56 protein-coding genes (1 of these 56 running past the window's edge) are annotated in these 54,863 nt (G+C 65.3%); 12 read left to right on the forward strand and 44 right to left on the reverse strand.

Annotation, left to right across the window (positions count from 1 at the left end):
* A partial coding sequence (locus tag ACNFIA_RS27515) for an electron transfer flavoprotein subunit beta/FixA family protein (RefSeq protein ID WP_416790176.1) occupies positions 1–414 on the reverse strand: 414 nt, incomplete at its 3' end.
* A 310-nt stretch (positions 415–724) separates the two neighbouring features.
* Here ACNFIA_RS27515 and ACNFIA_RS27520 point away from each other — a divergent pair.
* The gene (locus ACNFIA_RS27520) at positions 725–2,413 is read left to right on the forward strand and encodes an electron transfer flavoprotein-ubiquinone oxidoreductase (protein ID WP_416790177.1); all 1,689 of its coding nucleotides are present in this window, start codon (positions 725–727) and stop codon (positions 2,411–2,413) included.
* Positions 2,414–2,519: 106 nt separating this feature from the next.
* Here the strand turns inward: ACNFIA_RS27520 and ACNFIA_RS27525 are convergent, their stop codons facing one another.
* The 5 genes from ACNFIA_RS27525 to ACNFIA_RS27545 form a co-directional block, all read right to left on the reverse strand.
* A complete protein-coding gene (locus tag ACNFIA_RS27525) occupies positions 2,520–3,098 on the reverse strand; it encodes a DUF1285 domain-containing protein (protein ID WP_259756090.1) in 579 nt (192 codons plus the stop codon).
* The gene (locus ACNFIA_RS27530) at positions 3,095–3,706 is read right to left on the reverse strand and encodes a DUF4823 domain-containing protein (protein WP_259756091.1); all 612 of its coding nucleotides are present in this window, start codon (positions 3,704–3,706) and stop codon (positions 3,095–3,097) included. The genes ACNFIA_RS27525 and ACNFIA_RS27530 overlap by 4 nt, the downstream gene beginning before the upstream one ends.
* Before the next feature lie 64 nt (positions 3,707–3,770).
* Positions 3,771–4,664 carry a radical SAM protein gene (locus ACNFIA_RS27535; RefSeq protein ID WP_416790178.1) on the reverse strand — a complete coding sequence of 298 codons (894 nt, stop codon included), beginning with the start codon at positions 4,662–4,664 and terminating at the stop codon, positions 3,771–3,773.
* A gap of 25 nt (positions 4,665–4,689) precedes the next feature.
* Positions 4,690–5,658: a GTP 3',8-cyclase MoaA gene (locus ACNFIA_RS27540; protein ID WP_416790180.1), complete on the reverse strand. Its 969-nt coding sequence runs from the start codon at positions 5,656–5,658 to the stop codon at positions 4,690–4,692.
* Between the two features lie 94 nt (positions 5,659–5,752).
* Positions 5,753–6,391, reverse strand: coding sequence for a TetR/AcrR family transcriptional regulator (locus ACNFIA_RS27545; RefSeq protein ID WP_045211585.1), 639 nt, complete (start codon positions 6,389–6,391; stop codon positions 5,753–5,755).
* Positions 6,392–6,475: 84 nt separating this feature from the next.
* Here ACNFIA_RS27545 and ACNFIA_RS27550 point away from each other — a divergent pair, with 84 nt between their 5' ends.
* On the forward strand, positions 6,476–7,609 hold the full coding sequence (locus tag ACNFIA_RS27550) for an aminotransferase class V-fold PLP-dependent enzyme (protein WP_416790182.1): 1,134 nt from the start codon (positions 6,476–6,478) through the stop codon (positions 7,607–7,609).
* Positions 7,610–7,874: 265 nt separating this feature from the next.
* Here the strand turns inward: ACNFIA_RS27550 and ACNFIA_RS27555 are convergent, their stop codons facing one another.
* The 13 genes from ACNFIA_RS27555 to ACNFIA_RS27615 form a co-directional block, all read right to left on the reverse strand.
* On the reverse strand, positions 7,875–8,651 hold the full coding sequence (locus ACNFIA_RS27555; protein ID WP_259756099.1) for a TatD family hydrolase: 777 nt from the start codon (positions 8,649–8,651) through the stop codon (positions 7,875–7,877).
* A 74-nt stretch (positions 8,652–8,725) separates the two neighbouring features.
* A complete protein-coding gene (locus ACNFIA_RS27560; protein WP_009621447.1) occupies positions 8,726–9,082 on the reverse strand; it encodes a PilZ domain-containing protein in 357 nt (118 codons plus the stop codon).
* Between the two features lie 36 nt (positions 9,083–9,118).
* Entirely contained in the window at positions 9,119–10,105 is a 987-nt protein-coding gene (locus ACNFIA_RS27565; protein WP_416790184.1) for a DNA polymerase III subunit delta', read from the reverse strand.
* Positions 10,098–10,730: a dTMP kinase gene (gene tmk / locus ACNFIA_RS27570; protein WP_416790186.1), complete on the reverse strand. Its 633-nt coding sequence runs from the start codon at positions 10,728–10,730 to the stop codon at positions 10,098–10,100. The genes ACNFIA_RS27565 and tmk overlap by 8 nt, the downstream gene beginning before the upstream one ends.
* Positions 10,731–10,735: 5 nt before the next feature.
* Positions 10,736–11,842: an endolytic transglycosylase MltG gene (gene mltG, locus ACNFIA_RS27575; protein WP_416790315.1), complete on the reverse strand. Its 1,107-nt coding sequence runs from the start codon at positions 11,840–11,842 to the stop codon at positions 10,736–10,738.
* 6 nt (positions 11,843–11,848) lie between these two features.
* Positions 11,849–12,664, reverse strand: a complete 816-nt coding sequence (gene pabC, locus ACNFIA_RS27580) for an aminodeoxychorismate lyase (RefSeq protein WP_416790188.1) — start codon at positions 12,662–12,664, stop codon at positions 11,849–11,851.
* Positions 12,664–13,908, reverse strand: coding sequence for a beta-ketoacyl-ACP synthase II (gene fabF, locus ACNFIA_RS27585; protein ID WP_416790190.1), 1,245 nt, complete (start codon positions 13,906–13,908; stop codon positions 12,664–12,666). The genes pabC and fabF overlap by 1 nt, the downstream gene beginning before the upstream one ends.
* 118 nt (positions 13,909–14,026) lie before the next feature.
* A complete protein-coding gene (acpP, locus tag ACNFIA_RS27590; RefSeq protein ID WP_015477931.1) occupies positions 14,027–14,263 on the reverse strand; it encodes an acyl carrier protein in 237 nt (78 codons plus the stop codon).
* A 190-nt stretch (positions 14,264–14,453) separates the two neighbouring features.
* On the reverse strand, positions 14,454–15,197 hold the full coding sequence (gene fabG, locus ACNFIA_RS27595; RefSeq protein ID WP_037014455.1) for a 3-oxoacyl-ACP reductase FabG: 744 nt from the start codon (positions 15,195–15,197) through the stop codon (positions 14,454–14,456).
* A gap of 14 nt (positions 15,198–15,211) precedes the next feature.
* Positions 15,212–16,150: an ACP S-malonyltransferase gene (gene fabD, locus ACNFIA_RS27600; RefSeq protein WP_259756110.1), complete on the reverse strand. Its 939-nt coding sequence runs from the start codon at positions 16,148–16,150 to the stop codon at positions 15,212–15,214.
* Positions 16,151–16,252: 102 nt separating this feature from the next.
* Positions 16,253–17,260 carry a phosphate acyltransferase PlsX gene (plsX, locus tag ACNFIA_RS27605; RefSeq protein WP_416790192.1) on the reverse strand — a complete coding sequence of 336 codons (1,008 nt, stop codon included), beginning with the start codon at positions 17,258–17,260 and terminating at the stop codon, positions 16,253–16,255.
* Positions 17,261–17,263: 3 nt separating this feature from the next.
* On the reverse strand, positions 17,264–17,446 hold the full coding sequence (gene rpmF / locus ACNFIA_RS27610; RefSeq protein ID WP_009621425.1) for a 50S ribosomal protein L32: 183 nt from the start codon (positions 17,444–17,446) through the stop codon (positions 17,264–17,266).
* Positions 17,447–17,459: 13 nt separating this feature from the next.
* Entirely contained in the window at positions 17,460–17,990 is a 531-nt protein-coding gene (locus ACNFIA_RS27615) for a YceD family protein (RefSeq protein ID WP_236170876.1), read from the reverse strand.
* A gap of 112 nt (positions 17,991–18,102) precedes the next feature.
* Between ACNFIA_RS27615 and ACNFIA_RS27620 the strand changes: the two genes are divergently transcribed.
* Positions 18,103–18,681, forward strand: coding sequence for a Maf family protein (locus ACNFIA_RS27620; protein WP_259756115.1), 579 nt, complete (start codon positions 18,103–18,105; stop codon positions 18,679–18,681).
* A gap of 82 nt (positions 18,682–18,763) precedes the next feature.
* Here the strand turns inward: ACNFIA_RS27620 and sppA are convergent, their stop codons facing one another.
* Genes sppA through rluC form a run of 3 tightly spaced genes read right to left on the reverse strand, consistent with a single transcriptional unit; the run spans position 18,764 to position 21,394 of the window.
* Positions 18,764–19,759 carry a signal peptide peptidase SppA gene (gene sppA, locus ACNFIA_RS27625; protein WP_416790194.1) on the reverse strand — a complete coding sequence of 332 codons (996 nt, stop codon included), beginning with the start codon at positions 19,757–19,759 and terminating at the stop codon, positions 18,764–18,766.
* The gene (locus ACNFIA_RS27630) at positions 19,759–20,445 is read right to left on the reverse strand and encodes an HAD-IIIA family hydrolase (RefSeq protein WP_416790195.1); all 687 of its coding nucleotides are present in this window, start codon (positions 20,443–20,445) and stop codon (positions 19,759–19,761) included. The genes sppA and ACNFIA_RS27630 overlap by 1 nt, the downstream gene beginning before the upstream one ends.
* On the reverse strand, positions 20,438–21,394 hold the full coding sequence (gene rluC / locus ACNFIA_RS27635) for a 23S rRNA pseudouridine(955/2504/2580) synthase RluC (RefSeq protein ID WP_259756121.1): 957 nt from the start codon (positions 21,392–21,394) through the stop codon (positions 20,438–20,440). Before rluC ends, ACNFIA_RS27630 begins: the two co-directional genes overlap by 8 nt.
* A gap of 591 nt (positions 21,395–21,985) precedes the next feature.
* Between rluC and rne the strand changes: the two genes are divergently transcribed.
* Positions 21,986–25,186 (forward strand): ribonuclease E, encoded by a 3,201-nt coding sequence (gene rne, locus ACNFIA_RS27640; RefSeq protein ID WP_416790196.1) that lies wholly within the window; start codon positions 21,986–21,988, stop codon positions 25,184–25,186.
* A gap of 196 nt (positions 25,187–25,382) precedes the next feature.
* Here the strand turns inward: rne and murB are convergent, their stop codons facing one another.
* The 8 genes from murB to ACNFIA_RS27680 all read right to left on the reverse strand — a co-directional run bounded on the left by murB (position 25,383) and on the right by ACNFIA_RS27680 (position 32,234).
* Positions 25,383–26,402, reverse strand: coding sequence for a UDP-N-acetylmuramate dehydrogenase (gene murB / locus ACNFIA_RS27645; RefSeq protein WP_416790197.1), 1,020 nt, complete (start codon positions 26,400–26,402; stop codon positions 25,383–25,385).
* Positions 26,399–26,863, reverse strand: a complete 465-nt coding sequence (locus ACNFIA_RS27650; protein WP_416790198.1) for a low molecular weight protein-tyrosine-phosphatase — start codon at positions 26,861–26,863, stop codon at positions 26,399–26,401. The genes murB and ACNFIA_RS27650 overlap by 4 nt, the downstream gene beginning before the upstream one ends.
* Positions 26,863–27,627, reverse strand: coding sequence for a 3-deoxy-manno-octulosonate cytidylyltransferase (kdsB, locus tag ACNFIA_RS27655; protein ID WP_259756127.1), 765 nt, complete (start codon positions 27,625–27,627; stop codon positions 26,863–26,865). Before kdsB ends, ACNFIA_RS27650 begins: the two co-directional genes overlap by 1 nt.
* Positions 27,628–27,631: 4 nt before the next feature.
* Positions 27,632–27,817: a Trm112 family protein gene (locus ACNFIA_RS27660; protein WP_009621404.1), complete on the reverse strand. Its 186-nt coding sequence runs from the start codon at positions 27,815–27,817 to the stop codon at positions 27,632–27,634.
* Between the two features lie 55 nt (positions 27,818–27,872).
* On the reverse strand, positions 27,873–28,871 hold the full coding sequence (gene lpxK / locus ACNFIA_RS27665) for a tetraacyldisaccharide 4'-kinase (protein WP_416790200.1): 999 nt from the start codon (positions 28,869–28,871) through the stop codon (positions 27,873–27,875).
* Entirely contained in the window at positions 28,871–29,320 is a 450-nt protein-coding gene (locus ACNFIA_RS27670; protein ID WP_259756130.1) for an ExbD/TolR family protein, read from the reverse strand. The genes lpxK and ACNFIA_RS27670 overlap by 1 nt, the downstream gene beginning before the upstream one ends.
* The gene (locus ACNFIA_RS27675) at positions 29,317–29,952 is read right to left on the reverse strand and encodes a MotA/TolQ/ExbB proton channel family protein (protein WP_259756132.1); all 636 of its coding nucleotides are present in this window, start codon (positions 29,950–29,952) and stop codon (positions 29,317–29,319) included. Before ACNFIA_RS27675 ends, ACNFIA_RS27670 begins: the two co-directional genes overlap by 4 nt.
* 71 nt (positions 29,953–30,023) lie before the next feature.
* Positions 30,024–32,234 (reverse strand): DNA internalization-related competence protein ComEC/Rec2, encoded by a 2,211-nt coding sequence (locus ACNFIA_RS27680; protein WP_416790202.1) that lies wholly within the window; start codon positions 32,232–32,234, stop codon positions 30,024–30,026.
* Positions 32,235–32,386: 152 nt separating this feature from the next.
* Here ACNFIA_RS27680 and ACNFIA_RS27685 point away from each other — a divergent pair, with 152 nt between their 5' ends.
* Entirely contained in the window at positions 32,387–32,917 is a 531-nt protein-coding gene (locus tag ACNFIA_RS27685) for a DUF2062 domain-containing protein (protein WP_416790203.1), read from the forward strand.
* Between the two features lie 167 nt (positions 32,918–33,084).
* On the opposite strand, the gene ACNFIA_RS27690 is transcribed toward ACNFIA_RS27685, so the two are convergent.
* The 3 genes from ACNFIA_RS27690 to ACNFIA_RS27700 form a co-directional block, all read right to left on the reverse strand.
* Positions 33,085–34,332 (reverse strand): lipoprotein-releasing ABC transporter permease subunit, encoded by a 1,248-nt coding sequence (locus tag ACNFIA_RS27690; RefSeq protein WP_416790204.1) that lies wholly within the window; start codon positions 34,330–34,332, stop codon positions 33,085–33,087.
* A gap of 155 nt (positions 34,333–34,487) precedes the next feature.
* Positions 34,488–35,186, reverse strand: coding sequence for a lipoprotein-releasing ABC transporter ATP-binding protein LolD (gene lolD, locus ACNFIA_RS27695; RefSeq protein ID WP_259756140.1), 699 nt, complete (start codon positions 35,184–35,186; stop codon positions 34,488–34,490).
* Entirely contained in the window at positions 35,179–36,432 is a 1,254-nt protein-coding gene (locus ACNFIA_RS27700) for a lipoprotein-releasing ABC transporter permease subunit (RefSeq protein WP_259756141.1), read from the reverse strand. The genes lolD and ACNFIA_RS27700 overlap by 8 nt, the downstream gene beginning before the upstream one ends.
* Positions 36,433–36,556: 124 nt before the next feature.
* Here ACNFIA_RS27700 and ACNFIA_RS27705 point away from each other — a divergent pair, with 124 nt between their 5' ends.
* From ACNFIA_RS27705 to ACNFIA_RS27715, 3 genes are read left to right on the forward strand one after another with little or no spacing between them, the layout of a single operon-like run.
* Positions 36,557–37,132, forward strand: a complete 576-nt coding sequence (locus ACNFIA_RS27705) for a PilZ domain-containing protein (protein ID WP_416790206.1) — start codon at positions 36,557–36,559, stop codon at positions 37,130–37,132.
* A gap of 14 nt (positions 37,133–37,146) precedes the next feature.
* Entirely contained in the window at positions 37,147–37,461 is a 315-nt protein-coding gene (locus ACNFIA_RS27710; protein ID WP_416790207.1) for a phosphodiesterase, read from the forward strand.
* Positions 37,458–38,180, forward strand: a complete 723-nt coding sequence (locus ACNFIA_RS27715) for a glycerophosphodiester phosphodiesterase (RefSeq protein ID WP_259756144.1) — start codon at positions 37,458–37,460, stop codon at positions 38,178–38,180. Before ACNFIA_RS27710 ends, ACNFIA_RS27715 begins: the two co-directional genes overlap by 4 nt.
* 42 nt (positions 38,181–38,222) lie before the next feature.
* Here the strand turns inward: ACNFIA_RS27715 and sthA are convergent, their stop codons facing one another.
* The 4 genes from sthA to ACNFIA_RS27735 form a co-directional block, all read right to left on the reverse strand.
* Positions 38,223–39,617, reverse strand: coding sequence for a Si-specific NAD(P)(+) transhydrogenase (sthA, locus tag ACNFIA_RS27720; RefSeq protein ID WP_259756145.1), 1,395 nt, complete (start codon positions 39,615–39,617; stop codon positions 38,223–38,225).
* A 210-nt stretch (positions 39,618–39,827) separates the two neighbouring features.
* The gene (locus ACNFIA_RS27725; protein WP_416790316.1) at positions 39,828–40,841 is read right to left on the reverse strand and encodes an FAD:protein FMN transferase; all 1,014 of its coding nucleotides are present in this window, start codon (positions 40,839–40,841) and stop codon (positions 39,828–39,830) included.
* Between the two features lie 125 nt (positions 40,842–40,966).
* On the reverse strand, positions 40,967–42,364 hold the full coding sequence (locus ACNFIA_RS27730; protein WP_259756146.1) for an amino acid permease: 1,398 nt from the start codon (positions 42,362–42,364) through the stop codon (positions 40,967–40,969).
* A gap of 108 nt (positions 42,365–42,472) precedes the next feature.
* Complete coding sequence (locus ACNFIA_RS27735) at positions 42,473–43,939, reverse strand: glyceraldehyde-3-phosphate dehydrogenase (RefSeq protein ID WP_259756147.1); 1,467 nt, start codon at positions 43,937–43,939, stop codon at positions 42,473–42,475.
* 140 nt (positions 43,940–44,079) lie between these two features.
* Here ACNFIA_RS27735 and mfd point away from each other — a divergent pair, with 140 nt between their 5' ends.
* Positions 44,080–47,544, forward strand: coding sequence for a transcription-repair coupling factor (mfd, locus tag ACNFIA_RS27740; protein WP_416790208.1), 3,465 nt, complete (start codon positions 44,080–44,082; stop codon positions 47,542–47,544).
* A gap of 11 nt (positions 47,545–47,555) precedes the next feature.
* On the forward strand, positions 47,556–48,218 hold the full coding sequence (locus ACNFIA_RS27745) for a CsiV family protein (protein ID WP_416790209.1): 663 nt from the start codon (positions 47,556–47,558) through the stop codon (positions 48,216–48,218).
* 119 nt (positions 48,219–48,337) lie between these two features.
* Here ACNFIA_RS27745 and ACNFIA_RS27750 read toward each other — a convergent pair whose 3' ends face one another.
* From ACNFIA_RS27750 to ACNFIA_RS27765, 4 genes are all read right to left on the reverse strand, one after another.
* On the reverse strand, positions 48,338–49,075 hold the full coding sequence (locus ACNFIA_RS27750) for an S-methyl-5'-thioinosine phosphorylase (protein WP_416790211.1): 738 nt from the start codon (positions 49,073–49,075) through the stop codon (positions 48,338–48,340).
* A gap of 147 nt (positions 49,076–49,222) precedes the next feature.
* On the reverse strand, positions 49,223–50,221 hold the full coding sequence (gene nagZ / locus ACNFIA_RS27755; RefSeq protein WP_416790213.1) for a beta-N-acetylhexosaminidase: 999 nt from the start codon (positions 50,219–50,221) through the stop codon (positions 49,223–49,225).
* Positions 50,222–50,232: 11 nt separating this feature from the next.
* Positions 50,233–50,757, reverse strand: a complete 525-nt coding sequence (locus tag ACNFIA_RS27760) for a L,D-transpeptidase family protein (RefSeq protein WP_416790214.1) — start codon at positions 50,755–50,757, stop codon at positions 50,233–50,235.
* Between the two features lie 55 nt (positions 50,758–50,812).
* Positions 50,813–51,529, reverse strand: coding sequence for a TetR/AcrR family transcriptional regulator (locus tag ACNFIA_RS27765; protein WP_259756154.1), 717 nt, complete (start codon positions 51,527–51,529; stop codon positions 50,813–50,815).
* A gap of 251 nt (positions 51,530–51,780) precedes the next feature.
* On the opposite strand from ACNFIA_RS27765, the gene lexA reads away from it, so the two are divergent.
* Both lexA and sulA read left to right on the forward strand, forming a co-directional pair.
* Positions 51,781–52,395, forward strand: coding sequence for a transcriptional repressor LexA (lexA, locus tag ACNFIA_RS27770; protein ID WP_259756156.1), 615 nt, complete (start codon positions 51,781–51,783; stop codon positions 52,393–52,395).
* Positions 52,396–52,408: 13 nt separating this feature from the next.
* Positions 52,409–52,882, forward strand: a complete 474-nt coding sequence (gene sulA / locus ACNFIA_RS27775; protein WP_416790216.1) for an SOS-induced cell division inhibitor SulA — start codon at positions 52,409–52,411, stop codon at positions 52,880–52,882.
* A gap of 44 nt (positions 52,883–52,926) precedes the next feature.
* Here sulA and ACNFIA_RS27780 read toward each other — a convergent pair whose 3' ends face one another.
* The 3 genes from ACNFIA_RS27780 to topA form a co-directional block, all read right to left on the reverse strand.
* Positions 52,927–53,166, reverse strand: a complete 240-nt coding sequence (locus ACNFIA_RS27780) for a hypothetical protein (RefSeq protein WP_045211682.1) — start codon at positions 53,164–53,166, stop codon at positions 52,927–52,929.
* 107 nt (positions 53,167–53,273) lie between these two features.
* Positions 53,274–53,795, reverse strand: a complete 522-nt coding sequence (locus ACNFIA_RS27785) for a DUF6586 family protein (protein WP_259756161.1) — start codon at positions 53,793–53,795, stop codon at positions 53,274–53,276.
* Between the two features lie 68 nt (positions 53,796–53,863).
* Positions 53,864–54,863 carry the 3' end of a type I DNA topoisomerase gene (gene topA / locus ACNFIA_RS27790; protein ID WP_416790218.1) on the reverse strand. 1,607 nt of this gene lie beyond the right edge of the window, so 1,000 of the gene's 2,607 nt are visible here — the last part of the coding sequence; its start codon lies beyond the right edge, outside the window — the gene reads right to left on this strand; it ends in the stop codon at positions 53,864–53,866.

The following is a 54,863-nucleotide window of genomic DNA, read 5'->3' on the forward strand; positions in this document are numbered from 1 at the left end:
CGCGTAGCCGGTCAGCGCAGCCAGCATCTGGCCGGTCTGGTTGTTGTCGCTGTCGATGGCCTGCTTGCCGAGGATGACCAGCTGCGGCTGCTCTTTATCGACGATGGCTTTCAGGGCCTTGGCGACAGCCAGGGAATTCAGTTCGTCGTTGGATTCGACGAGGATGGCGCGATCAGCACCCAGCGCCAGCGCGGTACGCAGTTGCTCCTGGGCAGCGGTCGGGCCGACGGAGACCGCAACGATCTCGGTGGCGACGCCTTTCTCTTTCAGGCGGACGGCCTCTTCCACGGCGATTTCGCAGAAGGGGTTCATGGACATCTTGACGTTGGCGAGATCGACGCCGGAGTTGTCCGCCTTGACGCGGACCTTGACGTTATAGTCAACCACTCGTTTGACAGCTACAAGAACCTTCATGGATTCCTCGTTATTCTCCGGTGAATAGGAATGTCGCCAGACAGGCCTGGCTGGTAGTGCACGCCATCTGCGACTACATCCAGCGCAACGCGACCGCAAAACCGCAGGTATCTTGACCGCATCGACCGGGCGGGTCAATACACGAAAATACCCCTTCATAAGCCGCGGACCCCGATTCTATCAGGGTTACGCGCGATTCAAACAAACGTTTGTATTGTGACCGATAAAGGGTTTAGATATAGCAACAGGTCTAGCTATAATGCGCCCCGCTCTTACTGGGTGGGGGCACGCCCATCCCAATACCTACAAAATGCCCAGAGCCTTGATTCAGGAGAGATCGATAGTGGAACGCGAATTTATGGAATTCGACGTCGTCATCGTCGGCGCCGGCCCTGCCGGTCTGTCCGCCGCATGCCGACTGAAACAGAAGGCCGCCGACGCCGGTCAGGAAATCAGCGTCTGTGTGGTCGAGAAGGGTTCCGAAGTGGGCGCCCACATTCTCTCGGGCGCCGTGTTCGAGCCCCGCGCGCTGAACGAGCTGTTCCCCAACTGGAAGGAACTCGAAGCGCCGCTCAACACCCCCGTCAAGCGCGACGACATCTATGTGCTCAAGAGCCCGGAAGCGGCGGCCAAGGTGCCGAACTTCTTCGTGCCCAAGACCATGCACAACGAAGGCAACTACATCATCTCCCTGGGCAACCTGTGCCGCTGGCTGGCCCAGCAGGCCGAAGGCCTGGGCGTCGAGATCTACCCGGGCTTCGCCGCTCAGGAAGCGCTGATCGACGAGAATGGCGTAGTGCGCGGCATCATCACCGGTGACCTGGGCGTCGACCGCGAAGGCAACCCGAAAGAGGGTTACTACACCCCCGGCATGGAGCTGCGCGCCAAGTACACCCTGTTCGCAGAAGGCTGCCGTGGCCACATCGGCAAGCAACTGATCAAGAAGTACAAGCTCGACAGCGAAGCCGACGCCCAGCACTACGGCATCGGCATCAAGGAAATCTGGGATATCGACCCGTCCAAGCACGAGCAGGGCCTGGTGGTGCACACCGCCGGCTGGCCGCTGAACGACGACAACCCGGGCGGCTCCTTCCTTTATCACCTGGAAAACAACCAGGTGGTGGTCGGCCTGATCATCGACCTGTCCTACACCAACCCGCACCTGTCGCCGTTCGACGAGTTCCAGCGCTACAAGCACCACCCGGTGATCAAGCAGTACCTGGAAGGTGGCAAGCGCGTGGCCTATGGCGCTCGCGCCATCTGCAAGGGCGGCCTGAACTCGCTGCCGAAGATGGTCTTCCCCGGCGGCGCGCTGATCGGTTGCGACCTGGGTACCCTGAACTTCGCCAAGATCAAGGGCAGCCACACCGCCATGAAGTCCGGCATGCTGGCCGCCGACTCGGTGGCCGAAGCGCTGTTCGCCGGCCGCGAAGGCGGCGACGTGCTGAACAACTACGTCGATGCGTTCAAGGGCAGCTGGCTGTACGACGAGCTGTTCCGCAGCCGTAACTTCGGCGCGGCGATGCACAAGTTCGGCGCCATCGGTGGCGGTGCGTTCAACTTCATCGACCAGAACATCTTCGGCGGCAAGATCCCGTTCACCCTGCACGATACGACCCCGGACTACGCGACCCTGAAGAAGGCCAGCGAAGCACCGAAGATCGACTATCCGAAGCCGGACGGCAAAATCAGCTTCGACAAGCTCTCCTCGGTGTTCCTGTCTAACACCAACCACGAGGAAGACCAGCCGATCCACCTGAAGCTGACCGACCCCAACACCCCGATCGAGAAGAACCTGCCGCTCTACGACGAGCCCGCGCAGCGTTACTGCCCGGCCGGCGTGTACGAAGTGGTGAGCAACGACGACGGCAGCAAGCGCTTCCAGATCAACGCCCAGAACTGCGTGCACTGCAAGACCTGCGACATCAAGGACCCGGCCCAGAACATCACCTGGGTTGCCCCGGAAGGCACCGGTGGTCCGAACTACCCCAACATGTAAGAACGTTGGCGGTAACGAAAAAGGCTCCCTCGGGAGCCTTTTTGCAAGTTCGAAAAAGTTGTAGCGAAGCCGTAACCGAACTACCGGACGCGTGCCGACCGCCGGGTCACGGCTGCGGCGCGATGGGGAAGAACTCCCCCGAACTCCAGACACCCAGCCATTCAACGCCGTCGATCATGCGTGGAACCGCCAGTTCCACCAACTGGTAGAACACGTTGCGGTGGATCAGCGCCTCCAGGTTTACCCGCACCAGCACATAAGGCGACGGCTCCTGGGTCTGCGGGTCCAGCTCGACACGGATCGGATGCGCGGCATCGGCCACCACGTCGTCCTCGACATTGGTGGTGAAGCGCAGCACCTGCTGTTCGCCCTCGCCTTCGACCGCGAGGGTCACTGCGACGAAGGGCGCGTCATCCACGGTGATGCCGCATTTCTCCACCGGCGTCACGAGGAAATACTCGTCGCCGTCGCGGCGGATGATGGTGGAGAACAGCCGCACCATCGGCTTGCGACCGATCGGCGTGCCCAGGTAATACCAGGTGCCGTCGCGGGCGATGCGCATGTCGATATCGCCGCAGCAATCGGGGTTCCACAGATGCACCGGCGGCAGTCCCTTGTCCTTGCTGGCGGGAATCTGCGCCAGCAGGTTGCCGGCCCGGTCCGATTGGCTCTGTGGATCAGTCATTGGTACTCCTCTCGCGTCTTCACCCCCAGCAGGCTGCGGGCATAGTCTTCCAGCGGGCGCCCGATCAGGTCCTCGGGGCTGGCGTCATAGAATGTCAGAAAACCGCCGCGGCTGCGGATGGTCGCGCTGTCCACCAGGTAGCGGTTGTCGGTTTCGATCAGCATCACCTGGATCACACTGCGGTCGCGCCCCACGGCGTTATCGGTGTCTTCGTACTGCTCGTAGGTCCCGGCATTGTCCTCCCCACGGGCGAAGCGCGTATACAGCAGATAATTGGCGCCTGCCGCGCGAGCCTCCTGCATCGCCCCCTCCAGCCCGAGCGGACTCTTGGCCCGGCGCACCAGCGGGAAGTACTGGACGAAACCGTTGAACGCCTCCTCCGCCACCACGTTGGGCCGCGCATAGGGATGGCCCGGCGGTACGAATGGGCCCTGGGCAATGTAGATGAAGGAGTCCTGCTGCAGGCGCCAGTTCGAGGTGCGGCGCGTCTGGCTGTGGTCGAGGAAGCCCGCGTCGCGCAGGTAGTAATCGGTGCCGTCGGCCAAGTCGTTGGGGGTCATGCAACCGCCCAGGGCGGCGAAGGCAAGGATCAGTATCAGGTGGCGCATGCAGGGTCTCCGGAGCCGGCGACGAAAAACCGGCATTCGGGCAAGCAATGCAGCTTCCGCGCCATCACAGGCCGCGCTGCCATTCCTGACGCAGATGCGCACGTTGCGGCTGCTCGATGGCCTGGCGCACCTGGGTGAGCAGCTTCGCCTTGTCCGCCCCCAGCGTGCCCTTGAGCACCAGGTAGTTGGAGGCGTGGTCGCTGCGGAACACCGTGTCGCGCAGCTCCAGCGCGCTGAGCAGGCGCTCGACCTCGACGAACAGCTCGGCCTGTGTCAGCGGCTGGAAGTCCGGGAAGCCGGCACGCAAGCGCTCTTCACCGGTCGGGAAGCTAACGACCAGGGTGGAAAGGAACTCCGGCTGCGCCTCGTTCATCAGGCGCGCCGAATTGTCGGCGTGTTGGGCGCTCAGGGTGCTCCCGCCCAGGCCGTTGAGGATCATCACCGAGCGCTTGATCCCCGCCTCGCCTAGCTTGCGCAGGGCATCCAGCGTGGAGGCATAGGTCTCGCCCTTGTTCACCCGCGTCAGCACCTCGTCGTCGCCGGACTCGGCGCCCACATAGGCCATGCGCAGGCCGGCGTCGGCCAGCTCCTTCAGTTCTTCCACTGACTTCTTGCGCAGGTTGCGCGGCAGGCAGTAGCTGGAAACGCGGTCCACCTCGGGCATGTGCTCGCGGATTGCGCGCAGGATGTTGAGCAGCCGTCGTGTCGGCAGCACCAGCGCATCACCGTCGGCCAGGAACACCCGCTGGACAATCAGGCGCTCACCGCAGCGGCGAATCTCTTCCAGCACATCGGCCTCGTCACGGGCGCGGAATTTCTTCTGCGGCTGCGTATACATCTCGCAGAAGCCGCACTGGTTCCAGGAGCAGCCGTTGGTCACCGGCAGAATCAGCGAGTGCGCCTCGCTCGGCGGCCGGAAGACCGGCTCGATATAGGAAATGGGGAATTCGTTGGGCATGGGCTAATCAGGTTAGGGGGCGATCTCAGCCGCCGATGATCTTCATGATGGTGACGCCGCCGGAGAAGGCAACCTCCTGCTTGTCCGCCAGGGCGCGTACCAGCAGCCGCTGCAGCGCCGGGAGCGCCTGATGGCGCGGCTTGTCCAGCAGGTCGCCGACGTAGTGGCGGTTGCTCGACGACAGGCAGCCATGCAGCCAGCCGGTGGACGACAGGCGCAACCGCGAGCAGGTCCGGCAGAACGGCACGCTCTCGTTGGCGATCACGCCGAAGAAGCCCTGCCCCGGCACTTCATAGCGAATGGCAGTGGCATCCACCGGTGCGTTGGCCTGGATATAGGGATGCCGCTCGCCGATCCGCTCCAGCAGCTCCTGCAGGCTGACGAACTGCTGGTGGAAAGCGTTCGCATCGTGGGCCAGGTGGCCCATGCGCATCAGCTCGATGAACCGCAACTCGAAGCCGTGCTCCAGGCAGTAGTCCAGCAGCGGCACCACCTGGTCGAGGTTCTGACCGCGCAGCGGCACCATGTTCAGCTTGATCTTCAGGCCCGCGGCACGGGCCTCGTCGAGCCCCTTGAGCACGGTAGCGAGGTCGCCGCCACGGGCGATGCGCCGGAAGGCATCGGCATCCAGGGTATCGAGGGAGACATTCAGGCGGCGGATGCCGCAGTCCAGCAGCAGCGGCAGCTTTTTCGACAACAGCTGGCCGTTGGTGGTGATGGCGATGTCCTGCAGACCGAGCCGGCTGACGCCCTGCAGGAAGGCATCCAGTTTCGGGCTCACCAGCGGCTCGCCGCCGGTGACCCGCAGGCGCTCGATACCGGCGGCCTCCATGAGATAGGCGACGCCGCGCACCAGCGAATCGGCCGGCAGCTCGTCCTGCGCGGCAACCAGGCGCTTGCCGTCCGGCACGCAGTAGGTGCAGGCGTAGTTGCAGGCGGCGGTCAGGCTGACGCGCAGGTTGCGAAAGCGCCTGCCCTGGCGGTCGACAATCATGCTGGGCTCCGGTGGAGATCACTCATACCAGTATATCCCCACCCACACCCCGGGCCCTGTCGCGTTCACGACGATGGGCCCCCTGAATGGCGACTCAGGCGGCCGGTGTATCGCCGTCGCGCTTGCGCTTGTTGCCCATGCGCACGCCGATGTCCATGAGGAACTGGAAGAAGCCCTCCTGGTCCTCCAGCACTTCGCGCCAGAACGGCGAGTGGTACAGCGCCACGGCGCCGTGCACCAGCGCCCAGGCCGCGCAGTAGTGGAAGTACGCCGGCACGTCTTCCAGCTTGCCCGCCGCGATGCGTTCCTTGATCAGCTGGCTCAGGCGCTCGAAGTTGGATTCGCGGATCTTGTGCAGTTCCTCGACCATCTCCGGGACCTGGCTGGTCTTCACCACCTTTTCTTCCAGGCGGTCGAACAGGCGGTAGCGCTGCGGGTCACGCATGCGGAACTCGAAATAGGCGCGCGACAGGCGCTCCTTGTCGCGGGCGACGTCTTCGGAATGGAAGAGATCGGCCAGATCGCGCTCGTAATCCAGCATCAGGCGCAGGTAGATTTCCGCCTTGGATTTGAAGTGCTTGTAAATCGTGCCTTTGCCGATGCCCACCGCATCGGCGATCATTTCGACCGTGACACTGTCTTCGCCCTGTTCGAGGAACAGCTTGAGGGCGGTGTCGAGGATTTCCTGTTCGCGACGACGGAATTCGCGAACCTTGCGCGGCTCTTTCTGCATAAAAAGACTGTTCGGTCAAAAATAGTCAAAATTCGAAGCCGCGTATTATGCCTATTCAGCGCCAAATTGCACGGATCATCCGACATGATTAGCTTTTCTTCCGAGTTTCCCCAACAAAGCGGCCTGCGCTACCTGAACCACGCCGCCGTCGCCCCCTGGCCAAAGCGCGCGGCAGACGCTGTCGCCGCGTTCGCCCAGGAGAATATCCTGCAGGGCGCCCGCGACTACCCGAAGTGGCTGACCCTCGAGAAACGCCTGCGCGAGCGCCTGATGCGCCTGGTGAACACCCAGAGCACGGGCGACATCGCGCTGGTGAAGAACACCTCCGAGGCCCTGTCGTTCGTCGCCTTCGGCCTGGACTGGCGCGCCGGTGACCAGGTGGTGATCAGCGACCAGGAGTTCCCCTCCAACCGCGTCGTCTGGGAAGCGCTGAAGCCGCGCGGCGTGGAAGTCATCCAGGTCAGCCTGGAAGGAGCCGACCCCGAGGGCAACCTGCTGGCCGCCTGCACGCCCCGCACGCGCCTGATGTCCGTCAGCGCCGTGCAATACGCCAGCGGGCTGCGCCTGGACCTGGAGCGCCTGGGCGCCGGTTGCCGCCAGCGTGGCGTGCTGTACTGCATCGACGCCATCCAGCAGCTGGGCGCCCTGCCCTTCGACGTCCAGGCATATGACTGTGCCTTCGCCATGGCCGATGGCCACAAGTGGATGCTCGGCCCGGAAGGCCTGGGTGTGTTCTATTGCCGCGCCGCCGAGCGCGAACAACTGGCGCTGCAGGAGTATGGCTGGCATATGCTGGAAAACGCCGGCAACTACGACCTGGCCGACTGGCAGCCGGCACGCAGCGCGCGGCGTTTCGAATGCGGCAGCCCGAACATGCTCGGCGCCGTGGCGCTGGAAGCCAGCCTGAGCCTGCTGGAAGAGGTCGGCATGGCAACGGTGGGTGAACTGGTGCGGGCGCGCGTGCAGCAGTTGCAGGACGGCCTGGCCCGCATCGGCGGCGCTTCGCTGCACAGCCCGCTGGACCCGGTGCGGCGCGCCGGCATCCTGACCTTCAGCCTGGCCGGCTGGGACAACGCCCGACTGCTGGAGCGCCTGCGCGCCGAGCAGGTGGTGTGCATCCAGCGCGGCGCGGGCATCCGCTTCTCACCGCACTTCTACACCAGCGAGACGCTGATCGAGGAAACCCTGGCGCTGATCGGGGCTTTGGCGGCGCAATAACCCCGATGCAGCCGAGAAAGCTGCTCAGCCCGGTGTGATGTATTCCAAATCCGTTTAAAAAACAGCGGGCACCCTGTGGCAGCCGCCGCATCTTGACCAATACTTGTAGATACCGGTGCGCGGCATCTCCCCCCAAGTGCCCCGCCGGTAAAGGTACCGAGGATCGCGTACCTTATTGTTACACTCCTAATGGTCTTGACCCGGATTCATCCCCCCAGAACCCGGGTTTTTTTTGCGCGCAGGAAAAGTATCCGCACCGACACCATCAGGTGGCGAGGGGGAACAGCCGGCGGAAGTTGGCGGTGGTCTGCTCGGCCAGGGTCTCGAAACTCACACCGCGCAGCACCGCCAGGTACTCCGCGACCTCGCGCACGTACTCGGGCAGGTTCGGCTTGCCGCGGTGCGGCACCGGCGCGAGATAGGGCGAATCGGTTTCCACCAGCAGGCGATCCACCGGCACCTGGCGCGCCACCTCGCGCAGTTGTTCGGCATTGCGGAAGGTGACGATGCCCGACAGCGAGATGTAGAAGCCGATATCCAGCGCCGCCTTGGCCATTTCCCAATCCTCGGTGAAGCAGTGCAGCACGCCGGCCTGCGGCAGCGCGGCCTCGCGCAGCAGCGCCAGGGTATCGGCGCGGGCCTCGCGGGTATGCACGATGACCGGCTTGCCGGTGAGCCTGGCGGCCTCCAGGTGCAGGCGGAAGGCCTCCTGCTGCAGCTCGGCGGCTTCGGGCTCGTAGTGATAGTCCAGGCCGGTCTCGCCAATGGCCACCACGCGCGGGTGGTTCAGCTCGCCCAGCAGCCAGTCCAGCGCCGGTGCCGCTCCCGGCTCCAGATCCAGCGGATGGACGCCCACCGAGCAGTGCACGTCGGCGTAGCGCTCGGCCAGATCCTTCACTGCCCTGGCGTTGTCCGCACTCACGCCGATGCACAGGAACTGGCTGACGCCGCGCGCGCGGGCGGCATCCAGTGCAGCATCCAGCGACCCGTCATGGGCGGCGAGATCGAGGCGATCGAGGTGGCAGTGGGAATCGACCAGCATGAAAACACTCTCCGGAAAATGACGAAGCGCCCGATTGGGCGCTTCGTGTCTGCAGACGGTAAGGCCTGCCAATTCTACATGGTGTGGGTCGGACGGTCCGACTTCAGCGCGCCGGCAAGGTAGGTCTCGATCTTGTTGCGCGCGGTGTTGTCGCCATCGTTGAACTGCACGCCGATACCGGCGGCGCGGTTGCCCTGGGCGCCCTTGGGGGTGATCCAGACCACCTTGCCCGCCACCGGGATCTTCTCCGGCTCGTCCATCAGGTTGAGCAACATGAAGACCTCATCGCCCAGCTTGTAGGTCTTGTTGGTCGGAATGAACAGCCCACCGTTGCGGATGAACGGCATGTAGGCAGCATACAGCACGGACTTGTCCTTGATGGTCAGGGACAGGATTCCGTTACGCGGACCCAGATTAGGTGGCAAGCTCATTCAGCTATCCTGGCAGTATTTTCCGATGGCCGGATTCTAGCCCGGCCCGGGGAGACTTGCCCACTGTACGAGCAGCGCTTCGAGAAGCAAGGCACGGTTGAGGTTGGCTTTGTTGAGGACCTTCTGCCGTTGCATCAGCAACCAGTCCTGCATGGCCAGCACCTTGGGCTGAGTCGATTTTTCGGCGAGATACTGTACGACCTTGCGCATATCGGTCAGGCCCAGGCCGTCCTCGTCACGCGCCAACTGGTAGCGCAGGATCAGCAGCGCCCAGTCGCAGAACCAGTCGAACAACAGCGGCAAGGGTACGCCGTTCCAGCTTTCGGCCAACTGACCTGGGGCAACCTGCTGCTTGAGCAGCTTCTTCACGCCCTCCACCACCTGCGCGCGCTGCTCGCGTACGCCCTGGCCATGCAGGCGCAGCGCGGTCAGCGGCGAGCCGCCGGCCAGCACCAGCAATTCGTCCAGCGCGTCGGACGACTCCTCCGGCAGCGAGGCTGCCAGCCAGGTGCGCGCCTGCTCGGCGGTCGGCTGCGGGCACGCCTGCTGCACGCAGCGGCTCTTGATGGTCGGCAGCAGCCGGCTGGGCTGGTGGCTGATGAGCAGCAGCACGGTATCGCCAGAGGGCTCTTCGAGGCTTTTCAGCAGCGCGTTGGCGGCATTGAGGTTCATCGCCTCGGCGGGCTCCAGCAGGACCACCTTGCGCCCGCCCAGTTGCGCGGTCTGCACCACGAATTCGACCAGTTCACGCACCTGATCGACGCGAATCGGTTTCTCCGGCTCTTCCGGCTCCAGCAGGAAAAAATCGGGGTGGGTGCCGGCGGCCAGCAGCTGGCAGGCCTTGCACTGCCCGCACGCCCTGCCGCCCTCGGGGCGCTGGCAGAGCAGCAGATGCACGAGGTTCTCCGCCAGCACGCGCTTGCCGATACCGGCCGGCCCGTGCAGCAGATAGGCATGGGCGTGGCGCGGGCGGCTGCTGAGCTGTTGCCAGAGACCCTGCTGCCAGGGATAGATGTCAGCCATTCAGGCGCTCCAGCAGGGTCGGCAGCAAACCATCGAGGTCGCGCTGCACCGCGGCCAGCGACTGGGCGGCATCGAGCACGTGGTAGCGCGCCGGTTCGGCCCGGGCGCGATCCAGGTAGGTAGCGCGCACCGCCTCGAAGAAGGCGCGGCCTTCCTGCTCGAAACGGTCCAGCCGGCCACGGGCCGCCGCGCGGGACAGGCCGATCTCCACCGGCAGGTCGAAGACCAGCGTCAGGTCCGGACGCAGGTCGCCCTGGACGAAGCTCTCCAGCTGGGCAATACGCTCCACTGGCAGGCCGCGACCGCCGCCCTGGTAGGCGTAGGTCGCATCGGTAAAGCGGTCGCAGAGCACCACGGCGCCGCGCGCCAGGGCCGGGCGGATTACCTGGGCGATGTGCTGCGCGCGTGCGGCGAAGACCAGCAGCAATTCGGTATCCACGGCCATCGGCTCATCGCTCGGGTCCAGCAGCAGCTCGCGAATGCGCTCGGCCAGCGGTGTGCCGCCGGGTTCGCGGGTCAGCTGGACTTCGATGCCACGCTCGCGCAGGCGCTCGGCCAGGTACTCGCGATTGGTGCTCTTGCCCGCGCCTTCGGGGCCTTCCAGGGTGATGAACAGGCCGGTCACTCGGCTCACTCCTTGTCTTGCGGCGCCGACGGTGCGTCGGCGGCGGGGGCGTCCGGTGCCGGCATGGGCGCCGGCAGCGGAATGGGCGCCGGGCTGGAACGGTAGTCGGCGCGGCGCTTGATCTGGAACTCCTGGACGGCCTTGTTGTGGTCGTCGAGGTTGTCGGAAAAGGTGTGGCTGCCATCGCCGCGGGCGACGAAGTACAGGCTCTGCCCCTCAACGGGGTTGAGCGCGGCATGGATCGCCTCGCGGCCGGGCAGCGCGATGGGCGTCGGCGGCAGGCCGGCGACCACGTAGGTGTTGTAGGGGGTCGGCGTGCGCAGGTCGGCGCGGGTGATCTTGCCGGCGTAGCGCTCGCCCATGCCGTAGATGACGGTCGGGTCGGTCTGCAGCAGCATGTTCTTCTGCAGGCGGCGCACGAAGACGCCGGCAATCTGCCCGCGCTCCTGGGGTACGCCGGTTTCCTTCTCCACCAGAGAGGCCATGATCAGGGCCTGGTAGGAATCCTTGTAGGGCAGGTCCTGGGCGCGCTTGTCCCATTCCTCGGCGAGGATGGTGTCCATGCGCTGGAAGGCGTGCTTGAGGATGTCGACATCCTTGGTGCCGCGGACGAAGCGGTAGGTATCGGGGAAGAAGCGGCCTTCGGGGAAGACGCCCGGCTTGCCCAGCCTGGCCATGACGTCGGCGTCGCTCAAGCCGTTCAGCGTCTGGTCCAGCTTGGGCTGGCGAGCGAGCAGTTCGCGCACCTGGCGGAAGTTCCAGCCTTCGACCAGGGTCAGGCCGTACTGCACCACTTCGCCTTCGCGCCACAGGTCGAGCAACTGGGCGGCGGTCATGCCGGGCATCAGGCGGTATTCGCCGCTGTGCAGCGCCTCGCCAGCCAGGTTGAAGCGCCAGTAGAGACGCAGCCAGAAACCACCATGCAGGACGTCTTCATCCTCCAGGCGGGTCAGCAGGCGGCCCGGCGTGGCGCCGCTGGGAGCGTCCAGCAGACGCTCTTCGGTGAGCTGGAGCGGTTGCTGCAGCGCACGGTGCTGCTCCCAGGCCGCCAGGCCCAGCATGAGCCCGGCCAGCAGCAGGCCGCCTTCCAGCAGCACCAGCAATTTGCGCATCACGTATCAGGAATCCAGAAGTTCGCGGAGTTGGCCCTGCAGTTTACGGGTCAGCGGCCCGACCGGCCAAGCGAACTCGGCCACGCCGCGCACCGGCCAGATACCGTAGAGACTGTTGCACAAAAAGACCTCATCGGCCTGCGCCAGTTCGCCGTGCTCGATATCGCGGACGATGACCGGCCAACCCAGGTCACGCGCGCGTTCGATGATCTCCGCGCGCATCACCCCGGCGACGCCGCAGCGGCTGAGTTCGGCGGTGAGCAACTCGCCCTGCTTCACCAGGAACAGGTTGCTGAACACGCCCTCGATGACGCGTCCGGACACATCGCGCATCAAACCTTCGGCGAAGGCCGGGTCGCTCCACTCGGCGCGGGCCAGCACCTGCTCCAGGCGATTGAGGTGCTTGAGCCCGGCGAGCAAGGGTTGTTCGGCCAGCCGTGTGGCGCAGGGAAAGAGCGTGACGCCCTCCTCGCGGTTCGTCACCGGGTAGGCCGGCGCGGGCGAGGCCAGCAGCAGTCGGCGCACCTGTGCGTCGGCCTGCGGCGCATAACCGCGCGCGCCCTCGCCACGGGTCAGCATCAACTTGGCGACGCCGTCGCCGAGCAAGGCAGAGAAGCGCAGGAGTTCGTCTTCGACGAGATCGAGAGAGACTGGCAGGCGGAGACGGCGGACGCCCTCCTCCAGCCTCGCCCGATGGCGGGCCAGCAGGCGCGGACGGCCTGCGGACACACGGATGGTCTCGAACAGCCCGTCGCCGTAGGCCAGCCCGCGATCACGCGCGGACAGGGCCTCGGCGCTCTGGCCGTCGATCCAGCTCAGCATCAGCCGTGGAACCGGTGGAACACCAGGGAGCCGTTGGTGCCACCAAAGCCGAAGGAGTTGGACAGGGCGACGTCGATCGGACGTTCCTTGGCCTGATGGGCGACCAGGTCGAGGTCGCAGCCTTCGCTGGGGTTGTCCAGGTTGATGGTCGGCGGGGCCACCTGATCACGCAGGGCGAGCACGCTGAAGATCGCCTCCACCGCACCGGCCGCGCCCAGCAGGTGGCCGGTCATGGACTTGGTGGAACTCATCGACAGCTGGTAGGCGTGGTCGCCGAAGATCGACTTCACCGCGGAGATTTCCGCGATGTCGCCGGCCGGCGTCGAGGTGCCGTGGGCGTTGATGTAGTCGACCTGCTCGGGGTTCAGCCCGGCATCGCGCAGCGCCGCCTTCATGCAGCGTGCGGCACCGGCGCCGTCTTCCGGCGGAGCGGTCATGTGGAAGGCGTCGCCGCTCATGCCGAAGCCGACGATTTCCGCATAGATGCGGGCGCCACGGGCCTTGGCGTGCTCCAGCTCTTCGAGCACCAGTGCACCGGCGCCGTCGGACAGCACGAAGCCGTCGCGGTCCTGATCCCACGGACGGCTGGCCTTGGTCGGCTCGTCGTTGCGGGTGGACAGCGCGCGCGCGGCGCCGAAGCCGCCCAGGCCCAGGCCACAGGCCGCCATTTCGGAACCGCCAGCCACCATCACGTCAGCGTCGCCGTAGGCGATGTTGCGCGCGGCCATGCCGATGTTGTGGGTGCCGGTGGTGCACGCCGTGGTGATGGCGTAGTTGGGGCCCTGCAGACCGAGGTTGATCGACAGGAACCCGGAAACCATGTTGATGACCGAGCCGGGCACGAAGAACGGCGAGATGCGCCGCGGGCCCTGCTCGAACAGCGAACGGCAGGTGTTCTCGATGTTGGTGAGGCCGCCGATGCCGGACCCGATGGCAACGCCGATGCGCTCCCGGTTGGCGTCGGTGACTTCCAGGCCGGAATCACGCACCGCCTGGTAGCTGGCGGCCAGGCCGTACTGGATGAACAGGTCGAGTTTGCGAGCTTCCTTGGCGGACATGTATTGCTCGACGTCGAACCCTTTCACCGAGCCGCCGAAACGGGTGGCAAAGGCGGACAGGTCCATGTGTTCGATCGGGGCGATACCGCTGCGCCCGGCGAGAATGCCTTCCCAACTGCTCGGCACATCCACACCCAGGGGCGACAACATTCCCATGCCAGTGATGACTACGCGTCTACGCGACACTGTGACTTCCTCTCATGTGTTTCACGGCAATAACGCCGGCAGATGCCGGCGTTAAAGAAAAGCCGCACGCCTTTGCAGGCCGTGCGGCTTCTTTCGTCGGGGAACCGACGACTACGTCTTATGCCTGGTGGGCAACGATGTAGTCGATGGCTTCCTGAACGGTGGTGATCTTCTCGGCTTGCTCGTCGGGGATTTCGGTCTCGAATTCCTCTTCCAGAGCCATCACCAGCTCAACGGTGTCAAGGGAGTCGGCGCCCAGGTCTTCGACGAAGGAAGCGCTGTTGGTAACTTCTTCTTCCTTAACGCCGAGTTGCTCAGCAACGATCTTCTTGACGCGTTCTTCGATGGTGCTCATACCTTGTTTTCACTCCTATGGACAATCCGTACAGCTGGGCTGCGGGTAAGTGTATAGAAAGGGTTTTCTGCATTTCAAGCTGAACGCTGACGCCCCTTCCCGGCGACCCAGATGCTCTGTCTATTCCAGCGTGAACGCTTGGAGAATTTTAGACAGCGCTTATGACATCGCCGCGAAGGAACTCGTCACATCAGCTCATGTACATTCCGCCATTAACCGGTACCGTGGCACCCGTAACATAAGCTGCGCCCTCGGAAGCGAGGAATGCTACCACTTTGGCGATCTCTTCGGCTTGTCCCAGTCGACCCAGCGGGATCTGGCCGAGCAGCGCCTCGCGCTGGGCCTCGGGCAGCTCGCGGGTCATGTCGGTGTCGATGAAGCCCGGAGCCACCGCGTTGACAGTGATAGCACGGGAACCGACTTCGCGCGCCAGGGCGCGGGTGAAGCCTTCCAGACCGGCCTTGGCGGCCGCGTAGTTGGTCTGGCCGGCGTTGCCCATGGCACCGACGACGGAGCCGATATTGATGATGCGACCCCAGCGCGCCTTGGTCATGCCGCGCAGGACGGCTTTCGACAGACGGTAGAGGCTGTTGAGGTTGGTGTTGACGACGTCGAACCACTCGTCGTCTTTCATGCGCATCAGCAGGTTATCGCGGGTGATGCCGGCGTTATTGACGACGATGGCCGGCGCACCGGATTCTTTCTGGATGGCTTCGACAACGGCGGTCACGGACTCGTCGTTGGACACGTCCAGGACCATGCCCGAACCCTGGATGCCATTTTCCTTGAGGTACTCGGAAATCTTCTGAGCGCCGGATTCGCTGGTGGCGGTGCCGACCACGGTCGCGCCCATGCGCCCCAGCTCCAGTGCGATGGCCTGGCCAATACCACGGCTCGCGCCAGTAACCAGGGCAACCTTACCTTGCAGACTCATGCCTTATCTCCTGTTCACGCCAGGGCCGCGCGGGCTGCGCCGAAGGCGTCCGCGGAGTCCAGGTTGTGGGTGGTCACGCCCTTGGCGCAACGCTTGTTCAAACCAGCCAGCACCTTGCCCGGGCCACATTCGACCAGGTCGGTGACGCCCTTCTCGGCCAGCAGCTGCACGCTCTCGACCCAGCGGACAGGGCTGTACAGCTGGGCCAGCAGGTCGCGCTTGAGCGCAACCAGATCAGCCGGAACCTGGGCAGTGACGTTCTGCACCAGGGCGATCTGCGGCAGTTGCCACTGAACGGCTTCGACAGCCTCGGCGAAACGCTCGGCGGCCGGACGCATCAGCTCGCAGTGCGACGGCACGCTGACCGGCAGCGCAACGGCGCGCTTGGCGCCACGCGCCTTGCAGCCTTCGATGGCGCGCTCGACGGCCTTGGCCGCCCCCGCGATCACCACTTGACCGGGCGCGTTGAAATTCACGGCACTGACCACCTCACCCTGGGCCGCTTCGGCGCAGGCAGCGAGGACATCAGCATCTTCCAGCCCGAGGATGGCGGCCATGCCGCCCGTGCCGGCCGGCACGGCTTCCTGCATCAGCTGGCCACGGCGCTCCACCAGCTTCACCGCATCGGCGAAGGCCAGACTGCCGGCGGCAACCAGCGCGGAGTATTCGCCCAGGCTATGGCCGGCGACGTAGGCCGGCTGCACGCCACCTTCGGCCTGCCACAGACGCCACAGGGCGATGGAGGCCGTGAGGATGGCGGGCTGGGTTTTGTCGGTCTGGTTCAGGCGCTCTTCCGGACCTTCCTGCACCAGGGCCCAGAGGTCATAACCAAGAGCGGCGGAAGCTTCGGCAAAGGTATCGCGCACGATGGCGTGCTGGGCGCCCAGCTCGGCAAGCATGCCGAGCGACTGCGAACCTTGGCCGGGAAATACGAAGGCGAGGGATGCGGACATTGCAACAGGTCCCTTTTGTCTGTGTCGTCAAATGGATAACGCCGGCGAGAGCCTGGCGTATTGAACTGACAGTTGGATGACGGTCTGGCGACCGCGGTCACATTAGAGCAGATGTTCCAGCCGCCCATGCAGCCGCTGGGGCAGATTCTCACGCACTTCCAGCAGTGCACGACGCAGGGCGCTCTGGATGCCCTCCTCCTTCGCACTGCCGTGACTCTTCACCACGATGCCCTGCAACCCCAGGAAACTCGCACCATTGTGCTGGGATGGCGTGAGATCGCCGCGCAGGCGGCGCAGGCACGGCATCGCCATCAGGCCGACCGCCTTGGCCGGCAAGCTGGAATTGAACAACGCCTCCAGACGCGCCGCGACCATGGCCGCCAACCCTTCGCTGGACTTGAGCAGAATGTTGCCGACGAACCCATCGCACACCACCACATCGGCTAGGCCGCGATACAGGCCGTCACCTTCGATGTAGCCGATGTAGTTCACACCACGCGCCTGCTGCAGCAGGTTCGCCGCCAGCTTCACCTGCTGGTTGCCCTTGATGTCTTCGGTACCGACGTTCAGCAGCGCGACCCGAGGATTGCTCTTGCCCAGCGCTTCCGCCGCCACGGCACCCATGACGGCGAACTGGTAGAGATGCTCGGCACTGCAGTCGACATTCGCCCCCAGGTCGAGCAGGTGGCAATGGCCGGTCTGTGTCGGCACGGCGGTGACCATCGCCGGGCGATCGATGCCGGGAAGCGTCTTGAGCAGGTAGCGGGACAGCGCCATCAGCGCGCCGGTATTGCCGGCACTGACGCAGGCATGGGCCTTGCCATCACGAACCAGTTCGAGGGCAACACGCATGGAGGAATCGGGCTTGCCACGCAGCGCCTGGGACGGACGTTCATCCATCGTGACGACTTCGCTGGCGTGGTGGACGTGAAGACGCTGGCGTTCGGCCGGAGACAGGCCGCGCAGGTGTTCTTCTATCAGAGAGGCTTGGCCGACGAGGACCAGCTGGAGGGAAGCATATTCGGCCAGAAAGGAAATGCAGGCCGGAACAATGCAGTGGGGACCGTAGTCCCCACCCATTGCATCAATCGCGATGATTGGTGCGGACAAAGATTACTCGTCAGAGCCTTTGTCTACGACCTTGCGGCCGCGATAGAAACCGTCCGGGGAGACGTGGTGGCGCAGGTGAACTTCACCGGTGCTCTTTTCCACGGACAGAGCGTTCGCGTCCAGGGCATCGTGCGAACGACGCATGTCACGAGCGGAACGGGATTTTTTGTTCTGCTGAACAGCCATGATTGATTAACTCCTAAACGTTTGGGTCACGCTTCAACTGCGCCAGTACGCTGAACGGATTGGGCCGCTCTTCGACGTTCTCGCTCGGTTCGGGCGCTGTAGCGTATCCCACCGGCTGCTGGCAATCCTCAGGGTCATGGACCGGCACGATGGGCAAGGCGAGCAGCAACTCGTCCTCGGCCAGCGAGGTCAGGTCGATGGGGTCATCCCCCACTTCCAGCGCATCGTAGCCACTGGGCAGATCATCGATCGACTTGCCTTCCGGGATGATGACGTAATCGTACTCACCACCCACATGGAAGTTGGCCGGCTCGAGACAGCGCTGGCATACCATGCTCACCTCGGCGTCGAGTTCGACGTGCATGACCGCCAGCTTCTGCTCATCACGGAAGAAGGAAAACTTCGCGTGAATCTTGCCATCACTGCTGGTCAGTTGCTCGTTGAGACGTGGCATCTTGGCGATCGGCAGCTCACCCTCGAGGGTGGCGGCGCGCTCTACCAATTTGCGCGGATCAACGTGAGGTGGTATCGGTCCATTCAACATAAGCGCGCCATTATAGGGATGCACCCGAAGCTGTCAAAGGAAATTAGCCATAAACCGCTGTATGGACAGCCCTTTTCGCTAGAATCGCCGGGACGCTCCGAAGGAATTCCGCATGTTACCCCTGATCCTTGCTTCCAGCTCGCCCTACCGCCGCGAATTGTTGCAGCGCCTGCGCCTGCCATTCGAATGCGCCAGTCCCGACATCGACGAGACCCCGCTACCGGGCGAGCGCGCCGAACAACTGGTGCAACGACTGGCCCAGAGCAAAGCGCGCGCCCTCGCCCACCGCTACCCCGCTCACCTGATCATCGGCTCGGACCAGGCCGCGGTGAATGGCAGCCGGATACTGGGCAAACCCCACGACATCGAGCGCGCCACCGAGCAACTCAAGGACGCCAGCGGCAAGAGCGTCAGCTTTCTCACCGGCCTATGCCTGCTGAACAGCCAGAGCGGAAACGCCCAGGTCGACTGCGTCCCGTTCACCGTGCATTTCCGCACCCTCGACCCAGCCCGCATTCGCCGCTACCTGGAGGCCGAACAACCCTTCGACTGCGCCGGCAGTTTCAAGGCCGAGGGACTGGGCGTCAGCCTGTTCCGCGCCACCGAAGGCGAAGACGCCACCAGCCTGGTCGGCCTGCCACTGATCCGCCTGGTGGACATGCTGCTCGCCGAGCAGGTATCCGTCCCCTGATACGAAAGGTCGAAATGAATCGCCCGTAATACAAAGGCCCGGCATTCGCCGGGCCTTTTCTTTCCTTATATAAGGAAGGACGTCAGCGCAGAGCCGGGCCCTGGAAACCCATCCACAGTGCCAGACGCTCGGCGACACTGGCGCCCAGCTTCTTGGTGAAGCGGTCGAAGGCCGTCTCCTGGACGGTGTAGTCCACGATTTCCTTCTCCTTGATGATCTCGCGCGCCACGTAGCTGGTGCTACCCAGGCCATCGATCAGCCCCAGTTGCAGCGCCTGCTCGCCAGACCAGATCAGGCCGGAGAACAGTTCCGGGTGATCCTTGTCCTTCAGGCGGTCGCCACGCCCCTTCTTCACGCTGTCAATGAACTGCTTGTGGGTGGTGTCCAGCACCTGCTGCCAGAAAGCAGTCTCATCCGCTTTCGGCGGCTGGAAGGGATCGAGGAAAGCCTTGTGCTCGCCCGAGGTATAGACGCGGCGATCCACGCCCAGTTTTTCCATGGTGCCGACGAAGCCGAACGTTGCTGCCGTCACGCCGATGGAGCCGACCAGGCTGGCCTTGTCCGCGTAGATCTGATCCGCGGCACTGGCGATGTAATAAGCACCGGAAGCCCCCAGGTCACTGATGACCGCGTAGACCTTGATATCCGGATGCTCGCCGCGCAGGCGCTTGATTTCATCGTAGATATAACCCGACTGCACCGGACTGCCGCCCGGGCTGTTGATCCGCAGGACGACACCCTTGGTGCCGGCATCCTCGAACGCCGATCGCAGCGCACCCACGACATTGTCGGCACTGGCGGGCTCGTTGTCCGCGATCATGCCCTTCACCTCGATCATCGCCGTATGGCTGGCGCTGCGCGAGGCCGACTTGGACAGACCGCTGAAGGGGCTGAACAGCGCCAGGGCGCCGAACAGGTAAACAAAGGTCAGCAGCTTGAAGAAGATGCCCCAGCGACGCGACCGGCGCTGCTCCTGGACACCAGCCAGCACGGCCTTCTCCAGCAGTTTCCAGCTCTTGTCGTCACCCGCCGTGGTTTGTGCAGCCTTGCTATCGTCCGCCTTCCATTCATCCGACATCAGTTGCCTACCTCGAGCACTGGTTTAACCGAACGCCCGGCCAACCAGGCGCGCAATTCATTGAAATGGTTCACTTCCAGCGTTGGAGCATACTCCCGCAGGATCTCCAGCGACTGCGCACCATAGCCGACCGCCACCGAATCCATGCCAGCGCGGCGCGCCATCTCCAGATCGAACGGCGAATCGCCCACCATCAGCGCATCGCGCGCATCGACCCGGCAATGCTTGAGGATCTCATGCAGCATGCGCGGATCGGGCTTGCTCGCCGATTCATCGGCGGCGCGGGTGATATCGAAGAAGTCGGTCCAACCCTGCCCCGCCAGCACGCGATCCAGCCCACGACGATTCTTGCCGGTGGCCACGGCCAATTGGTAGCCCGCATCGCGAAACTCGGCCATTGCCTCAGCCACTCCCGGAAACAGCGGGGAAGGCTGCACCTCCAGGCTCAGGTAGTGATCGCCATAATCCCGCCGGAAGCGCTCCAGCGGCTCGCCGTCTTCCACTTCCGGGTACAGCGTCTGGATCGCCTCCGGCAGCCCCAGACCAATGATGCCCTTGATCGCGGCATCGCTGCGCTCCGGCAGACCGGAACCGACCGCGGCAACGCGCATCGCCTCGACGATACGACCGATGGAGTCCACCAACGTGCCATCCCAATCGAAGATCAGCAGGGAATAGTCACGCATCCAGACGCTCCACGGTGCGCTGCCAGACCTCGTCCACCGGCGCCTCCAGCTCCAGCACCGCGCCGTCGGGCAGCGGCACCCGCAGGTAGGCCGAGTGCAGGAACAGCCGCTTGCCGCCCAGTTCGCGGATTTCGCGGGAGAAGTCTTCGTCGCCGTACTTGGGATCGCCAGCGATGGAGTGGCCGGCGTGCTTGGCGTGCACGCGGATCTGATGGGTGCGACCGGTGATCGGGCGCGCCTCCACCAGGGTGGCGAAGTCACCGAAGCGGCGCAGCACCTTGAACTCGGTCAGCGCTTCCTTGCCCTCGGGGTTCACTTCCACCACGCGCTCGCCGGAGCGCAGGTTGTTCTTCAGCAGCGGCACGGCGATCTGCTTCTTGGCGGCCGGCCAGTTGCCGCGCACCAGCGCATGGTAGCGCTTGTCCACGATGCGCTCGCCCCGCAGGGCGTCGTGCAGGTGGCGCAGCATGCTGCGCTTCTTGGCGATCATCAGCAGACCGGAGGTGTCACGATCCAGGCGATGCACCAGCTCCAGATCCTTGCACTCGGGACGCAACTGACGGAAGGCCTCGATCACGCCGTAGTTCAGGCCGCTGCCGCCATGCACGGCGATGCCCGTGGGCTTGTTCACCACGATCAGCGCCTTGTCTTCGAATACGATGGCGGCTTCCAGGCGCTCCAGAAGACCCTGGGCCAGCGGCACCGGCTCGTCGCGCTCGGCCAGGCGCAGCGGCGGCACGCGCACCACGTCGCCCGCCTGCAGCTTGTATTCGGGCTTGATGCGCCCCTTGTTGACCCGCACCTCACCCTTGCGAAGGATGCGGTAGATCAGGGTCTTGGGCACGCCCTTGAGCTGGGTGCGGAGGAAATTGTCGATTCGTTGGCCGGCATACTCCGGCGCGACTTCAAGCAGCTGGACGCCGGAAGTCGGAGGGGCGGGATTAGTCATCCGGATATAATAACAATTTTTCATTCAATTGAAGCACTTAATCATTGCTGCTATATTCGGGAGGCCGCCAAAAGTGGCCAGGCCTGCGGATGATCGCGCAATCGCCATCCCCAACCGCCTGCAAACACATTGAACGGACACGAGGCAGTCCCCGGAAGCGTTGCAACGGCCCGAGCGATTCTCGCGCCGACAGCGCCTCGAAACCCAGGCCTTCAGACATGACCACGGCAGCCAAGGTCGCCGTGATAAAAGCCAACCCCGCTCCCGGATTCAGCGAGTGGCACCCGGCTCTTAAGGGAAATGTGCAGGGCGGAGATGCACAACTGTCGGATTGCGTTGCGTTCTTGCCTTGAACGCATGCCTTGAACATAGACGCACTTGTCGTCCGCTTCTGACAGTCGATTCCTCCTCCTGATGAGTGCTTGTTCTTACTCAACAAGCAGGAAACGTAGTCGCGGCACAGCAGATTTATCCTGCTGCCGCTGGACACTGGAATGGTCCGCCGTTCCTGAGTACGTGCCTTAGCACCGACCGTGAGAGTCGTGTGTGCCGATCGCCGTTTCCGGTGGCCCCGGAAACCATTGGTACTACATGAAAAGAATGCTGATCAACGCAACTCAACCCGAAGAGTTGCGTGTAGCGCTGGTAGACGGCCAACGCCTGTTCGACCTGGACATCGAGTCCGGCGCGCGCGAACAGAAGAAGGCCAACATCTACAAGGGCCGCATCACCCGCATCGAGCCGAGCCTTGAAGCCGCCTTCGTCGACTTCGGCGCCGAGCGCCACGGCTTCCTCCCCCTCAAAGAAATCTCCCGCGAATACTTCAAGAAGAACCCTGAAGGCCGCATCAACATCAAGGACGTCCTGAGCGAAGGCCAGGAAGTCATCGTCCAGGTCGAGAAAGAAGAGCGTGGCAACAAGGGCGCCGCCCTGACCACCTTCATCAGCCTCGCCGGCCGTTACCTGGTACTCATGCCCAACAACCCGCGCGCTGGCGGCATCTCCCGCCGCATCGAGGGTGAAGAGCGCAACGAACTGCGCGAAGCGCTGAACGGCCTGACCGTTCCCGGCGACATGGGCCTGATCGTCCGCACCGCGGGCCTGGGCCGCAGCTCCGAAGAGCTGCAATGGGACCTGGACTACCTGCTGCAACTGTGGGGCGCCATCAAGGAAGCCTCCGGCGAGCGCAGCGGCCCGTTCCTGATCTACCAGGAAAGCAACGTCATCATCCGCGCCATCCGCGACTACCTGCGCCAGGACATCGGCGAAGTGCTGATCGACAGCATCGACGCCCAGGAAGAAGCCCTGAACTTCATCCAGCAGGTCATGCCGCAGTACGCGAGCAAGGTGAAGCTGTACCAGGACAGCGTTCCGCTGTTCAACCGCTTCCAGATCGAGAGCCAGATCGAAACCGCCTTCCAGCGCGAAGTGAAGCTGCCGTCGGGCGGCTCCATCGTCATCGATCCGACCGAAGCCCTGGTGTCCATCGACATCAACTCGGCGCGCGCCACCAAAGGCGGCGACATCGAGGAAACCGCCCTGCAGACCAACCTGGAAGCGGCCGAGGAAATCGCCCGCCAGCTGCGCCTGCGTGACATCGGCGGCCTGATCGTCATCGACTTCATCGACATGACCCCGGCGAAGAACCAGCGCGCCGTGGAAGAACGCGTCCGCGAAGCCCTGGAAGCCGACCGCGCCCGCGTACAGGTGGGCCGCATCTCGCGCTTCGGCCTGCTGGAAATGTCCCGTCAGCGCCTGCGTCCGTCCCTGGGCGAAACCAGCGGCATCGTCTGCCCGCGCTGCAACGGCCAAGGCATCATCCGCGACGTCGAATCCCTGTCGCTGGCCATCCTGCGCCTGATCGAGGAAGAAGCCCTGAAGGACCGCACCGCCGAAGTTCGCGCGCGCGTGCCGTTCCAGGTTGCCGCCTTCCTGCTCAACGAGAAGCGCAACGCCATCACCAAGATCGAGCTGCGTACCCGCGCGCGCATCTTCATCCTGCCGGACGACCACCTGGAAACGCCGCACTTCGAAGTCCAGCGCCTGCGCGACGACAACCCCGAACTGCTGTCCGGCCATGCCAGCTACGAGATGGCGCCGGAAGAGCACGAGGAAGTCCAGCCGGTCAGCGCCACCCGCACCCTGGTTCGCCAGGAGGCAGCGGTGAAGACCGTTTCCCCGCAGACCCCTGCCCCGCAGCAAGCCGCTGCCGCGCCGGTCGTCGAAGCCGCCAAGCCCATGCCTGAGCCGAGCCTGTTCCAGGGCCTGGTGAAGTCGCTGGTCAGCCTGTTCGCCGGCAGCAAGCCCGAGCCGACGCCGGCAGCCGCCGAAAAGCCGGCCACCGAGCGCAGCGAAGGCCAGGGCGAGCGTCGCAACGGCCGTCAGCAGAACCGTCGCCGTGACGGTCGCGACGGTGGCCGCCGCGATGACGAGCGCAAAGAGCGTGGCGAGCGTCGCCGCGACGAGCGTGGCGAACGTGGCGAGCGCGCCGAGCGTCCTGCCCGTGAAGAGCGTCAGCCGCGTGAAGAACGCGCCGAGCGTCAACCGCGCGAAGAGCGCCAGCCCCGCGAGGAGCGTGCCGAGCGCCCGCCGCGCGAGGAACGCCAGCCGCGTGAAGAGCGCGCCGAGCGTCCGCCGCGCGAAGAGCGTCAACCCCGTGAGGAGCGCGCCGAGCGCCCGCCGCGCGAGGAGCGTCAGCCCCGCGAGGAGCGCGGCGAGCGCACCGAGCGTCAACCGCGTGAAGAACGCCAGCCGCGCGAAGAGCGCCAGCCTCGCGGTGAGCGTGGCGAGCGCGCCGAGCGTCCGCCCCGTGAAGAGCGCCAGCCGCGCGAAGACCGTCAGGCTCGCGACGCCGCTGCCCTGGAAGCCGAAGAGCTGCCGAACGAGGAACTGCTGGATCAACAGGACGACGAAGGCTCGGACGATGAGCGTCCGCGTCGCCGTTCCCGTGGCCAGCGCCGCCGCAGCAACCGCCGCGAGCGCCAGCGTGAAGCCGGCGTGGATGGTGTTGAAGGCGCCGAAGGCGACGTGAACAGTGCCGAAGGCGTTGCCGAACAGGCTGCTTCCGACACCCCGTCGCCTGCCGCCCTGGTCGCTGCCGCCGCCACCGCTGTCGCCGTTGCCGAAGCCGCCGCCGAGCAGGAGCAGCCCGTTGCCCAGGCTCAGGTCGAAGCTCAGCCGCTGGAATCCGGCGTCGTCGAAGCCGTGCGCACCGAAAGCGCACTGGAACAGACCATCGACCTGGCCAAACCCGCCGAGCAGGCTGCCGAGCCGGTAGAAGCTGTCAACGACACCGTTGACGTAGCCGCTGCCGAACCGGCCGTCGCGGAAGATGCACCGGCCCCGGCTGCTGAAACCGTGATCGAAGCTGTCGCCCAACTGGTCGAAGAAGCGCCGGCGCAAGCTCCCGCCATTGCCGAAGAAGCGCCGGCTGCCGCACCGACTGCAAGCGAAGAAGCCGCTCCGGCCGTTCCGGCGAACGCCACCGGCCGCGCCTCCAACGACCCGCGCGAGCGTCGTCGCCAGGAGCGTCTGGCTCGCGAAGCCGCGGCTGCCGCCGCCGCTGCCCCGCAGGTCGAACAAGCTCCGGCGGTCGAAACCGTGGTTGAAGAAGCTGCTGCCGTGGAAGCCGACGTCGTGGTCGAGCCGGCCGCTGACGTCACCGCCGAGACCGTTGTGGCCGAGGTAGTGAACGAAGCCGAAGCCGTCGAGCAGGCTGAAGGCGAGAAAGCCGAGAAGGCCGAGAAGGCCGAGGAAGAAGAAGGCTCCGTGGTGGAAAAACACCACAGCTGATCGCTTCCTGATCGGAAAAAGGGGATGCCGTTGCATCCCCTTTTTTATTGCCTGCACGCTAAGTGTTCGCCACTCCTACGCCAAGGTGAGCGCCGCAGCTCGGGCGGTTCGCGAGCAAGCTCGCTCCTACAAAACACACCACAACAGGCACAAAAAAGGGATGCCGTCGCATCCCTTCTTCGCCTCAGAAGCGCGCTCAGTAGAGATTCGGCTCCATCTCCAGCTCAACGCCGAACCGCTGGCGGATATCGTCGCGAATGCGTTCAGCCAAGGCATGCAACTGCGCGCCGGTAGCGCCGCCGTAATTGACCAGCACCAGCGCCTGCTGTGCATGCACGCCGGCCGCGCCGTCACGGAAGCCCTTCCAGCCGGCCTTGTCGATCAGCCAGCCGGCGGCGAGCTTCATCAGGCCATCGCCTTGCGGATAGGCAACCAGATCACTGAAGCGCTGCCGCAGCGCGTCTGCCTGCTCGGCCGATACCACCGGGTTCTTGAAGAAGCTGCCGGCATTGCCCAGCGCGGCCGGGTCCGGGAGCTTCTCGCGGCGGATCGCGCAGATCACCCGCGACACATCGGCAGGCGTCGGCGCGGTCACGCCCTCCTCTGCCAGGCGCTGGCGCACCGGACCGTAGTCCAGATGCAGTGCCGCCGCACGGCTCAGGGCGAAGCGCACCCGCAGGATCAGCCAGCGGCCGGGCTCGCGCTTGAAGCGGCTTTCGCGGTAGGCGAAGGCGCAGTCTTCCAGGCCGAACTCGCACAGCTCGCCGCTCTGGCGGTCCAGCGCGGTCAGGCCGGCGAACACGTCCTTGATCTCGACGCCATAGGCGCCGATGTTCTGCATCGGCGCGGCGCCGACCGTACCGGGAATCAGGCTGAGGTTCTCCAGCCCGCCCAAGCCCTGGCCCAGCGTCCAGCGGACGAAGTCGTCCCACACCTCGCCAGCTTCCGCCTCGACCACCACGCGCTCGCCATCATCGCTGAGCACCCGCACGCCACGGGACGCCATGCGCAGTACCAGCGCCTCGACGTCACGGGTCAGCAGGAGGTTGCTGCCGCCACCAATCACCATCAGCGGCAGACCCTTTTCCGCGGCGGCGACGATACCGGCACGCACCTCGGCATCGTCGTGGGCATGGGCGAACCAGCGCGCCGCGACCTCGACACCGAAGGTGTTGTAGGGCTTGAGGGAAATGCGTTCTTGCAGTTGCAGCGTCACAGGCGTCCCTTCACTTCCGTCAGCAGGCCGTCGCAGGCCCTTTCCACCAGGTCCAGCACCTGCTCGAAGCCGTCCTCGCCGCCATAGTAAGGATCGGGGACTTCGTCGATTTCCAGTTCGTAGCGGCGCAGGAACAGGTCCAGTTCGGCCTTGCCGCTGCCGCCCCGCAGATGCGTGAGGTCGCGCAGGTTGGCAGTGTCCATGGCCAGGATCAGGTCATAGCGGGAGAAGTCCGCCACGCTGACCTGCCGCGCCCGCAGGACCGACAGGTCGTAGCCGCGGCGCAGCGCGGCGGCTCGCGTACGCGTGTCCGGCGCCTTGCCGACATGCCAATCGCCGGTGCCGGCGGAGTCGATCTCGATGCGATCTTCCAGGCCCGCCTGGCGGACCTTGTGGCGGAACACACCCTCGGCGGTGGGCGAACGGCAGATATTGCCCAGGCAGACGAACAGGACCTTCATCAAGCCCCCAGGATGCGCCGGACGCGCTCCAGGTCTTCCGGGGTGTCGACACCGGCCTGCGGCGCCTCCAGGGCGTCGGCCACGTGGATGCGCACGCCGTGCCACAGCGCGCGCAGCTGCTCCAGGCACTCCGTGTCTTCCAGCCAGCACGGGCCCCAGGCCACGAAATCACGCAGGAAGCGCGCGCGGTAGGCGTAGATGCCGATATGGCGGCGGTACGGCACGTTCGCCGGCAGGCTGTCGCGGTCTACCGCGAAGGCGTCGCGCGCCCAGGGCAGCGTGGCGCGGCTGAAGGTCAGCGCGAGGCCGTTCTTGTCGCTGACCACCTTGACGATGTTCGGATTGAACAGCGCCGCCGGGTCGTGGATTTCCTCGCACAGGGTGGCGATGCCCGCTTCCGGGTGCGCGGCGAGGTTGGCGGCCACCTGATCGATGATCGACGGCGGCACCAGCGGCTCGTCGCCCTGCACGTTGACCACGATGGCGTCGTCGGCCAGGCCCAGCGCGTCGGCCACTTCCGCCAGGCGGTCGGTGCCGGAGTTGTGCTCGGCGCGGGTCAGCACCACCTGGGCACCGAAGCCCTGGCAGGCCTCGACGATGCGCGCATCGTCGGTGGCGACCACCACCTGGGTGGCGGAACTTTTGCCCGCCTGCGCCCAGACGTGCTGGATCATCGGCTTGCCGGCGATGTCCTGCAGCGGCTTGCCGGGCAGGCGGGTGGAGGCGTAGCGGGCGGGAATGACGACGGTATAGGCCTGGCTCATGGCGTTACTTGTCCAGACGTTCGTCGACGTTGAGGGTGCGCGCTTCCCCTTCGAGCATCACCGGGATGCCGTCGCGCACCGGGTAGGCCAGGCCGTCGGCCTTGCAGATCAGCTCGGACTTGTCGTCGGTGAGCTTGAGCGGGCCCTTGCACAGCGGACAGGCGAGGATATCGAGGAGTTTCGGGTCCATGGTGCGTTCCTTGAGCTTGAAGATATGAATGCGGGCGGCGCAGCTGCGACGCCGATCAGCGGGCGACCAGGCGCTCGAGCTGGGCGTCGAACCAGGCGACGAAGGCCGGCGACGGCTGCGCTTCGACGGCGAGGTACCACCAGTCGGGCGCGGCGAAGGACCGGCATTTCACCGCGTCCTTCTCGGTCATGACCAGCGGCAGTGCCGGCGTGAAGCGCAGCTGCTCGACGGTATAGGCCGCATGGTCGGGGAAGGGATGCGGAATCGGCCGCCAGTTTAGCGCCTCGAGCGTCTTGAAGAAACGCTGCGGGTTGCCGATCCCGGCCAGCGCGTGGAGCGACTGACCGGCGGGGAAATGCTCGACGCCACGGCGTTCGCCGCTGGCCAGGTTGACCAGGGCAGAAGGTCGCAGGACAAAGGAGAAGGCCCCCGGCGGATCGGACGGCGCGCCATTGTGCAGCACGGCGTCGACCTCCTCCAGGCGCTCGGCGGGTTCGCGCAGCGGCCCGGCGGGCAGGCAGCGTCCGTTACCCAGGCCACGGGCGGCGTCGATCAGCACCAGTTCCAGGTCACGGGCCAGGCGATAGTGCTGCAGGCCGTCGTCACACAGGATCAGGTCCAGCGGCTCCTCTGCCAGCAGCGCGCGCACGGCGCTGGAGCGGTCCGGGTCGATCATCAGCGGCACACCGCTGCGGCGCACGATCATCAGCGGCTCGTCGCCCGCCTGCGCCGCCGACTGTTCGGCGCGCACGCGCCAGGGCGTCTGTGGCGGCTTGGCGCCGTAGCCACGACTGACCACGCCGACCTTCAGCCCACGGGCGCGGCAGTGTTCGATCAGCCAGAGGATCATCGGCGTCTTGCCGGTGCCGCCGACGGTGATGTTGCCCACCACGACGATGGGTACCGGCGCGCGGTAGGCCGGCTTGGCGCCGGAGAGGAAGTCCTGCCGGCGGCCTTGAGCGATACGCCGGTAAAGCAGTTCGAGCGGCCTCAGCAGGGCAAGGGCCGGGTGGCCCTTGTACCAGGCGTCGAGCAGGCGGTCGGAGAACGCCATCAGGGGCTCTTCTTGTCCGCCTGCGCCTCGATGGTGGTGATGCGCAGGTGGGTGAAGCCCAGCTTGCCGGCGGCATCCATCGCGGTGACCACGGACTGGTAGTTCACCTTGCCATCGGCGGTGATCACCACCGGCAGGCTGTTGTCGCCGGCGGATTCGCGCTGCATGGCGTTCATCAGGTTTTCCAGATCGTCACGTGCCAGGCTCTGGCCATTGAGCGCGTAGTGGCCTTCGACACTGATGGAGATTTCGATCTGCTTGATCTCGGTGGCTTCCGGCGGCGTGCCGCTGACCGCTTCGGGCAGTTCGACCTTGAGCTGCGACGGCTTGGTGAACGAAGTGGCGACCACGAAGAACAGCAGCAGCACGAAGATCACGTCGATCAGCGACGCCAGGTTGATGAAGACGTCCTCGCGGGCCGCTCCGCCCGCTCTGCGGCGGAATTTCACGCTTTGCCTTCCTCGACGAAGTCGACTTCGCGGTCGCCCTGGGTCACTTCCACCAGCTTGATGGCTTCCTGTTCCATGGCGATGACCAGTTCATCGACGCGGCGCAGCAGGTAGCGGTGGAAGAACACCGACGGAATCGCCACGATCAGGCCGGCCGCCGTGGTGATCAGCGCCTTGGAGATACCACCGGCGAGCATTGGCGCATTGGCCATGCCGTCGCCCATGAAGGCGCTGAAGATCTGGATCATGCCGAATACCGTGCCCAGCAGGCCGAGCAGCGGCGCCATGGCGGCGATGGTGCCCAGGGCATTGAGGTAGCGTTCCAGCTCGTGGATGACGCGGGAGGCGGCTTCCTCGATGCACTCCTTCATGATCTCGCGACCATGCTTGGAGTTGGCCAGGCCGGCGGCGAGGATTTCACCCAGCGGGGACGACGCGCGCAGGTCCTTCAGGGCCTGGCTGTTCATCTTCTTGTCCTTGATCTGCTTCCACACCTGGCCGAGCAGTTGCGGCGGGGCCACGCGGCTCAAGCGCAGGGTCCAGAGACGTTCGGCGACGATCGCCATGGCAGCGACGGAGCTCAGCAAGATCGGCAGCATCATCCAGCCGCCAGCTTTGACCAGTTCCCACACAGTGGTGAATCCCCTGAAAAAAAGTGGCGCCACTCTAGCACAGGGGCCGTGGCGAGCCGACCGCCTCCAGTTCAATTTTCCTGCCAGAAATGTGCGCCTTCCCGCACTCCCCGGACCTCGCCATGGGCGCCGAGCGTCAGGGTCAGTGCACCCTGCTCCGCCGTATCCTGAATCCGGACGCCCAGTGCGCGGAAGCGCTCGACGACCGACGGATGCGGATGGCCGTAAGGGTTGTTGGCGCCGCGGGAGATGATCGCCGTGGAGGGCTGGATCGCCCGCAGGAATGCCGGCCCGGAGGAACTGCGGCTGCCGTGGTGGCCGGCCAGCAGCCAGTCGATACGTTGCCGCGGATGCGCCGCCAGCCAGGCCAGCTCGGCGGGTTGCGGCAAATCGCCGGTAAGCAGGATGCGCTCGCCGTTGGCTTCGATTTCCAGCACGCAGGAGCGGTCGTTGCTTTCCCGCGCGCCCGACCATTGCCAGCTTGAAAGACGAACGCCGTCGATGGCCCAGTCTTCGTTTCGGCAAGGCCGCGCCTGCAACTCGGGCACCAGCCGCTCCGGTTCCCCGCTGATGACCTGCGCAGGCCGTAAAGCGTGCTTCACCGCGACGGCGCCGCCGGCATGGTCGTTGTCCGCGAGGCTGAGCATGAGCAGGTCCAGGTGGCCGATGCCCAGGCTGCGCAGCGTCGGCACCACGACCCGTTCGCCGATGTCGAAATCGCCATTGCGCGCCCCCGTGTCGTAGAGCCAGACCTGGCTGCGCGTGCGGATCAGCACGGACAGCCCCTGCCCCACGTCCAGCACCCGGATCTCGGCCGTGCCTGGCGCGGGCAACGGGAGCGTCGGCCAGAACAAAGGCAGGAACATCGCCAACCCCAGCGCCCGCAACGGCACCCCGGCCGGCGCCAGTAACAGGAGTGCCCCGAGCATCGCCAGCGCCACCGCCCAGACGGGCGCGGCGACGGGCTGCCAGGCGGGTGCCAGTGCCGCCATCCAGCCCAGCAGACGGAACAGCAGCTCGAGCAGACCACCCGACACCCACAGCAAGGCGTCGCCCAGCGCGGGAACGCCCAACGCCAGGCTGCCCAGCAACGCCAGCGGCACGACTACCAATTCCACCCAGGGCACGGCGATCAGATTGGCCAGCACGCCGGAAACGCTCAGCGGCAACCCCAGCGCAATCGATGCCGGCAACAGTCCGACCGCCATCAGCCACTGCGCCCGCAGCCAGGTGCGCCAGGCGGTCCAACGCCCCAGCCGCCCGGAGAAGCCGAAGATCAGCAGCGCCACCGCCGCGTAGGACAGCCAGAACCCCGGCAACAGGACCACCAGCGGTTCGACCAGCAGCACCGCCAGCAGCGCGCCCAGCAGCGGCGTCCACAATCCGCGATGGCGATAGCGCAGGCGCCACAGCAGGACGATGGAGACCATGATGCAGGCGCGCTGCAGCGGCACCTCGAACCCCGCCATCAGGCTGTAGGCCCAGGCGCCACAGGCGGCCAGCAGGCAGGCACAGGGCAGCCAGGGCAGGCGCGTCGGCCAGCAGCCGAAGCGCGCCAGGCCGGCCACCACGGCGTAGAGCAGACCGGCCAGCAGCGAGATGTGCGAGCCGGAAATCACCATCAGGTGCAGGGTTCCGGTGTCCTGCAACACTTGCCAGTCCGCCGTGGTCAGCCCGGAGGCGTCGCCCAGCACGAGGGCGGCGAGCGCCCCGGAACGGCCGTGGGCATCCACCGCCAGCAGGCGCTGCCGCCAGACTTCGCGCCAGGCCCGCGGGCCGCTGGAGCCTTCCAGGCGCTGGCCGTCCTTCACACTGCCGGTGGCGCCGATGCGCTGGGCGGTGAGCCAGGCCTCGTAATCGAAGCCGGCACCGTTGGCCATGCCATGGGGACGCTTGAGCTTCACTGCCAACCGCCAGCGCTCGCCGCCTTCCACCGGCGGCCCATCGAACCACGACAGGCGCAAGGTGGGGGGAACCTTCGCGCGGGGGCTGGAAACGTCGCCGAGAACGAAGCGCACCGACGGGCCGGAACGATCCGGCAGGCCTTCCACCCTCCCCTCCAGCCAAAGGGTGCGGCCGTCCAGCATGGGCGCCAGGCGCTCATCCAGCGCCCACTGGGCCGACTGGCAGGCCCAGGCAAAGCCGAGCAGGAAGAGCCCGACGGCGTAGGTGCGCGTGAACAGCAACGGCAAGCCAAGCAGCACACACAGCAACAGCGCCCAGCCAGGCGGCAGCGCGGGCATCCAGCGCAGCGCCAGCAGGCCCAAGGCCAGCGCGAACATCCCTGTACGAGGCAACGCAGCAACTCCCGGCCACTGTCGCAACCGCCGGTCCGATTGGCCTGCGGCGGTTACACACGGACATAGTTGGCAATCAATGACTGTCACCTAGCTAGGCATAATGGAGCGTCGTCCGTCTGCCAGAGATTTCCCTCATGCCGCGCCGAATCTTCAAGCGCTACATGCCGGATCCGGAGAGCATCAGGCACCACAAGGGCCTGCGCTTTCTCGGACCGCTGATCCAGTCGCCCAACCTCTGGCACCTCAATCGCCGCTCCGTGTCCCGCGCCATGGGCATGGGGCTGTTCGCCGCGTTCATCCCGATCCCGCTGCAGATGCTGCTGGCCGCCTCGCTGGCGGTCTGGGTGCGGGCCAACCTGCCGATTTCGGTCGGGCTGGTCTGGCTGACCAACCCGATCACCATGCCGCCCGTCTTCTATTGCACCTACAAGATGGGCGCGTGGGTCATGGGCATCCCGGCCCGCGCCCTGCCCGACCACCTGACCTGGGAATGGATCAGCGGCGAACTGGCGATGCTCTGGCAACCCTTCCTGCTGGGTTCGGTGATTTGCGGCATCCTGGTGGGCCTGCTCGGCTACCTGGCCACCGAAGGTTACTGGCGCTGGTGGATCGGCCGCAGCTGGCGGCGGCGTCGGGCGCTGCGCAATCTGCAGAACGGCCTATAACCGCCGCCTCGGCAATCACGGCTTTTCGTAGGAGCGAGCTTGCTCGCGAACCCCCCAATGCCAGAGCCGCCAGTAGGATTGTTCGCGAGCAAGGACTAGGCGTCCCCCTCGGTCCTACAGGTACAAAAAAGCCGCCCCGAAGGGCGGCTTTTTCATGGGCCGATGGATCACTCGTAACGCAGCGATTCCGCCGGCTGGGTCGAGGCCGCGCGCCAGGCCGGGTACAGCGTGGCAAGGAAGCTCATCGACAGTGCCGCGACGCAGATCAACACGATGTCGCTGATCTGCGGGTCGGACGGCAGGTAGTTGATGAAGTAGATGTCCGAGTTGAACACATGGGTGCCCGCCACGCGTTCCAGGGTCGAGACGATGGCGGTGACGTTGTACGCCGCCAGCACGCCCAGCACACAACCGATGACGGTGCCGATCAGGCCGATCACCGTGCCCTGCACCATGAAGATCGCCATGATCTGCTTCGGCGTGGCGCCCAGGGTGCGCAGGATGGCGATGTCCGCCCGCTTGTCGGCCACCACCATGATCAGCGTGGCGATGATGTTGAAGGCGGCGACCGCGACGATCAGCAACAGCAGCAGGCCGATCATGGTCTTTTCCATCTTCATCGCGCTGAACAGGCTGCCCTGGGTGTGGGTCCAGTCCACCGAGCGGTAGCCCTCGCCCAGCTGCCTGGCGATAGCCGCGCCGACATCCGGCGCCTGGAACAGATCCTTCAGGGCAATGCGCACGCTCTGCACCTGGCCGGGCTGCCAGCGCAGCAGGCTGGCCGCGTCGTCCACATGGATCAGCGCCAGGGTGCTGTCCAGCTCGGCGCCGACCTTGAAGATGCCGACTACGTTCAGGCGCTGCATGCGCGGGGTGATGCCGCCGGGCGCGGTGCTCGGCTCCGGAACGATCAGCAGCAGGCTGTCGCCGACGTTGACGTGGAAGCGCCGCGCGGTGATCTCGCCGATGACCACGCCGAACTCGGTGGCCTTGAGGTCGTCGAGCCTGCCACGGACCATGTGCTGGCCAATGATCGACACCTGGGTTTCCAGAGCCGGATCGACACCATCCACTTCGATGGGCTGCATCATGCCTTTATAGGAGAGCATGCCGTCGACCTCGGTGTAGGGCACCGCGCCGACGATCTGCGGATTCTTCTTCGCCACCTCGGCCACGTGCTGCCAGTCGTCCAGCGGGCCGCTGGCCTGCTGCAGCACGGCGTGCGGGACCATGCCGAGGATGCGCGAGCGCATTTCCTTCTGGAAGCCGTTCATCACCGAGAGCACCACGATCATGGCCAGCACGCCCAGGGCGAGGCCGATCATCGAGGTCAGGGAGATGAACGAAATGTAGTGGTTGCGTCGCTTGGCCCGCGTGTAGCGGGTGCCGATGAAGACGGACAGGGGTCTGAACATGGGCGACTCTCTTAGAACCTGTTCAAGGCCTCGCCGAGCGCAGCTCAGGCAAGGCGGAAGCAGGCGGAAAAGCGCAGTCTACGCGCTGTAAATGAGCATCTTCAGCCTGCTTCCAACGCAGCATGGGCAAGCGCAGGCAGGCATTGGGCAGGTTCTCAGGCGGCAACCAGCCGGCCCTCCTCCAGGCGCAGCACGCGATCCATCTGCTGCGCGAGGTGGGTGTCGTGGGTCACCACCAGGAAGGCGGTGCGCAGGGACTGAGACAGTTCCAGCATCAACTCCTGGATACCGTGGGCGGTGTGCTGGTCGAGGTTGCCGGTGGGCTCGTCGAGCAGCACCAGCTTCGGTGTGTTGACCAGGGCGCGGGCGATGGCGACGCGCTGGCGCTCGCCGCCGGACAGCTCGGCCGGCTTGTGGCTCAGGCGATGGCCCAGGCCCACCCGCTCCAGCAGCGCCGTGGCCCGCTGGCGCGCCTCGGGGATGGGCGTCTTGCCGATCAGTAGCGGCATGCAGACGTTCTCCAGGGCGGTGAACTCCGGCAGCAGGTGGTGGAACTGGTAGACGAAGCCCAGCGCCCGGTTGCGCAGCAGGCCGCGCTGCTTCTCGTTCAGCGCCGACAGCTGCTCGCCGGCCAGCCAGACGCTGCCGGTGCTGGGCGTGTCGAGGCCGCCGAGCATGTTCAGCAGGGTACTCTTGCCCGAACCGGAGCTGCCGACGATGGCGACGCGCTCGCCGGGCAGCAGCTCCAGCTGCACGCCGGAGAGCACTTCGACCGACTGCGGGCCTTCCTCGTAGCGCTTGCCGAGGTCGCGGCAGCTCAGGACGGCCTGGTCGTTGGGGGTCGGCTTACTCATAACGCAGGGCCTCCGCGGGCTGGGTGCGGGCCGCACGCCAGGCCGGATACAGGGTGGCGAAGAAACTCAGGATCAGCGCGGCGCTGCACACCAGGATCACGTCCTCGCTCATCAGTTGCGAGGGCAGGTAATCGATGAAGTAGACGTCCGCGTTGAGGAACTTGTGGCCCAGCAGGCGCTCCAGCAGGGCGATGGCGGAGCTGACGTTGAGCGCCGCGAGCACGCCCAGCACGCCGCCGATGAAGGTGCCGATGACACCGATCACCGTACCCTGGACCATGAAGGTCGCCATGATCTGCCCCGGCGTGGCGCCCAGGGTGCGGAGGATGGCGATGTCGGCCTTCTTGTCGGTGACGACCATGACCAGGGTGGAAATGATGTTGAACGCGGCGACCGCGACGATCAGCAGCAACAACAGGCCGATCATGGATTTCTCCATGCGGATCGCCTGGTACAGGTTGCCGTGGCTGCGGGTCCAGTCGCGGGCGAAGTAGTCGTTGCCCTTCAGGGTACGGGCGATTTCCCAGGCGGTACGCGGCGCCTGGAACAGGTCGTCGAGCTTCAGGCGCAGGCCTTCGACCTGGCCGTCCTTGAGGCGGCGCATGCGCGCGGCATCGTCGATATGGACCATGGCGACGTAGCCGTCCAGCTCGCCGGCGCCGACATGGAAGGTGCCGACCACCGTGAAGCGCTTCATGCGCGGGAACATGCCAGCGGGGGTGACCGAGACTTCCGGCGCGATGAAGGTGACCTTGTCACCCAGCTTGACGCCGAGGTTCTTCGCCGCCTTGTCGCCGATAAGGATGCCGAACTCGCCGGGCTTGAGGCTCTGCAGCGACCCTTCCTGGAAGAACTGGTCGATGATCGAGACCTTGCTTTCCTCGTTCGGGTCCACGGCGTTGATCAGCACCTTCTGTACGGTGCCGCCGGCGCTCAGCAGGCCCTGCATCTGGATGAAGGGCGCGACCTCCAGCACGTTGGGGTGCTGGGTCTTGATCTGCCCGGCGATGCCCTGCCAGTCTGAAATCGGCTGGTAAGACTCCACCGTGGCGTGGGGCACCATGCCCAGCACGCGGGTGCGCATCTCGTGGTCGAAGCCGTTCATGACCGAGAGCACCACGATCATCACCACCACGCCCAGCGCGAGGCCGATCATGGAGGTCAGCGAGATGAAGGAGACGAAGTGGCTGCGGCGTTTGGCGCGTGTGTAGCGCGTTCCGATGTAGACGGAAAGGGGTCTGAACATGTGGGGCCGAATGAGAAGGTGAAGAGTGCGTCGGGCGTCAGTTCCATCTGGCGTGCGACTTCCGTGTGGCGAGGCTCGGCAGGCGGCTTTACACTCAGACCATCACTGCCGCCGTGGGTTCGCCATGTCCACTCCAGACGCGGATGACCGCCGCGAATACTATCGTATTGAAGACACGCTCGCATTGGAATTTCGCCCGCTGCGCGAGGACGAAATCCAGTCGCAAGAAGTGCTTCAGGATGATTCCGCGCTATTCAATCTGCTCAGCGACCTGCACCTCACCGACTTCGAGTCGCAGCACCTGCTGCGCCATATCAATGAGCGCGACCGCCCGCTGGCCAGCTACCTGAAGGTGATGAACAAGCGCATCGACCTGATCGCCCAGGCCCTGACCCAGAGCCTGCTCAGTGAGATAGGTCCGGCGCGCAAGGTCACCTTGTCCGAAGGCGGCATCGATTTCCGCGATCCGCAGCCGTTGCCCGTGGGTCAGGACCTGGCGCTGAAGATCGTCCTTCTGCCCCATGGCCTGGGCCTGCTGCTGCGCGCCAAGGTCACCCATTGCCAGCAACAGCCCGAGGGCGACTACGAGATCGGCACCGAATTCGACCAACTGGGCGACGCCCCGCGCCAGTTGCTCGCCCGCCACATTCTCCAGCGCCAGGCGCTGGAACGCCGGCAAGCCAAGGCCCGCGAAGAATGAAACCCACGAATGTCATGCGTCATCTGTTGCTCCTGTTGAGCCTTGTCACCCCGCTGCCACTGCTGGCGGATACCCTCTCCATACCCGTGGGCAGCCAGGGCGATCCGCACGTCGTGCTGCCGGCCCGTGGCGAGAGCCAGAAGGCCGTGCTGGAGCGCTTCGGCCTGCCGGACGAAGAGCACCCAGCAGTGGGCAAGCCGCCCATCTCGCGCTGGGACTACCGCGAGTTCAGCGTCTATTTCGAGAGCGGGGTGGTGGTCGATGCCGTCCGCCAGCACCGTTCGCAATCCCTCAAGGACCTTTCACCGACTCCCAAGGAGCCCCAGTGACTCTGATCTACGGCCATCGCGGCGCCAAAGGCGAAGCACCGGAAAACACCCTGAACAGCTTCCTGCGCTGCCTGGAACATGGCGTGAAGCGTTGCGAACTGGACCTGCACCTGTCCCGCGACGGCGAGCTGATGGTCATCCACGACCCGACGCTCAAGCGCACCACCGGCCGCCGGGGCAAAGTCTCCGAGCAACTGGCGGAAGACCTGGTGAGCATGGACGCCCGCGAAGGCGGCCCGGGCTGGGTGCGGCCCTGCCCTATCCCGCGCCTGTCGGAGCTGTTCGAGCGCTGCGAGTTCGAGCACTGGCAGCTGGAAGTGAAAAGCGCCTCGAAGGATCGCGCCGGGCGCACAGTGCAGGCGATCCACCAACTGGTGGGGCGCTTCGGCCTGCGCGACCGCATCACCGTGACCTCGAGTTCGCGTACCGTGCTGCGCGCGCTGGAAGAGCTAGCGCCGGACCTGTCACGCGGGTTGGTGGCCGAATACGCCTGGCTCGACCCGTTGAAGGTCGCCGCGCACTACGGCTGCGATCTGCTGGCGCTGAACTGGATGCTGTGTACCCCCGAACGCCTGCTCAAAGCGCAGAAGCAGGGGCTGCATGTGTCGGTGTGGACGGTCAACGAGCCGGCGCTGATGCGCCGGCTCGCCGATTTTGGCGTGGATAGCCTGATCACAGACTTTCCCGGTTTGGCCACTGCCACGATCGGGAATCGCTGAGCAGGTTCTCCCCGACCGGCTCAGGCCGCCGGTCGGGGTACTTCAAAAAATCCGGTTCAGGCCGTCGAACGCCGCTACGCGGTAGGCTTCGGCCATGGTCGGGTAGTTGAAGGTGGTGTTGACGAAGTACTTCAGCGTATTCAGCTCGCCCGGCTGGTTCATGATGGCCTGGCCGATGTGGACGATCTCCGAAGCCTGGTCGCCGAAACAGTGCACACCGAGGATTTCCAGGGTGTCGCGGTGGAACAGGATCTTCAGCATGCCCACCGGCTCGTTGGAGATCTGCGCGCGGGCCATGCCCTTGAAGAAGGCCTTGCCCACTTCGTAGGGAATCTTCGCCGCGGTGAGCTCGTGCTCGTTCTTGCCGATGGAGCTGATCTCCGGAATGGTGTAGATGCCGGTCGGCACGTCATTCACGAAACGCCAGCCATCATGCTCGACGATGTTGCCGGCAGCCGAACGGCCCTGGTCGTAGGCGGCGCTGGCCAGGCTCGGCCAGCCGATCACATCGCCCGCGGCATAGATATTCGAGACCGAGGTACGGTAGTTCTCGTCGACCTCGATCTGGCCACGGCTGTTGACCTTGATGCCGATGTTCTCCAGGCCGAGGCGATCAGTGTTGCCGGTACGGCCGTTGCACCACAGCAGGGCGTCCGCCTTGATCTTCTTGCCCGACTTCAGGTGCAGGATGACCCCGTTGTCCAGGCCTTCGACGCGCTCGTATTCCTCGTTGTGACGGATCAGCACGTTGTTGTTGCGCAGGTGGTAGCTCAGCGCATCGGAGATTTCGTCGTCGAGGAAGCTCAGCAGCTGGTCGCGGGTATCGATCAGGTCCACCAGCACGCCCAGGCCGCTGAAGATCGAGGCGTACTCGCAGCCGATCACGCCGGCTCCATAGATGATCAGGCGACGCGGGGTGTGGCTCAGCGACAGGATGGTGTCGCTGTCATAGACACGCGGGTGGTTGAAGTTGATGTCCGACGGGCGATACGGGCGCGAGCCGGTGGCGATGACGAACTGGTCGGCCACCAGGCGCTCCACGGCGCCGCTGGGGGTCACGACCTCGACGGTGCGCTCGTCGACGAAGCTGGCGGTGCCGTTGAACATGTCGATGCGGTTGCGCGCGTAGTAGCCGGTGCGCGAGGAAACCTGCTTGGAGATGACCTTCTCGGCGCTTTTCAGCACGTCCGGGAAGGAGAACCAGCGCGGCTCGCCGATCTGGCGGAACATCGGGTTGGTGTTGAACTCGATGATCTGCTTCACCGAGTGACGCAGCGCCTTGGACGGGATGGTCCCCAGGTGCGTGCAGTTGCCGCCGACCACGCGACGGCTGTCCACCACCGCCAGCTTGCGCCCGTACTTGGAGGCGTTCATCGCCGCCCCCTCGCCTGCCGGGCCCGTGCCGAGAATCACCACGTCGTAGTTGTAGACAGCCATGCGTACTCCTTCAGAACAGGCCGGGGCGCCCGCGTGGCGCTCCCGGCGAAGCCCCGGCACCACATGCGCCGAGGCGGATCGAAATCATTGGCGCAGCTTAGCCCTGCGGCAAAAGGCTGCACATTAGCGGTTGGTCGGCAGGTAGGCGAATTTTGCCGCCACTACATGCCGTTGCCCGCCTGCGGGGCGCCATCATGCCCGCCGAAGCTTTCATTCAGGCGACGGAAACAGCGCCTCGAAGCGCGGCGTCGCGCGGGTCACGAAGCCCTCGCCCTGGCGCACGATGAAGAAGGCCGCCAGCCCATTGCGCTCGGCAAAGGTATAGCCCTCCTCCGGCCCCAGCACCATCAGCAGGGTCGACAAGCCGTCGGCGTGCAGGGCCTGGGCCTCGGCCACGGTCACCGCCGCCAGCGCATGCCGCACCGGCGTACCGGTGCGCGGGTCGAAGGTGTGCGAATAGCGCTGCCCACCCTCTTCGAAATAATTGCGGTAGTCGCCGGACGTGGACAGGCCGATGCCATCCAGCGCCACCGAGCGCTCCACCTGCCGCTCACGCTCGCCACTGGGCACTTCCAGCGCGATCCGCCAGGGTGTGCCATCGGGCTTGTGGCCCACGGCCTTGAGCTCGCCGGTGATCTCTACCAGGTAGTCCGTCAGGCCCAGCTCGGCCAGGCGCGCGCTGACCCGGTCCACCGCGTAGCCGGCGACGATGCTGTCGAAGTCCAACTGCGCGTCGACGTCCTTGCACAGCTGATCGCCGCGCACATGCAGATGCTGATGACCGACGCGGGCGCGCTCCCGCTCCAGCTCAGCAGCGTCGGGGACCTTCTCGCTGCGTGACTGCGGGCCGAAGCCCCAGAGGTTCATCAGCGGCTCGACGGTCAGGTCGAAGGCGCCGCCACTCTGTTGCGCAAGCTGCTCGCCGTAGTGCCAGAGCTGCAGCATGTCCGCCGGCAAGGCCTGGCAGGCGCCGGCCGGCAGGGCGTTGAAGCGCGACACCAGGGAGTCGTCACGGTAGGTGGAAAACTGCTCGTCCAGGCTCGACAGGATCGCGTCGACCTCGGCCTTGATCTTCGCGGGGTCCGCCGCCTTGCCGGTGGGCACGTACTGCACCGTATAACTGCTGCCCATGGTCGGGCCGCCAAAGCGCTCGACCGACTGCCCGCAGCCGCTCAGGGCCGCCAGCACCAGCACGATCAACAGGCTTGCACGGGACAAGGTCATCTCCATCAGCCGCGAGGCAAGCGGCGCGGGCATTCTACCGCACGCACCGCCCGCTACTGTTTCCGCTCTGGCAAAGGTGCATTACCCAAATAAAACGGGAGCCGAAGCTCCCGTTTCTCTTCGACTCAGGCGCTCGCCTTCGCCGGGGACTTGCGCTTGAACAGGTAGCACACGCCCATCAGCACGATCCAGACGGGAATGGCGTACACCGACACGTCGATGCCGGGGATCTGCAGCATGATGCCCAGGATGAACACCACGAAGGCCAGGCACAGCCAGTTGCCGTAGGGGTACCACAGCGCGCGGAAGAACGGCTGCACGCCCTTGGCGACCATGGCCTTGCGGAACTTCATGTGGGCCAGGCTGATCATCGCCCAGTTGATCACCAGCGCGGCGACCACCAGCGACATCAGCAGCTCCAGCGCCTGGTGCGGGATCACGTAGTTGACCACCACGCAGGCCAGGGTGATGAAGGCCGACACACCGATGGCCAGCAGCGGCACGCCACGGTCGTCGACCTTGGCGAAGGCGCGCGGGGCGTCGCCCTGTTCGGCCAGGCCGAACAGCATGCGGCTGTTGCAGTACACGCAGCTGTTGTACACCGACAGCGCGGCGGTAAGCACCACGAAGTTCAGGATGTGGGCCGCGTACTCGCTACCCAGCAGCGAGAAGACCTTCACGAACGGGCTGCCGCTATACGGGTCGCCGGCGCTGTTGATGCTCTGCAGCAGGGCATCCCAGGGGTACAGCGAAAGCAGTACGGCCAGGGCGCCGATGTAGAAGATCAGGATCCGGTAGATGACCTGGTTGATCGCCTTGGGGATCACCTTCTTCGGCTCGGAGGCCTCGGCAGCGGTGATGCCCACCAGTTCCAGGCCACCGAAGGAGAACATGATGATCGCCAGGACCATCACCAGCCCCTTCAGACCGTTGGGGAAGAAGCCGCCATGGCTCCACAGGTTGCTCACCGACGCCTGCGGGCCGCCGGCGCCGCTGACCAGCAGCCAGACGCCGAGCAGGATCATGCCGATGATGGCGACGACCTTGATGATCGCGAACCAGAACTCCGTCTCGCCGAAGGCCTTCACGTTGAACAGGTTGATGGCGTTGATTAGCACGAAGAACACCGCCGCCGTGGCCCAGGTCGGGAAGTCAGGCCACCAGAACTGGATGTACTTGCCGACCGCGGTCAGCTCCGACATACCCACCAGGATGTACAGCACCCAGTAGTTCCAGCCGGACATGAAGCCGGCGAAACCGCCCCAGTACTTGTGCGCGAAATGGCTGAAGGAACCGGCGACGGGCTCCTCGACGATCATCTCGCCCAGCTGGCGCATGATCAGGAAGGCGATGAAGCCGCCGATGGCGTAGCCGAGGATCATCGACGGGCCGGCGGATTGCAGGACGCCGGCCGAGCCCAGGAACAGGCCGGTACCGATGGCGCCACCGAGGGCGATCAGCTGGATGTGGCGGTTCTTCAGGCCGCGCTTCAGCTCGCCTTCATGCAGATGTTGTCCATCCATTTGAAGTCTTTCCACGATCAGGAATTGGCAGATTTTATTGATGATTATGCTGGAGCCACTAACGAAAAACGGGAGCCCGAGAGCTCCCGTTTTCCTAAACCGCCTGAATCAGCGCGGGAAAGCCGGCGGGTTGACGCCAGCCATGTCTTCCATCACGCGGACGACCTGGCAGCTGTAGCCGAACTCGTTGTCGTACCACACGTAGAGGACGACGCGGTTGTCGTTGGCGATGGTCGCCTCGGCATCGACAACGCCCGCATGGCGGGAGCCGACGAAGTCGGTGGACACCACTTCCTGGGAAGCGACGAAGTCGATCTGCTTCTGCAGGTCCGAGTGCATGGCCATCTGGCGCAGGTACTCGTTGATCTCTTCGCGGGTGGTGGCCTTTTCCAGGTTCAGGTTGAGGATGGCCATGGAGACGTTCGGCGTCGGAACGCGGATGGCGTTGCCGGTCAGCTTGCCCTTGAGCACCGGCAGAGCCTTGGCGGCAGCGGTAGCAGCGCCAGTCTCGGTGATCACCATGTTCAGCGGCGCGGCGCGGCCACGACGGCTGCCCTTGTGGAAGTTGTCGATCAGGTTCTGGTCGTTGGTGAACGAGTGAACGGTTTCGACGTGGCCGTTGACGATGCCGTACTGGTCGTTCACCGCCTTGAGCACCGGCACGATGGCGTTGGTGGTGCAGGACGCGGCGGAAACGATCTTGTCGTCAGCGGTGATGTCGCCATGGTTGATGCCATGCACGACGTTCTTCAGCGCGCCCTTGCCCGGAGCGGTCAGGATCACGCGGTCGATGCCCGGGCACTTCAGGTGCTGGCCCAGGCCTTCGGCGTCACGCCACTTGCCGGTGTTGTCGACCAGCAGGGCTTTCTTGATGCCGTACTGGGTGTAGTCGATCGACGCCGGGTCGTTGGAGTAGATCACCTGGATCAGGTTGCCGTTGGCAGTGATCGTGTTGTGTTCTTCGTCGATGGTGATGGTGCCGTCGAACGGACCATGCACGGAATCGCGGCGCAGCAGGCTGGCGCGCTTGACCAGGTCGTTCTCGGCGCCCTTGCGGACGACGATGGCGCGCAGGCGCAGGCCGTCGCCGCCACCGGTCTTCTCGATGAGGATGCGCGCCAGCAGGCGGCCGATGCGGCCGAAGCCGTACAGGACCACGTCGGTGCCTTCGCGGGCGCCGCCGTTCTGCTTGCCGACCACGTCGGCCAGCTCGTCCTTGGTGAACTGCTCGATGCTGCGGCCGTTACCTTCGGTCTTGAACTTGGCAACCATCTTGCCCAGGTCTACTGAAGCGGCGCCCAGCTTGAGCTCGCTCATCGCCTTGAGGATCGGGAAAGTGTCGTGAACCGACAGCCCGCCTTCTTCGGCCAGGCGGTGACGGGCGAAGCGGTGCGCTTTGAGGATCGCGATCACCGAACGGTTGATCAGGCCACGGCCGTAGATCGAGGTCACCACGTTGTTGTTACGGTAGAGTTGGCCGATCAGCGGAATCATGGCTTCCGCGAGGGCTTCACGATCGATCCACTCACCGAGACACTGGTCGGGCTTCTGGGTCACGGGCAATACCTTCCACATGTAGGAGAAGAAAAAAGGGGCTACATTATGACGGCGTGAACAATCGCCGGCAATCCGCAGCGGTCGTATGACTGACATCCGTCAATCGGGATAGTTACAATCCGATGGGTCAAATTCCTCGACCGGAGCCACGACTGCCCGTGTCCGTATTGCGTATTCCTTCCCTGCCGACCGCTGCCGGCAAACAATCCTGGGGCAACCTCCCCGGGGCCGCCCTGAGCTTGGCCATCGCCGAAGCGGCGGGGCCGGCGAAACGTTTCACCCTGTTGCTGACCGCTGACAGCCAGAGTGCCGAGCGCCTGGAGCAGGAGCTGCGCTTCTTCGCGCCGGACCTGCCGGTGCTGCAACTGCCGGACTGGGAAACCCTGCCCTACGACGTGTTCTCGCCGCACCAGGACATCATCTCCCAGCGCGTCGCCACCCTTTACCAGTTGCCGGAGCTGCGCCGCGGCGTGCTGGTGGTGCCCATCACCACCGCCCTGCACCGCCTGGCGCCGGCCAAGTTCCTGCTGGGCAGCAGCCTGGTGCTGGACGTCGGCCAGAAGCTCGACGTGGAGCAGATGCGCAGCCGCTTCGAGGCGGCCGGCTACCGCTGCGTGGATACCGTCTACGAACACGGCGAGTTCGCCGTGCGCGGCGCGCTGATCGACCTGTACCCCATGGGCAGCGAGCTGCCCTACCGGATCGACCTTTTCGATGATGAAATCGAGACGCTTCGTACATTCGATCCGGAAACCCAGCGCTCCATCGACAAGGTCGACAGCATCCGCCTGCTGCCGGCCCGCGAATTCCCGCTGCGCAAGGAAGCGGTGACCGGCTTCCGCGGCCGCTTCCGTGAGCGCTTCGACGTCGACTACCGTCGCTGCCCGATCTACCAGGACCTCGCCAGCGGCCTGACACCGTCCGGCATCGAGTACTACATCCCGCTGTTCTTCGAAGATGGCGAGACTTCGACGCTGTTCGATTACCTGCCGCAGGACACCCAGGTGTTCTCCCTGCCAGGCATCGAGACAGCGGCCGAACAGTTCTGGACCGATGTGCGCAACCGCTACGAAGACCGCCGCTACGACCCGGAACGCCCGCTGTTGCCACCCGCGGACGTCTTCCTGCCGGTGGAGGACTGCTTCGCCCGCCTGAAGAACTGGCCGCGCGTGGTGGTCAGCCCCGAGCCGATCGAATCGGGCGTCGGCCGCGAGCGCTTCCCTGCCGAGCCACTGCCGGAGCTGGCCATCGAGGCCAAGGCCAATGAACCGCTGGCGCGCCTGCGCCAGTTCATCGAACAGTTCGACGGGCGCATCCTCTTCACCGCCGAATCCGCCGGCCGCCGCGAAGTCCTGCTGGAGTTGCTGGCGCGGCTGAAGCTGCGCCCGGTGGAAGTCGACGGCTGGCCGGGCTTCCTGGCGCACCAGGATCGCCTGGCGATCACCATCGCGCCGATGGACGAAGGCCTGCTGCTGGACGCCAACAAGGGCCAGCCCGGCATCGCCCTGGTCGCCGAGAGCCCGCTGTTCGGCCAGCGCGTCATGCAGCGCCGCCGCCGCGAGAAGTCCCGCGACGGCGGCGAGAACGTCATCAAGAACCTCACCGAGCTGCGCGAAGGCGCACCGGTGGTGCACATCGACCATGGCGTCGGCCGCTACATGGGCCTGATCACCCTGGAAATCGACGGCCAGAACGCCGAATTCCTCGCCCTGCAGTACGCCGACGAAGCCAAGCTCTACGTGCCGGTGGCCAACCTGCACCTGATCGCCCGCTACACCGGCAGCGACGATGCCCTGGCCCCGCTGCACAAGCTGGGCTCGGAAACCTGGCAGAAGGCCAAGCGCAAGGCCGCCGAACAGGTACGCGACGTCGCCGCCGAACTGCTGGACATCTACGCCCGCCGCGCGGCGCGCAAGGGCTACGCGTTCAAGGACCCGCAGGCGGACTACGCCACCTTCTCCGCCGGCTTCCCCTTCGAGGAAACCCCGGACCAGCAGTCCGCCATCGAGGCCGTGGTGGCCGACATGCTCGCCGACAAGCCGATGGACCGCCTGGTCTGCGGCGACGTGGGCTTCGGCAAGACCGAGGTGGCCATGCGCGCGGCCTTCGTCGCGGTGCACAGCGGCAAGCAGGTCGCCGTGCTGGTGCCCACCACCCTCCTCGCTCAGCAGCACTACAACAGCTTCCGCGACCGCTTCGCCGACTGGCCGGTAACGGTGGAAGTGATGAGCCGCTTCAAGTCCGCCAAGGAAGTCGAAGGCGCCGTGGCGCAGTTGGCCGAGGGCAAGGTCGATATCGTCATCGGCACCCACAAGCTGCTGCAGGACGACGTCAAGTTCAAGAACCTGGGCCTGGTCATCATCGACGAGGAACACCGCTTCGGCGTGCGCCAGAAGGAGCAGCTCAAGGCCCTGCGCAGCGAGGTCGACATCCTCACCCTCACCGCCACGCCGATCCCGCGCACGCTCAACATGGCGGTCGCCGGCATGCGCGACCTGTCGATCATCGCCACGCCGCCGGCGCGCCGCCTCTCGGTGCGCACCTTCGTCATGGAAGAGCAGAAATCGGTGATCAAGGAAGCCCTGCTGCGTGAGTTGCTGCGCGGCGGCCAGGTGTACTTCCTGCACAACGAAGTGAAGACCATCGAGAAATGCGCCCGCGACCTCGCGGAACTGGTGCCGGAAGCGCGCATCGGCATCGGCCACGGGCAGATGAACGAGCGGGACCTGGAACGGGTGATGAGCGACTTCTACCACAAGCGCTTCAACGTGCTGGTGGCCTCGACCATCATCGAGACCGGCATCGACGTGCCCAGCGCCAACACCATTCTCATCGAGCGCGCCGACAAGTTCGGCCTGGCCCAGTTGCACCAGCTGCGCGGACGCGTCGGCCGCAGCCACCACCAGGCCTACGCCTACCTGCTCACCCCGCCGCGCAAGCAGATGACCCCGGACGCCGAAAAGCGCCTGGAAGCCATCGCCAACGCACAGGACCTGGGCGCCGGCTTCGTGCTGGCCACCCATGACCTGGAAATCCGCGGCGCCGGCGAACTGCTGGGCGAAGGACAGAGCGGGCAGATCCAGGCCGTGGGCTTCACCCTCTACATGGAAATGCTCGAACGTGCGGTAAAAGCCATCCGCAAGGGCGAGCAGCCCAACCTGGAGCAACCGCTGGGCGGCGGCCCGGACATCAACCTGCGTGTGCCGGCGCTGATTCCCGAGGATTACCTGCCGGACGTCCACGCCCGCCTGATCCTCTACAAGCGCATCGCCAACGCCGCCGACGAGGACGGCCTGCGCGAGCTGCAGGTGGAAATGATCGACCGCTTCGGCCTGCTGCCTGACCCGGCGAAGAACCTGATTCGTCTGACTTTGCTGAAACTGCAGGCAGAAAAGCTTGGGATCGTGAAGGTAGATGCCGGCCCGCAGGGAGGCCGGGTAGAATTCGCCGCCGATACCTGCGTCGACCCGCTGGTGCTGATCAAGATGATCCAGAGCCAGCCCAATCGCTACAAATTCGAAGGGGCCACCCTCTTCAAGTTCCAGGTGCCCATGGAGCGCCCGGAAGAACGGTTCAACACGCTGGAGGCGCTGCTCGAGCGCCTCACGCCACAGACTCACTAAGGACCCTGTGCATGCGCCTGTTCCAACCCCTGCTGCTGTCGCTGGCCCTGTTGTCGCCAGCCGCCTTCGCCGAGCCCTACCAGGTGGAGCTGATTCTCTTCCAGCAGTCCGGCGACGCCGTGTTCGCCAGCCGCCCCGCGCCCGATGACTGGGCCAAGGGGGCGCAACCGCCGGGCCCGGACAGCTCGCGCCCCACGGCAATGGACGCCCAGGTCGCCAAGCTCAAGCAGAACGAAGGCTTCCAGGTCCTGATGCACAAGGCCTGGCGCCAGGAGATCGATGCCACCCCGGTGCGCATCGCCCTGACCGAAGGCGCCAAGCGTGACGGGCACTTCCCCGTGGAAGGCACCGTCACCCTCAGCCAACAGCGCTTCGTGAATACCCAGACCGACTTCTGGATCAACCAGTTCGGCCAGGACGGCCTGCTCACGGCCAGCCAGCACATGGTCCAGGAAGCCAGCCTGAAGAACAGCGTGCTGACCTACCTCGATCATCCCAGCCTGGGCATGCTGATCAAGGTTTCCCCCCTCAACGCCAAGCCTGCCTCCGCCCCGCCGCCCGGCATGGAAGACGAGGCGCCGACCGGCCCAGGCGCACCACAGCAGCAACCGGCGCCAGCCGCTCCGGCAGACGGCGGCTTCGACGCCCCGCCGCCGGCCCAGCCCGCGCAATGACGAAAAAGCCCGGCATCTGCCGGGCTTTTTCTTGCTCTTCGTAGGAGCGAGCTTGCTCGCGAACCGCCCGGCACCGTGCCGTGCAAGTTCGCGAGCAAGCTCGCTCCTACAGGAAACCATCAACTGACCAGGACGCGCCCCAACACCTCGCGCACCTTGCCGATGCCGTCGTGCAGCGCCTGTTCGATCTCCGCCATGGTGATGATACCGCTGGACTTGCCAGCCGCCGGGTTCACCACCAGCGACAGACAGGCGTACGGCATGTCCAGCTCGCGAGCCAGGGCGGCCTCGGGCATCCCGGTCATGCCGACGATGTCACAGCCGTCGCGCTCCAGCTTGGCGATCTCCGCCACCGTCTCCAGGCGGGGGCCCTGCGTCGCCGCATACACGCCGTGGCTGCTGTACGCAAAACCGAGAGCCTGCAGCGCAGCGATCAGCTTCTGCCGCAGCGGTTCGTCGTAGGGATGGCTGAAGTCGATGTGGGTGACATGGTCGATATCGCCGGCGAAGTACGTGTGTTCCCGGCCCCACGTATAGTCCACGATCTGGTGCGGCACGCAGAGATGGCCGCTGCCCATGGCAGCGTGGATGCCGCCCACGGCGTTCACCGCCAGGATGGCTTCGGCGCCGGCCTGCTGCAGCGCCCAGAGGTTGGCGCGGTAGTTCACCTGGTGCGGCGGGAAACGATGCGGGTGGCCGTGACGGGCAAGGAACAGCACCTCGCGCCCGGCAAACTCGCCGCGCTGGATCGCCGCCGAAGGCGTGCCGTAAGGCGTATCCAGTTCGATGGCGTCCTTCAGGGTCAGCCCTTCCAGCTGGGTCAGGCCGGTGCCGCCGATAATGGCGTAGACAGTCATGCTTCTATCCTCAAATTATCCCTGCGATCTCGCGAGCCAGCGCAGAACACGGCGGAAAGCGGGATCGGGCGCGGAGTTGACCTGATGTCAATGAACAGTCCGATCCCGCCTTCCAACGCCGTTATGCCGACGCGCAGCAGATCGCAATCAGTCGATCAGTTGTGCGGCGCGCAATTCGCCCACGGCCTGTTGCCAGCGCGGCAGCTGCTTGTATTCGGTGCCCGGCCAGGCCTTGGCGCGCATGCGCTGCAGACGCTGCGGCGCAGTCACCTTCAGGCGCTGCAGGGCGCTCAGGGCCAACTCGGCGGACGCGCGGTCATTGCACACCAGGCCCATGTCGCAGCCGGCATTGAGCGCGGCCTCGATACGATTGGCGGCATCGCCCACCACATGGGCGCCGGCCATCGACAGGTCGTCGCTGAAGATCACCCCGTCAAAGCCCAGCTCGCCGCGCAGGATGTCCTGCAGCCAGCGGCGTGAGAAACCGGCGGGGTTCGGATCGACCTGCGGGTAGATCACGTGGGCCGGCATCAAGGCATCCAGCTCACCAGCCAGGCGCTGGAACGGCACCAGGTCCACGGCGCGGATCTGCTCCAGCGTGCGTTCATCCTCGGGAATCCCCACATGGGAATCGACTTCCGCCCAGCCATGGCCGGGGAAGTGCTTGCCGGTGGCGGCCATGCCGGCGGCATGCATGCCACGGATGAAGGCGCCGGCCAGCGTGAGAGCCCGCTCGGGGTTGCCCTCGAAGGCACGGCTGCCGACCACGGCGCTGCGCTGGTGGTCCAGGTCCAGCACCGGGGCGAAGCTCAGGTCGAGCCCCACTGCGAGCACTTCGGTGGCCATCAGCCAACCGCACTGCTCCGCCAGCCGCTCGGCGTTGGGGTTATCCGCGATGGCGCGCATCGCCGGCAGCCGCAGGAAGCCCTGGCGCAGACGCTGCACGCGGCCACCCTCCTGGTCCACCGCCAACAGCAGATCAGGGCGCACCGCGCGGATGGAGGCCATCAGCTCGCGCACCTGGCGCGGCGATTCGATATTGCGGGCGAAGATGATCAGGCCGCCCACTTCCGGGTGGCGCAGGATCTGACGGTCCTCGGCGGTCAGCCAGGTGCCGCCGACATCGAGCATCAGGGAGCCTTGCATGTGCATTCCTTTCAGTTCAGTTGCGCCGTCTGCCACTGCGGACAGGCGGCCTCTTCGATTCGGACCCGGCAATGGAGGGGAACCCGCGGGAAGAGTTCCAGCAGGTCGTCATTGCGCAGGCGGATACACCCGTGGGACAGCGGCGTGCCCATGGGCTCGCAGTCCGGGGTGCCGTGCAGGTAGATGTAGCGGCGGAAGGTATCGACCTCGCCCAGCCGATTGCGCCCCGGCTCGCAGCCGCTGAGCCAGAGGATGCGCGAGAGGATCCAGTCGCGGCCGGGAAACGCTTCATGCAGCGCGGCCGTCCAGGTTTCGCCGGTCCAGCGTCGCCCCTTGAGCACAGCCCCCTTGGGCAACCCCTCGCCGATGCGCGCGCGAACCTGGTGCAGCCCGCGTGGCGTGCAGCCTGAGCCGTTGTGCTCCCCCGCGCCGTTGGCGGCGCTGGATATCGGAACGCGCACGACAAGACGCCCTGCGGCGAAGCCGTAGAGCATCTGGTCAGCAAGGGAAATATGAAGAAGATCGAGATCAGCCATGGCCGGCTACTGTAGCCGATCAGGCCGACGCAGCCCAGCGCGACGCCGGGCTATCTCAGACCTTGGCAGGAGCCTGAGAAGCGCTCGACTTGGTGCGCGGTTTGAGTTGCGCACCGGCCAGCGAAGGGTCGCTGACACCGCTGTCGGCACGCATGCCGGCAGCCAGGAACGGCACCATCAGGCGCATCACCTGCTCAATGGAGGTATTCACCCCGAAATCGTTCTCGGCCATGGCACGCAGCGCCTTGATACCGGACATGCTGAACACCGCGGTACCCAGCATGAAATGCACGCGCCAGAACAGCTCCAGCGGCGGCAAGCGCGGCGCGGATTCATGCACCAGCAGCATGTAGCGGCGGAATACCTTGCCGTAGACCTCTTCGAGGTATTTGCGCAGGTGGCCCTGGCTCTGGCTGAAGGCCAGCCCCAGCAGCCGCATGAAGATGGACAGGTCGTTGCCACTGCGCGGCTTGACGGCCATGGCCTGGATCACGAGCAGTTCCAGCAGCTCTTCCAGGGTGGCGCGCGGCGCATCGGGCTTGGCCTGGCGGCGGTCCAGCTCCTTTTCAAGGCTGGCGCAGAACGGGCCGAGGAAGCGCGAAAAGACCGCCTGGATCAGCGCCTTCTTCGAGCCGAAGTGATAGTTCACTGCTGCGAGGTTCACCCCCGCCTTGCTGGTGATCAAACGCAGGGAGGTTTCGGCGAAGCCTTTCTCCGCGAACAGCTGTTCCGCTGCATCCAGGATGCGTTCGACGGTTTCCGACTGGGCCATGGCTACTCCGCCTGACAAACACTTGTTTGAAACATACGTTTCAGCGTCTTCAATTGTCAAGCAAAGTGCGATGGATTGTCACCAATATCATGGCAATGCGACGAGACACCTTATGTACAGCAAGACGCTTGCCAAGGCCGCCAGGTTACATGCACGAACGTTCCATACCCAGTGCAGGCCAATAAAAGCATTGCCAGGCCGCCATCACTGTATATAATCCCAGGCACTGTATAAAAAGCCAGAGTATGGACATGCTGAAGCTCACGCCGCGCCAAGCCGAGATCCTCGCCTTCATCAAACGCTGCCTGGAAGCCAACGGCTACCCGCCCACCCGCGCGGAAATCGCCCAGGAACTCGGCTTCAAGTCGCCCAACGCCGCCGAGGAGCACCTCAAGGCCCTGGCCCGCAAAGGCGCCATCGAGATGACCCCGGGCGCTTCCCGCGGCATCCGCATCCCCGGCTTCGAGCCCAAGGCCGCCGCCAATGAAGACGAATTGCCGATCATCGGCCGCGTCGCCGCGGGCGCCCCGATCCTCGCCGAGCAGAACGTCGACGACACCTGCCGGATCAACCCGACCTTCTTCAATCCTCCCGCCGACTACCTGCTGCGTGTGCGCGGCCAGAGCATGAAGGACGTCGGCATCATGGACGGCGACCTGCTGGCCGTGCATGTCACCCGCGAGGCGCGCAACGGCCAGATCGTGGTGGCCCGCCTGGGTGAAGAGGTAACGGTGAAGCGCTTCAAGCGCGAAGGCAGCAAAGTCTGGCTGCTCGCCGAGAACCCGGAGTTCGCCCCCATCGAGGTCGATCTCAAGGAACAGGAACTGGTCATCGAAGGCTTGAGCGTCGGCGTGATCCGTCGCTGAACAGGAGACATCCATGCAGTACCCGCAGCCGCAGAACCTGCCGCAACTCCCGCTGTTCCAGGAAGCACTCTGGGCGAGCGGTACTGCTCCCCTGCTTCCGGAGCTGATGGACGATGAGCCCGCCGCCGAGGAAGGCGCCTTCAGTGAAATCGCCCTGCGCGGCCTTCCCGGCCAATGCCTGATGTTGCTGGCACCGATGCTCCGCGAGCTGAGCGAAGAAAGCGACTCGCGCTGGCTCACCCTGATCGCCCCGCCCGCCAGCCTGACTCCGGACTGGTTGCGCAAGGCCGGTCTCAACCGCGAGCGCATCCTGCTGCTGCCGGCGCGCGATCAGGCCGCTGCGCAAGCCCTGGCATGCGAGGCGTTGCGGCTGGGCAATAGCCATACCGTGGTGAGTTGGCTGAATCTCAACGAAAAAGCGCGCACGCAACTGTCCCGCGCCGCCGTTGCCGGCCAGGCGCAGAGCCTGAATATTCGTCTGGGTTGATCCGATCGAGGAAGCTTCGCCGCGAACACGGCGAAGCGCGGAACTCAATGCAGGACGCGCGGGCCTTCGTCGTCCATGCTCATGTCGCCGCCTTCGGCGAGACGACCGGCCATCTGCACACCGACATTGAACATCGCCTTGGCGATCTCGATGTGCTGGCCCTGCAGGAAGCCCTTGGCATCGGCGGAGAACTCCAGGGTCACCAGCGCCTCCTCCTCGTCCGCGCGACGCAGCACGATACGCCCGTCAGGCAGCTCGACAATTTCCAGAAATGAGGTTGGCATAGCGACGTTCTCCACAGCAGAACGCGTAGTGTAACAGCCACATCCGCTACACCCTAGCCAAAGCTTGCACGGACCGACCGGAAGGCCGGCGCAGTGTGAAATGGGAATCAGAGCTCGGTGAGCGACGCGCGGAAGCGCAGCACCAGTTCCTTGAGGGACTTGCGCCAGCTTTCCAGCTCATCGTTACCCAGCTCGGCCGGCGCCTCGTCGTCGACATTCACCGCTTGAATCAGCGGCTGGGTCGGATCGACCTTGGCTTTCTTCGGCTCGCTCGGCGGCTGGAACAGCGCGGCATAGGCAGCCAGCAGGCGCCCCAGCCAGGCTTCCGGCGATTGCGCCAGCTCGACCATTTCCGCCAGCTCCGGGCTGGGCGCGGCGGCCAGCACCTCGGCATTGAGCAACTGGTCGACGCGCGGCGCACCCGCCTGGGGCAGGCGGTAATAACCGGCAATTTCATGGGCCACGCCCAGCACCGCTCCGTAGAGATGGAACAGCGCCGCTTCGCGCTCGGCCTGGATGCGCGCCTGGGCATTCATCGCGCGCGCCGTTTCGGCGTTGCGCCAGGCTTCCAGGGCAAGGCCGGCGAAGAACAGCTTCTGATTGGTGCGGGTATAGAGTTCGTTCGCCATGACCTGAGCCCTCTGCAGTCGACGTCGGCAGTATAAGCGCGCCCCGCCTGGGCTGGGCGCGCCTTCCATCAGCGCTTGTCTTCGACCTTCCACTTGCCGCCGTCGAAGAACGCACGCCAGCCGGTGGGCTTGCCATCGACTTCGGACTGCACGTACTGCTCCTTGGTCTTGCGGCTGAAGCGGATCACCGCCGGGCGGCCATCCGGGTCCTTCGCCGGAGCGGCGAGCAGGAAGTGGTACTTCGGATCCAGCTCATCCTTGTGCGGCAGCAGTTCGGCCACCAGCGGAGCACGGGTCTCGCGGTTCTTCGGGAACTGGCTGGCGGCCAGGAACAGGCCGGAAGCGCCGTCACGCAGTACGTAGATGTCGTCCACCTTCTCGCACTTGAGTTCCGGCATGCGGATGGCGTCCATCTTCGGCGGCGCAGGCTCGCCGTTCTTGAGCAGCTTGCGAGTGTTCTTGCAGGTCGGGTTGGTGCAGCCGAAGAACTTGCCGAAGCGGCCGGTCTTGAGCTGCATCTCGCTGCCACACTTGTCGCATTCCAGGCTCGGGCCTTCGTAGCCCTTGATGCGGTACTGGCCTTCTTCGATCTCATAGCCGGCGCAATCCGGGTTGTTGCCACAGATGTGCAGCTTGCGCTTCTCGTCGACCAGGTAGGCGTCCATCGCGGTGCTGCAGATCGGGCAGCGGTGCTTGCCACGCAGTACGCGGGATTCGGATTCGCCTTCGTCATCCGCGGCGATTTCGTCGCCCGGAATCAGGTTGACGGTGGCCTTGCAGCGCTCCTTGGGCGGCAGGCTGTAGCCCGAGCAGCCGAGGAACACGCCGGTGGAGGCGGTACGGATCATCATCGGCCGGCCGCACTCGCGGCAGGGGATGTCGGTCAGGGTCGGCTGGTTGGCGCGCATGCCGTCGTTGGCAGCCTCGGCCAGGTCGAGTTTCTTGCGGAAGTCGCCATAGAACTCGTCCAGCACGTTTTTCCAGTCGCGCTCGCCCTGGGCCACGTCATCGAGGTTCTCTTCCATGCCGGCGGTGAAGCCGTAGTCCATGAGGTTGGAGAAGCTCTCG

The organism is Pseudomonas sp. NY15437, from assembly GCF_048068435.1.
Classification (GTDB): Bacteria; Pseudomonadota; Gammaproteobacteria; order Pseudomonadales; family Pseudomonadaceae; genus Pseudomonas; species Pseudomonas nitroreducens_B.

What these genes read in the sequence shown, in the direction of transcription:
- ACNFIA_RS27730 (WP_259756146.1), bottom strand. Translation starts at nt 42,364, where the DNA reads ATGGATGGACAACATCTGCATGAAGGCGAGCTGAAGCGCGGCCTGAAG.
- ACNFIA_RS27725 (WP_416790316.1), bottom strand. Translation starts at nt 40,841, where the DNA reads ATGACCTTGTCCCGTGCAAGCCTGTTGATCGTGCTGGTGCTGGCGGCC.
- ACNFIA_RS27685 (WP_416790203.1), top strand. Translation starts at nt 32,387, where the DNA reads ATGCCGCGCCGAATCTTCAAGCGCTACATGCCGGATCCGGAGAGCATC.
- ACNFIA_RS27780 (WP_045211682.1), bottom strand. Translation starts at nt 53,166, where the DNA reads ATGCCAACCTCATTTCTGGAAATTGTCGAGCTGCCTGACGGGCGTATC.
- ACNFIA_RS27710 (WP_416790207.1), top strand. Translation starts at nt 37,147, where the DNA reads ATGCGTCATCTGTTGCTCCTGTTGAGCCTTGTCACCCCGCTGCCACTG.
- ACNFIA_RS27530 (WP_259756091.1), bottom strand. Translation starts at nt 3,706, where the DNA reads ATGCGCCACCTGATACTGATCCTTGCCTTCGCCGCCCTGGGCGGTTGC.
- ACNFIA_RS27535 (WP_416790178.1), bottom strand. Translation starts at nt 4,664, where the DNA reads ATGCCCAACGAATTCCCCATTTCCTATATCGAGCCGGTCTTCCGGCCG.
- acpP (WP_015477931.1), bottom strand. Translation starts at nt 14,263, where the DNA reads ATGAGCACCATCGAAGAACGCGTCAAGAAGATCGTTGCTGAGCAACTC.
- ACNFIA_RS27650 (WP_416790198.1), bottom strand. Translation starts at nt 26,863, where the DNA reads ATGAAGGTCCTGTTCGTCTGCCTGGGCAATATCTGCCGTTCGCCCACC.
- ACNFIA_RS27550 (WP_416790182.1), top strand. Translation starts at nt 6,476, where the DNA reads ATGATTAGCTTTTCTTCCGAGTTTCCCCAACAAAGCGGCCTGCGCTAC.
- lexA (WP_259756156.1), top strand. Translation starts at nt 51,781, where the DNA reads ATGCTGAAGCTCACGCCGCGCCAAGCCGAGATCCTCGCCTTCATCAAA.
- ACNFIA_RS27680 (WP_416790202.1), bottom strand. Translation starts at nt 32,234, where the DNA reads ATGTTCGCGCTGGCCTTGGGCCTGCTGGCGCTGCGCTGGATGCCCGCG.
- ACNFIA_RS27750 (WP_416790211.1), bottom strand. Translation starts at nt 49,075, where the DNA reads ATGACTGTCTACGCCATTATCGGCGGCACCGGCCTGACCCAGCTGGAA.
- rluC (WP_259756121.1), bottom strand. Translation starts at nt 21,394, where the DNA reads ATGACTAATCCCGCCCCTCCGACTTCCGGCGTCCAGCTGCTTGAAGTC.
- nagZ (WP_416790213.1), bottom strand. Translation starts at nt 50,221, where the DNA reads ATGCAAGGCTCCCTGATGCTCGATGTCGGCGGCACCTGGCTGACCGCC.
- ACNFIA_RS27660 (WP_009621404.1), bottom strand. Translation starts at nt 27,817, where the DNA reads ATGGACCCGAAACTCCTCGATATCCTCGCCTGTCCGCTGTGCAAGGGC.
- ACNFIA_RS27765 (WP_259756154.1), bottom strand. Translation starts at nt 51,529, where the DNA reads ATGGCCCAGTCGGAAACCGTCGAACGCATCCTGGATGCAGCGGAACAG.
- ACNFIA_RS27565 (WP_416790184.1), bottom strand. Translation starts at nt 10,105, where the DNA reads ATGGCTGACATCTATCCCTGGCAGCAGGGTCTCTGGCAACAGCTCAGC.
- ACNFIA_RS27760 (WP_416790214.1), bottom strand. Translation starts at nt 50,757, where the DNA reads ATGGCTGATCTCGATCTTCTTCATATTTCCCTTGCTGACCAGATGCTC.
- ACNFIA_RS27700 (WP_259756141.1), bottom strand. Translation starts at nt 36,432, where the DNA reads ATGTTCAGACCCCTTTCCGTCTACATCGGAACGCGCTACACACGCGCC.
- ACNFIA_RS27705 (WP_416790206.1), top strand. Translation starts at nt 36,557, where the DNA reads ATGTCCACTCCAGACGCGGATGACCGCCGCGAATACTATCGTATTGAA.
- fabD (WP_259756110.1), bottom strand. Translation starts at nt 16,150, where the DNA reads ATGTCCGCATCCCTCGCCTTCGTATTTCCCGGCCAAGGTTCGCAGTCG.
- lpxK (WP_416790200.1), bottom strand. Translation starts at nt 28,871, where the DNA reads ATGGCGTTCTCCGACCGCCTGCTCGACGCCTGGTACAAGGGCCACCCG.
- ACNFIA_RS27525 (WP_259756090.1), bottom strand. Translation starts at nt 3,098, where the DNA reads ATGACTGATCCACAGAGCCAATCGGACCGGGCCGGCAACCTGCTGGCG.
- ACNFIA_RS27520 (WP_416790177.1), top strand. Translation starts at nt 725, where the DNA reads ATGCCCAGAGCCTTGATTCAGGAGAGATCGATAGTGGAACGCGAATTT.
- ACNFIA_RS27545 (WP_045211585.1), bottom strand. Translation starts at nt 6,391, where the DNA reads ATGCAGAAAGAGCCGCGCAAGGTTCGCGAATTCCGTCGTCGCGAACAG.
- sppA (WP_416790194.1), bottom strand. Translation starts at nt 19,759, where the DNA reads ATGTCGGATGAATGGAAGGCGGACGATAGCAAGGCTGCACAAACCACG.
- sulA (WP_416790216.1), top strand. Translation starts at nt 52,409, where the DNA reads ATGCAGTACCCGCAGCCGCAGAACCTGCCGCAACTCCCGCTGTTCCAG.
- rne (WP_416790196.1), top strand. Translation starts at nt 21,986, where the DNA reads ATGAAAAGAATGCTGATCAACGCAACTCAACCCGAAGAGTTGCGTGTA.
- ACNFIA_RS27555 (WP_259756099.1), bottom strand. Translation starts at nt 8,651, where the DNA reads ATGCTGGTCGATTCCCACTGCCACCTCGATCGCCTCGATCTCGCCGCC.
- ACNFIA_RS27735 (WP_259756147.1), bottom strand. Translation starts at nt 43,939, where the DNA reads ATGTGGAAGGTATTGCCCGTGACCCAGAAGCCCGACCAGTGTCTCGGT.
- ACNFIA_RS27745 (WP_416790209.1), top strand. Translation starts at nt 47,556, where the DNA reads ATGCGCCTGTTCCAACCCCTGCTGCTGTCGCTGGCCCTGTTGTCGCCA.
- ACNFIA_RS27560 (WP_009621447.1), bottom strand. Translation starts at nt 9,082, where the DNA reads ATGAGCTTGCCACCTAATCTGGGTCCGCGTAACGGAATCCTGTCCCTG.
- ACNFIA_RS27630 (WP_416790195.1), bottom strand. Translation starts at nt 20,445, where the DNA reads ATGCGTGACTATTCCCTGCTGATCTTCGATTGGGATGGCACGTTGGTG.
- fabG (WP_037014455.1), bottom strand. Translation starts at nt 15,197, where the DNA reads ATGAGTCTGCAAGGTAAGGTTGCCCTGGTTACTGGCGCGAGCCGTGGT.
- ACNFIA_RS27690 (WP_416790204.1), bottom strand. Translation starts at nt 34,332, where the DNA reads ATGTTCAGACCCCTGTCCGTCTTCATCGGCACCCGCTACACGCGGGCC.
- ACNFIA_RS27785 (WP_259756161.1), bottom strand. Translation starts at nt 53,795, where the DNA reads ATGGCGAACGAACTCTATACCCGCACCAATCAGAAGCTGTTCTTCGCC.
- kdsB (WP_259756127.1), bottom strand. Translation starts at nt 27,627, where the DNA reads ATGAGCCAGGCCTATACCGTCGTCATTCCCGCCCGCTACGCCTCCACC.
- ACNFIA_RS27620 (WP_259756115.1), top strand. Translation starts at nt 18,103, where the DNA reads ATGTTACCCCTGATCCTTGCTTCCAGCTCGCCCTACCGCCGCGAATTG.
- lolD (WP_259756140.1), bottom strand. Translation starts at nt 35,186, where the DNA reads ATGAGTAAGCCGACCCCCAACGACCAGGCCGTCCTGAGCTGCCGCGAC.
- pabC (WP_416790188.1), bottom strand. Translation starts at nt 12,664, where the DNA reads ATGCTGAGCTGGATCGACGGCCAGAGCGCCGAGGCCCTGTCCGCGCGT.
- ACNFIA_RS27540 (WP_416790180.1), bottom strand. Translation starts at nt 5,658, where the DNA reads ATGATTGTCGACCGCCAGGGCAGGCGCTTTCGCAACCTGCGCGTCAGC.
- ACNFIA_RS27615 (WP_236170876.1), bottom strand. Translation starts at nt 17,990, where the DNA reads ATGTTGAATGGACCGATACCACCTCACGTTGATCCGCGCAAATTGGTA.
- rpmF (WP_009621425.1), bottom strand. Translation starts at nt 17,446, where the DNA reads ATGGCTGTTCAGCAGAACAAAAAATCCCGTTCCGCTCGTGACATGCGT.
- mltG (WP_416790315.1), bottom strand. Translation starts at nt 11,842, where the DNA reads ATGCGCAAATTGCTGGTGCTGCTGGAAGGCGGCCTGCTGCTGGCCGGG.
- sthA (WP_259756145.1), bottom strand. Translation starts at nt 39,617, where the DNA reads ATGGCTGTCTACAACTACGACGTGGTGATTCTCGGCACGGGCCCGGCA.